52 protein-coding genes and 1 pseudogene (2 of these 53 running past the window's edge) are annotated in these 56,821 nt (G+C 67.6%); 36 read left to right on the forward strand and 17 right to left on the reverse strand.

Going from position 1 to position 56,821, the window contains the following annotated elements:
* The 4 genes in view from EJ105_RS13845 to EJ105_RS13860 are tightly spaced (at most 33 nt apart) and all read left to right on the forward strand, a layout consistent with a single transcriptional unit that may run on beyond the window.
* A protein-coding gene (locus EJ105_RS13845) for a Gfo/Idh/MocA family protein (RefSeq protein WP_250166782.1) crosses the window boundary here: on the forward strand, positions 1-168 show its 3' portion. 852 nt of this gene lie to the left of the window's left edge; 168 of the gene's 1,020 nt are visible here — the last part of the coding sequence; its start codon lies off the left edge, out of view; its stop codon occupies positions 166-168.
* Entirely contained in the window at positions 165-860 is a 696-nt protein-coding gene (locus tag EJ105_RS13850) for a GntR family transcriptional regulator (protein WP_250166783.1), read from the forward strand. The genes EJ105_RS13845 and EJ105_RS13850 overlap by 4 nt, the downstream gene beginning before the upstream one ends.
* 33 nt (positions 861-893) lie before the next feature.
* Positions 894-1,679, forward strand: coding sequence for an SDR family oxidoreductase (locus EJ105_RS13855; protein ID WP_250166784.1), 786 nt, complete (start codon positions 894-896; stop codon positions 1,677-1,679).
* 11 nt (positions 1,680-1,690) lie between these two features.
* Entirely contained in the window at positions 1,691-2,620 is a 930-nt protein-coding gene (locus EJ105_RS13860) for a dihydrodipicolinate synthase family protein (RefSeq protein WP_250166785.1), read from the forward strand.
* 76 nt (positions 2,621-2,696) lie between these two features.
* On the opposite strand, the gene EJ105_RS13865 is transcribed toward EJ105_RS13860, so the two are convergent.
* Positions 2,697-3,455 carry an IclR family transcriptional regulator gene (locus tag EJ105_RS13865; protein ID WP_284145451.1) on the reverse strand — a complete coding sequence of 253 codons (759 nt, stop codon included), beginning with the start codon at positions 3,453-3,455 and terminating at the stop codon, positions 2,697-2,699.
* A gap of 155 nt (positions 3,456-3,610) precedes the next feature.
* Here EJ105_RS13865 and EJ105_RS13870 point away from each other — a divergent pair, with 155 nt between their 5' ends.
* The 5 genes from EJ105_RS13870 to EJ105_RS13890 all read left to right on the forward strand — a co-directional run bounded on the left by EJ105_RS13870 (position 3,611) and on the right by EJ105_RS13890 (position 8,710).
* Entirely contained in the window at positions 3,611-4,585 is a 975-nt protein-coding gene (locus EJ105_RS13870; RefSeq protein ID WP_250166787.1) for an ABC transporter substrate-binding protein, read from the forward strand.
* A gap of 28 nt (positions 4,586-4,613) precedes the next feature.
* The gene (locus EJ105_RS13875; protein ID WP_250166788.1) at positions 4,614-5,642 is read left to right on the forward strand and encodes a CobW family GTP-binding protein; all 1,029 of its coding nucleotides are present in this window, start codon (positions 4,614-4,616) and stop codon (positions 5,640-5,642) included.
* Between the two features lie 61 nt (positions 5,643-5,703).
* Positions 5,704-7,110 (forward strand): dihydroorotase, encoded by a 1,407-nt coding sequence (locus EJ105_RS13880; RefSeq protein WP_250166789.1) that lies wholly within the window; start codon positions 5,704-5,706, stop codon positions 7,108-7,110.
* A complete protein-coding gene (locus EJ105_RS13885; RefSeq protein WP_250166790.1) occupies positions 7,107-7,913 on the forward strand; it encodes an ABC transporter permease in 807 nt (268 codons plus the stop codon). The genes EJ105_RS13880 and EJ105_RS13885 overlap by 4 nt, the downstream gene beginning before the upstream one ends.
* A 5-nt stretch (positions 7,914-7,918) precedes the next feature.
* On the forward strand, positions 7,919-8,710 hold the full coding sequence (locus EJ105_RS13890) for an ABC transporter ATP-binding protein (protein ID WP_250166791.1): 792 nt from the start codon (positions 7,919-7,921) through the stop codon (positions 8,708-8,710).
* 16 nt (positions 8,711-8,726) lie between these two features.
* Here EJ105_RS13890 and EJ105_RS13895 read toward each other — a convergent pair whose 3' ends face one another.
* From EJ105_RS13895 to EJ105_RS13905, 3 genes are read right to left on the reverse strand one after another with little or no spacing between them, the layout of a single operon-like run.
* Positions 8,727-9,764 carry a CobW family GTP-binding protein gene (locus EJ105_RS13895; RefSeq protein ID WP_250166792.1) on the reverse strand — a complete coding sequence of 346 codons (1,038 nt, stop codon included), beginning with the start codon at positions 9,762-9,764 and terminating at the stop codon, positions 8,727-8,729.
* Positions 9,757-10,092 (reverse strand): hypothetical protein, encoded by a 336-nt coding sequence (locus tag EJ105_RS13900; RefSeq protein WP_051679102.1) that lies wholly within the window; start codon positions 10,090-10,092, stop codon positions 9,757-9,759. Before EJ105_RS13900 ends, EJ105_RS13895 begins: the two co-directional genes overlap by 8 nt.
* A gap of 20 nt (positions 10,093-10,112) precedes the next feature.
* The gene (locus EJ105_RS13905; protein ID WP_250166793.1) at positions 10,113-10,859 is read right to left on the reverse strand and encodes a GntR family transcriptional regulator; all 747 of its coding nucleotides are present in this window, start codon (positions 10,857-10,859) and stop codon (positions 10,113-10,115) included.
* Positions 10,860-11,018: 159 nt separating this feature from the next.
* Here EJ105_RS13905 and EJ105_RS13910 point away from each other — a divergent pair, with 159 nt between their 5' ends.
* The 7 genes from EJ105_RS13910 to EJ105_RS13940 are packed head-to-tail and all read left to right on the forward strand — an operon-like array spanning position 11,019 to position 17,984.
* Positions 11,019-11,891, forward strand: coding sequence for a branched-chain amino acid ABC transporter permease (locus tag EJ105_RS13910; protein ID WP_024280023.1), 873 nt, complete (start codon positions 11,019-11,021; stop codon positions 11,889-11,891).
* Positions 11,888-12,868 (forward strand): branched-chain amino acid ABC transporter permease, encoded by a 981-nt coding sequence (locus tag EJ105_RS13915; protein WP_250166794.1) that lies wholly within the window; start codon positions 11,888-11,890, stop codon positions 12,866-12,868. The genes EJ105_RS13910 and EJ105_RS13915 overlap by 4 nt, the downstream gene beginning before the upstream one ends.
* On the forward strand, positions 12,855-13,613 hold the full coding sequence (locus EJ105_RS13920; RefSeq protein WP_029557586.1) for an ABC transporter ATP-binding protein: 759 nt from the start codon (positions 12,855-12,857) through the stop codon (positions 13,611-13,613). Before EJ105_RS13915 ends, EJ105_RS13920 begins: the two co-directional genes overlap by 14 nt.
* The gene (locus EJ105_RS13925; RefSeq protein WP_250166795.1) at positions 13,610-14,326 is read left to right on the forward strand and encodes an ABC transporter ATP-binding protein; all 717 of its coding nucleotides are present in this window, start codon (positions 13,610-13,612) and stop codon (positions 14,324-14,326) included. Before EJ105_RS13920 ends, EJ105_RS13925 begins: the two co-directional genes overlap by 4 nt.
* Positions 14,327-14,359: 33 nt before the next feature.
* Positions 14,360-15,751, forward strand: coding sequence for a dihydroorotase (locus EJ105_RS13930; RefSeq protein WP_250166796.1), 1,392 nt, complete (start codon positions 14,360-14,362; stop codon positions 15,749-15,751).
* Between the two features lie 47 nt (positions 15,752-15,798).
* Positions 15,799-17,013 carry an amino acid ABC transporter substrate-binding protein gene (locus EJ105_RS13935; protein WP_250166797.1) on the forward strand — a complete coding sequence of 405 codons (1,215 nt, stop codon included), beginning with the start codon at positions 15,799-15,801 and terminating at the stop codon, positions 17,011-17,013.
* A complete protein-coding gene (locus EJ105_RS13940; RefSeq protein ID WP_250166798.1) occupies positions 17,010-17,984 on the forward strand; it encodes an amidohydrolase family protein in 975 nt (324 codons plus the stop codon). Before EJ105_RS13935 ends, EJ105_RS13940 begins: the two co-directional genes overlap by 4 nt.
* On the opposite strand, the gene EJ105_RS13945 is transcribed toward EJ105_RS13940, so the two are convergent.
* The 4 genes from EJ105_RS13945 to EJ105_RS13960 are packed head-to-tail and all read right to left on the reverse strand — an operon-like array spanning position 17,981 to position 21,603.
* Positions 17,981-18,979: a DMT family transporter gene (locus EJ105_RS13945; RefSeq protein WP_250166799.1), complete on the reverse strand. Its 999-nt coding sequence runs from the start codon at positions 18,977-18,979 to the stop codon at positions 17,981-17,983. The genes EJ105_RS13940 and EJ105_RS13945 overlap by 4 nt on opposite strands.
* Entirely contained in the window at positions 18,942-19,793 is an 852-nt protein-coding gene (locus EJ105_RS13950; protein WP_245279358.1) for an ABC transporter permease, read from the reverse strand. Before EJ105_RS13950 ends, EJ105_RS13945 begins: the two co-directional genes overlap by 38 nt.
* Positions 19,790-20,584: an ABC transporter ATP-binding protein gene (locus tag EJ105_RS13955; protein ID WP_394042299.1), complete on the reverse strand. Its 795-nt coding sequence runs from the start codon at positions 20,582-20,584 to the stop codon at positions 19,790-19,792. The genes EJ105_RS13950 and EJ105_RS13955 overlap by 4 nt, the downstream gene beginning before the upstream one ends.
* Positions 20,585-20,601: 17 nt before the next feature.
* Entirely contained in the window at positions 20,602-21,603 is a 1,002-nt protein-coding gene (locus EJ105_RS13960) for an ABC transporter substrate-binding protein (RefSeq protein WP_250166800.1), read from the reverse strand.
* 162 nt (positions 21,604-21,765) lie between these two features.
* Between EJ105_RS13960 and EJ105_RS13965 the strand changes: the two genes are divergently transcribed.
* From EJ105_RS13965 to EJ105_RS13990, 6 genes are read left to right on the forward strand one after another with little or no spacing between them, the layout of a single operon-like run.
* Positions 21,766-23,859: a hydantoinase/oxoprolinase family protein gene (locus EJ105_RS13965; protein ID WP_250166801.1), complete on the forward strand. Its 2,094-nt coding sequence runs from the start codon at positions 21,766-21,768 to the stop codon at positions 23,857-23,859.
* A gap of 12 nt (positions 23,860-23,871) precedes the next feature.
* Positions 23,872-25,614, forward strand: coding sequence for a hydantoinase B/oxoprolinase family protein (locus EJ105_RS13970; RefSeq protein WP_029557576.1), 1,743 nt, complete (start codon positions 23,872-23,874; stop codon positions 25,612-25,614).
* The gene (locus tag EJ105_RS13975; RefSeq protein WP_250166802.1) at positions 25,611-26,474 is read left to right on the forward strand and encodes a sugar phosphate isomerase/epimerase family protein; all 864 of its coding nucleotides are present in this window, start codon (positions 25,611-25,613) and stop codon (positions 26,472-26,474) included. Before EJ105_RS13970 ends, EJ105_RS13975 begins: the two co-directional genes overlap by 4 nt.
* 55 nt (positions 26,475-26,529) lie before the next feature.
* Entirely contained in the window at positions 26,530-27,276 is a 747-nt protein-coding gene (locus tag EJ105_RS13980) for a TetR family transcriptional regulator (RefSeq protein WP_250166803.1), read from the forward strand.
* 55 nt (positions 27,277-27,331) lie between these two features.
* On the forward strand, positions 27,332-28,417 hold the full coding sequence (locus tag EJ105_RS13985) for a phosphotransferase (RefSeq protein WP_250166804.1): 1,086 nt from the start codon (positions 27,332-27,334) through the stop codon (positions 28,415-28,417).
* A gap of 16 nt (positions 28,418-28,433) precedes the next feature.
* Positions 28,434-29,780, forward strand: a complete 1,347-nt coding sequence (locus EJ105_RS13990) for an aspartate aminotransferase family protein (RefSeq protein WP_250166805.1) — start codon at positions 28,434-28,436, stop codon at positions 29,778-29,780.
* Between the two features lie 45 nt (positions 29,781-29,825).
* Here EJ105_RS13990 and aptA read toward each other — a convergent pair whose 3' ends face one another.
* Entirely contained in the window at positions 29,826-31,160 is a 1,335-nt protein-coding gene (aptA, locus tag EJ105_RS13995; protein WP_250166806.1) for an omega-aminotransferase AptA, read from the reverse strand.
* A gap of 97 nt (positions 31,161-31,257) precedes the next feature.
* On the opposite strand from aptA, the gene EJ105_RS14000 reads away from it, so the two are divergent.
* Positions 31,258-31,848, forward strand: a complete 591-nt coding sequence (locus EJ105_RS14000) for a cupin domain-containing protein (protein WP_051679096.1) — start codon at positions 31,258-31,260, stop codon at positions 31,846-31,848.
* 4 nt (positions 31,849-31,852) lie between these two features.
* Here EJ105_RS14000 and EJ105_RS14005 read toward each other — a convergent pair whose 3' ends face one another.
* On the reverse strand, positions 31,853-32,512 hold the full coding sequence (locus EJ105_RS14005; RefSeq protein WP_250166807.1) for a MarC family protein: 660 nt from the start codon (positions 32,510-32,512) through the stop codon (positions 31,853-31,855).
* Positions 32,513-33,092: 580 nt separating this feature from the next.
* Here EJ105_RS14005 and EJ105_RS14010 point away from each other — a divergent pair.
* Both EJ105_RS14010 and EJ105_RS14015 read left to right on the forward strand, forming a co-directional pair.
* Entirely contained in the window at positions 33,093-34,445 is a 1,353-nt protein-coding gene (locus EJ105_RS14010) for an MFS transporter (protein WP_250166808.1), read from the forward strand.
* A gap of 74 nt (positions 34,446-34,519) precedes the next feature.
* Positions 34,520-35,323, forward strand: coding sequence for a 1,6-dihydroxycyclohexa-2,4-diene-1-carboxylate dehydrogenase (locus EJ105_RS14015; RefSeq protein WP_250166809.1), 804 nt, complete (start codon positions 34,520-34,522; stop codon positions 35,321-35,323).
* Positions 35,324-35,341: 18 nt separating this feature from the next.
* On the opposite strand, the gene EJ105_RS14020 is transcribed toward EJ105_RS14015, so the two are convergent.
* Entirely contained in the window at positions 35,342-36,283 is a 942-nt protein-coding gene (locus tag EJ105_RS14020) for a LysR family transcriptional regulator (RefSeq protein WP_250166810.1), read from the reverse strand.
* Positions 36,284-36,446: 163 nt separating this feature from the next.
* Between EJ105_RS14020 and EJ105_RS14025 the strand changes: the two genes are divergently transcribed.
* The 10 genes from EJ105_RS14025 (at position 36,447) to EJ105_RS14070 (ending at position 49,224) form a co-directional block, all read left to right on the forward strand.
* Positions 36,447-37,631: a muconate/chloromuconate family cycloisomerase gene (locus EJ105_RS14025; RefSeq protein ID WP_250166811.1), complete on the forward strand. Its 1,185-nt coding sequence runs from the start codon at positions 36,447-36,449 to the stop codon at positions 37,629-37,631.
* A gap of 104 nt (positions 37,632-37,735) precedes the next feature.
* Positions 37,736-39,094 carry a Rieske 2Fe-2S domain-containing protein gene (locus EJ105_RS14030; RefSeq protein ID WP_029557564.1) on the forward strand — a complete coding sequence of 453 codons (1,359 nt, stop codon included), beginning with the start codon at positions 37,736-37,738 and terminating at the stop codon, positions 39,092-39,094.
* On the forward strand, positions 39,091-39,579 hold the full coding sequence (benB, locus tag EJ105_RS14035) for a benzoate 1,2-dioxygenase small subunit (RefSeq protein WP_250166812.1): 489 nt from the start codon (positions 39,091-39,093) through the stop codon (positions 39,577-39,579). The genes EJ105_RS14030 and benB overlap by 4 nt, the downstream gene beginning before the upstream one ends.
* A 32-nt stretch (positions 39,580-39,611) precedes the next feature.
* Entirely contained in the window at positions 39,612-40,634 is a 1,023-nt protein-coding gene (gene benC, locus EJ105_RS14040) for a benzoate 1,2-dioxygenase electron transfer component BenC (RefSeq protein ID WP_250166813.1), read from the forward strand.
* 55 nt (positions 40,635-40,689) lie between these two features.
* A complete protein-coding gene (locus EJ105_RS14045; RefSeq protein ID WP_250166814.1) occupies positions 40,690-42,024 on the forward strand; it encodes an MFS transporter in 1,335 nt (444 codons plus the stop codon).
* Positions 42,025-42,136: 112 nt separating this feature from the next.
* On the forward strand, positions 42,137-43,066 hold the full coding sequence (gene catA, locus EJ105_RS14050) for a catechol 1,2-dioxygenase (protein WP_250166815.1): 930 nt from the start codon (positions 42,137-42,139) through the stop codon (positions 43,064-43,066).
* 57 nt (positions 43,067-43,123) lie between these two features.
* Positions 43,124-44,404: a GTPase gene (locus tag EJ105_RS14055; RefSeq protein ID WP_250166816.1), complete on the forward strand. Its 1,281-nt coding sequence runs from the start codon at positions 43,124-43,126 to the stop codon at positions 44,402-44,404.
* Positions 44,401-46,023, forward strand: coding sequence for a GTPase (locus tag EJ105_RS14060; protein ID WP_250166817.1), 1,623 nt, complete (start codon positions 44,401-44,403; stop codon positions 46,021-46,023). Before EJ105_RS14055 ends, EJ105_RS14060 begins: the two co-directional genes overlap by 4 nt.
* A gap of 254 nt (positions 46,024-46,277) precedes the next feature.
* The gene (gene tkt, locus EJ105_RS14065) at positions 46,278-48,233 is read left to right on the forward strand and encodes a transketolase (protein WP_250166916.1); all 1,956 of its coding nucleotides are present in this window, start codon (positions 46,278-46,280) and stop codon (positions 48,231-48,233) included.
* Between the two features lie 31 nt (positions 48,234-48,264).
* On the forward strand, positions 48,265-49,224 hold the full coding sequence (locus EJ105_RS14070; protein ID WP_250166818.1) for a D-2-hydroxyacid dehydrogenase: 960 nt from the start codon (positions 48,265-48,267) through the stop codon (positions 49,222-49,224).
* A 203-nt stretch (positions 49,225-49,427) separates the two neighbouring features.
* On the opposite strand, the gene EJ105_RS14075 is transcribed toward EJ105_RS14070, so the two are convergent.
* The 6 genes and pseudogenes from EJ105_RS14075 to EJ105_RS14100 all read right to left on the reverse strand — a co-directional run bounded on the left by EJ105_RS14075 (position 49,428) and on the right by EJ105_RS14100 (position 56,237).
* Positions 49,428-51,368 (reverse strand): TRAP transporter large permease, encoded by a 1,941-nt coding sequence (locus EJ105_RS14075; protein ID WP_394042297.1) that lies wholly within the window; start codon positions 51,366-51,368, stop codon positions 49,428-49,430.
* Between the two features lie 26 nt (positions 51,369-51,394).
* The gene (locus tag EJ105_RS14080; protein WP_024280057.1) at positions 51,395-52,420 is read right to left on the reverse strand and encodes a TRAP transporter substrate-binding protein; all 1,026 of its coding nucleotides are present in this window, start codon (positions 52,418-52,420) and stop codon (positions 51,395-51,397) included.
* Between the two features lie 56 nt (positions 52,421-52,476).
* Positions 52,477-53,364 (reverse strand): annotated as a pseudogene (locus tag EJ105_RS14085) (NAD(P)-dependent oxidoreductase); the annotation flags it as partial.
* 60 nt (positions 53,365-53,424) lie between these two features.
* Entirely contained in the window at positions 53,425-54,459 is a 1,035-nt protein-coding gene (locus EJ105_RS14090) for a transketolase family protein (RefSeq protein ID WP_250166821.1), read from the reverse strand.
* Positions 54,456-55,295 carry a transketolase gene (locus tag EJ105_RS14095; RefSeq protein WP_024280060.1) on the reverse strand — a complete coding sequence of 280 codons (840 nt, stop codon included), beginning with the start codon at positions 55,293-55,295 and terminating at the stop codon, positions 54,456-54,458. Before EJ105_RS14095 ends, EJ105_RS14090 begins: the two co-directional genes overlap by 4 nt.
* 192 nt (positions 55,296-55,487) lie before the next feature.
* Positions 55,488-56,237: an SDR family NAD(P)-dependent oxidoreductase gene (locus tag EJ105_RS14100; RefSeq protein ID WP_029557552.1), complete on the reverse strand. Its 750-nt coding sequence runs from the start codon at positions 56,235-56,237 to the stop codon at positions 55,488-55,490.
* Positions 56,238-56,393: 156 nt separating this feature from the next.
* Between EJ105_RS14100 and EJ105_RS14105 the strand changes: the two genes are divergently transcribed.
* Positions 56,394-56,821 carry the 5' portion of a LysR substrate-binding domain-containing protein gene (locus EJ105_RS14105; protein WP_284145454.1) on the forward strand. 460 nt of this gene lie beyond the right edge of the window, so 428 of the gene's 888 nt are visible here — the first part of the coding sequence; its start codon is at positions 56,394-56,396; its stop codon lies off the right edge, out of view.

Raw genomic sequence — 56,821 nt, forward strand, 5'->3', positions numbered from 1 at the left:
GCGACCTATCTCGGCTCCTATGCCGCGACGATCGCCCATTTCGTCGCGTGCCTTGCGAGCGGTACGCCTTTCGAGACGTCGCCGCAGGACAATCTGGAGACCTTGCGGCTGGTGGAAGACTGCTACAGGCTTTCCGGATTCGAGACGGCGAACAGGAGCGCCGCATGAGCGAAGCGTCCCTTCCCGCATCGCGGGCCGACGAGCAGGCCGAGGTGCAGCGTCGGCTGGAGGATGACATCATCTTCGGCCGTTTCGCGCCCGGCTCCCGGCTGGTGGAAGACACGCTGATGGCGCGCTACGGCGCCTCACGGCACTACATCCGGCAGGCGCTGGTGCAGCTGGAGCGCACCGGCGTCGTGCGGCGCGAGAAGAATGTGGGCGCCACCGTCTGCTCTTACTCCGCCGAGGAGGTACAGCAGATCTATGCGGTGCGCGAGATGCTCACCCGGCAGGCCGCACTGATGATCCCCCTGCCCGCCCCGCCGGAGCTGATCGTCCGCCTCAAGGAGATCCAGGCCGATTATTGCCGCCATGCCGATGCCGGCAACCTGCGCGGCATCCACGAGACCAATGACCTGTTCCACCTGACCCTGTTCTCGGGCTGCGGAAACCCCTATCTGGTGCGCACGCTGCAGGATTACATGGGCTATACCCTGCCCATGCGCGCCAAGAATCTCGCCGATCACGCCGGGCTCCAGCTCTCCCGCCGCCAGCACGATATCATGATCGAGCTGCTCGGAGGCACGGACAGCTGGGCGCTGGCGCAGCTCTGCGTCGATCACATGCAGTACAGCAAGGCCGACTACCTTGCGCGCACCGCCGGCACGGCGACCTCGGGTCGATTGGCGATCGCCGACTGACCTCCCCCCTGCCGACATGACGAAGGATGGACCATGGATCTCGGACTGAAAGGCAAGACGGCCCTCGTGCTCGGCGCAGGCGGCGGGCTCGGCAGCGCCATCGCGGCGACGCTGGCGGCCGAAGGCGCGAAGGTGGCGCTGGGCGACATCGACCTCGCCGCCGCCGGTGCAGTGGCGGAGTGCATCGCAGCCGTGGGCGGCGAGGCGATGGCGCTCAAGTTCGACCTTTCCGACCTCGCCGGCATCGATGCGCGCATCGCCGAGATCGAGGCGAAGCTCGGCCCGGTGGACGTGCTGGTGAACAACACGGGCGGCCCGCCCCCCACCCCGGCCGCCGGGCAGGACCCGGCGCTGTGGGCCAAGAGCTTCAACGACATGGTGCTCTCGGTGATCGCCATCGCCGACCGGGTGCTGCCCGGCATGCGGGCGCGCAAGTGGGGCCGCATCATCACCTCCACCTCCTCCGGCGTGGTGGCTCCCATTCCGAACCTTGCCATCTCCAACGCGCTGCGCCTGTCGCTGGTGGGCTGGTCCAAGACGCTCTCCCGCGAGGTGGCGCGCGACGGCATCACCGCCAACATCATCCTGCCCGGCCGCATCGCCACCGACCGCATCAAGTTCCTCGACGCCAAGAAGGCCGAGCGCGAGAACCGCACCGTGGAAGAGGTGGCGGCGGAAAGCACGGCCTCCATCCCCGTCGGCCGCTACGGCGACCCGCAGGAATATGCCAACGTGGTGGCCTTCCTCGCCGGCACGCCCTCATCCTATGTCAACGGCTCGGTCATCCGCGTGGATGGCGGCCTCATCGCCAGCATCTGATCGGGTTCATCATGCTTCTCGACGCCAGCGCCTCCGGCCTGTTCCCCATCGCCCCCACCCCGTTCACGCCGGACGGGAAGATCGACGAGGGCTCCCTCGACACCCTGATCGCGCGCTATCTCGCGGCCGGTGCCACCGGCGTGACGGTGCTCGGCATCATGGGCGAGGCGCCCAAGCTGGAGCCGGAGGAATCCCTCGCCATCACCGCGCGCTTCATCGCCGGCTTCGGCCGGCTGCCGGTCATCGTCGGCGTCTCTGCGCCGGGCCTTGCCGCCATGCGCTGGCTGGCGCGCGCCGCCATGGACAAGGGTGCGGCCGGCGTCATGATCGCCCCGCCGCCGAGCCTGCGCACGGACGACCAGATCACCGGCTATTACCGGCAGGCCATCGAGGCCATCGGCGACGATATCCCCTTCGTCATCCAGGATTATCCGCTCACCCTCACCGTGCAGATGACGCCGAAGGTCATCCGCCAGATCGTTGAGGAGAACCCCTCCTGCGTGATGCTGAAGCACGAGGACTGGCCGGGCCTGGAGAAGATCACGGCGCTGCGCGCCTTCCAGAAGGAAGGCTCCATGCGCCCCATCTCCATCCTCACCGGCAATGGCGGCCTGTTCCTCGATTTCGAGATGGAGCGCGGGGCGGACGGCGCCATGACCGGCTACGCCTTCCCCGAGATGCTGGGCGAGGTGGTGAAGCTGCAGAAGGCCGGCGAGCGGGACAAGGCGCATGACCTGTTCGACGCGCACCTGCCGCTCATGCGCTACGAGCAGCAGCAGGGCGTCGGCCTCGCGGTGCGCAAATATGTGATGATGAAGCGCGGCTTCATCGCCTCCGACGCCCAGCGCAAGCCGGGCTCGGCGCTCTCCGCCACCGCGCGGGCGGAAGTGGACTATCTGCTCTCCCGCCTCGCCCGGCACGATCCGCGCGCGGCGATCTGAGCGCCGACGTCTGACGTTCTCGATCGCGGCGGCTCTGGCAGACGGGGCCGCCGCGGTTCGTTTTCAGAGCCCCAATCTACCGCGCCACCCACGTGCCGCTGCCGGCGATCTCCTCCGAAATCCGCCGCCCCGCCTCGATGACCGCGGCGCGGATGGCTGGCGACGCCCCGGCGAGATCCTCGGCCGCGAGCACGAGGCTGACCCCGGCGATGACCTGCTTGTTGACGAGGACCGGCGCCGCGATGCCCGCGCGACCCTCGGCGACCTCCGAGACCGTCTCCACCACGCCGTCGCGGCGGATGGCGCGCACCTCGGCCTTGAAGGCTTTCCAGTCGCCGTGTCCGAGACGGGCGCGGATGGTGTCTTCGTTGTCGAGATAGATGCGCTTCAGCGAGCGGTCATCAAGATGGGCTAGCACCACCTTCGAGGACGCGCCGGCGAAGAGCGGCATGGCCACGCCCCGCTCGTAGGTGGTGATGGGATGGGGCGCGGTGCCGTGCTCCTGATGCACGCACATCACCGTGTCGCGATAGCGCCGGCACAGGATCGCCGTCGCGCGCTGGGTGGTCTGGTCGAGCAGCTCGTGCATAACCCGCGAAGCGATGGGGATCAGCGTGTCCCCCTGCCGCAGCAGCCGGTCATACTCGATGAAGGCGGGGCCGAGCACATAGCCGGCGCCGATGACGGGATCGAGGAAGCCGGCCCGGCAAAGCTCCTGCACGTCGCGATAGGCGGAACTCTGGGACACGCCCGTCTCCTGGGCGATCTCCTCCACCGTCAGCGGCCAGGGGCGTCCGCGAAACAGTCCCATGACCTGAAGAATCCTGCTGGCCAACCTCGCCCTCCCGAAGAATGATACTTTATATCATTCAGTAAGAATTTCGCAAAATTCCTACCTGTTGCGAATTATGCTTGAAGGAGATGGAAAGTTCGAGCACTCTTTCGGCAGATGACGCGCGGCAAGACGCGTCCCCCTTCCGGAGAGAGATGATGAAGCGCGTCCTTCCCCGCCTCGTTGCCGCCGCCCTCGCCCTCAGCCTTCCGCTCGCAGGGGCTCATGCACAGGCGCCCAAGACCGAAGTGAAGCTCGCCGTTCTGGCCCCGAGTGCGCTGTTGTGGCTGCACGCCATCGCCGTGGACAAGGGCTTCTACGACAAGCGGAACATCGCCGTGCGCGAGCTGCGCGCATCGGACAGCCCGGCGCTGCTGCAGGCGGTCGCGTCCGGCAGCGCGGATGCGGGCATCGCCCTCGGCGATCTCGCGGTGCGGGCCATCGACAAGGGCGCCCCGGTCATCATCGCCGGCGCGGTGCTCGACAAGACCATCCTGCGCCTCTACGGCGCCAAGGGCACCGGCTCCATGAAGGATCTCGCCGGCAAGCCGCTCACCGCGGGCGCGGTCAAGGGCGGCACCGCCAACCTCCTGAAGTATCAGCTGAAGCAGGCGGGCGTGGACCCGGCCGGCGCGCAGATGGTGTCCATCGCCAATTCCCGCGACCGCATCATCGCCATGGGCAACGGTCAGGTGGCCGGCGCGCTGCTCATCGCCCCGTTCGACACCCTCGCCGGGCGCGAGGGTGCCGTGCTGCTTGATGTCTATCGCGAGCCCTATGTCCAGACCCCCCTCGTGCTGAACAAGTCCTGGGGTGAAGCGCCCGCCACGCGACCCGCCGCCATCGCGCTGACACAGGCGCTGAAGGAGGCGGCCGCCTTCATCGACAATCCGGCCAACAAGGATGCGGCCATCGACGTGCTCGCCGCCTACACCAAGACGCCGCGCGACGTGGTGGAGGATTCCTACGCCTTCATCGTGAAGGAGCAGAAGGCCATCCCCGCCGATCTCTCCGTCCCCGCGGCCGGCCTTGAAAACCTCTACAAGATCGACGCCGCGGTGGGTGGCGATCCCGCGTCACAGGCCTTCGACCTCAAGCGCTACTACGACCCGAGCTACGTCGCCGGCAAGTGAGCGGAGCGCAGCGAGAGGAGCCGACACCATGGCCCATTTTCGCGACATGCGGACGCCGGTGACGCTGCTCACGGGCTTCCTCGGATCGGGCAAGACCACCCTGCTCAACGGGTGGCTGCGCGACCCGGCGCTGAGCGACGCGGCCGTCATCGTCAACGAGTTCGGCGAGATCGGCATCGACCATGCGCTCATCGCCGCCAGCTCCGACAACACCATCGAGCTCTCCACCGGCTGCCTGTGCTGCACGGTGAAGGGCGACCTCGTGGAGACGCTGCGCGACCTCACCGAGAAGCGCGCGCGGGGCGAGGTGAAAGCGTTCGCACGGGTCATCATCGAGACCACCGGCATGGCCGATCCCGGCCCGGTGATCCAGGCGCTCATCACCTTTCCGGTGGCGCGCACCTATCGCCTCGGGCGGGTGGTGACGGCGGTGGATGCGGTGCAGGGCATGGGTACGCTCGACCGCCACGCGGAGGCGCGCAAACAGGTGGGCGTCGCCGATGAGGTGGTGCTGACCAAGGCGGATCTCGCAGGCGCCGACTTAGCCCCACTGGAAGCCCGCATCGCCGGCCTTTCGCCCGGCGCGCGGCTGCATCTGTCCTCGCTCACCCACCTCGCCCAGCCCACCCTGCTCGACGGCATCGACCCCGCCGACCCAAACACCCGCCCGAGCGAAGTGCGCGCCTGGCTGCGGGCGGAGGCTTTCGAGGCGGCGGACCCCGTGCAGCATCGCGAGGATATCGGCTCTTTCTGCCTCGCCTTCGAGGAGCCCCTCCATTGGGAACACGTCTCGGCGTGGCTCGATGCATTGGCCATCGCCCATGGCGATGACCTGCTGCGGGTAAAGGGCATCCTCGCCATCGCCGGCCGCAGCAAGCCCGTCGTCGTGCAGGCGGTGCAGCGCCTGTTCTCGCCGCCGGTGGAGCTGTCCGCCTGGCCGGAAGGGATGGCGGGCTCGCGCATCGTCTTCATCACGCGCGGGCTGTCGCAGGCCTACGTGACCGAGGTGCTGGACGTGATCCGCACCCGCCCCGTGGCGCTCGATCTCGCGTCCTGACGCGCCGCCGGCCCTTCACTTTCAAATCGGCCCGCGCGGGCCTCGTCCTCGGGAGAGTAGCTTGGATACCATCATCAAGAACGGCCTCGTCGTGACCGCCGACGGCCGCTTCGAGGCCTCCATCGGCATCAAGGACGGGGCCATCGCCGGCATCTTCGAGCCGGGGCTGGAGCCGGCCGCCGCCGAGATCATCGACGCGAAGGGCCTTGCCATCCTGCCCGGCGTCATCGACATGCACTCGCACCACCGCGAGGGCTCGCTGCCGGGCTTCGAATACAAGGACACCATCTATACCTCGACGCTCCAGTGCGCCGCCGGCGGTGTGACCACCTCGGTCGCCATGCCCAACGTGACCCCGCCGCCCAACACCATGGACCTGCTGGAGAAGCAGTTCGCCATCTATGAGCGCGACGCGGTGGTGGACTGGAACTTCAATCCCGCCCCCACCATCCTGGAGGAAGTGCCGGCGATGGCAGCGACCGGCATCGCCGCCTTCAAGTTCTTCATGGTGGTGGACACCGGCCGCTCCTATCCGCACATGCCGGGTATCGGCGTGCATGACCATGGCAAGATCCTGGAGATCATGCAGGCGGCGGCGGCGCACGACGTGCCGCTCATGATCCATCCCCACGATCAGGCGCTGATGGACGTGATCGAGCAGGAATTCTGGGCGCGCGGGGAGCGCGACGCCCTCGCCTACGCCAAGGCCTACGCCGCCCATGACGGCGTGATCTGGGAGACCGCCATCGCCACCCTGCTGCGCCTGCAGAAGGCGGCCGGCTGCCATCTCCACATCCTGCACACCCAGACCGCCGGCTCGGTCCAGCTCATCCGCGAGGCCAAGGCGCGCGGGCAGAAGGTGACGTGCGAGCTGAACCCGTGGGCGCTGTTCCTCGGCTGCGAATGGGCCGCGATCCAGCGCCTCGGCTCCTATGCCCTGTCCTACTGGGTGCCGGAGAAGAACGTGCCCGGCCTGTGGGAGGGCGTGCGCGACGGCACCATCGACATCATCGCCACCGATCACGCTCCGCACACCCGCGAGGAAAAGGAGATCGGCTGGACCGACGGCTGGAAGGCCCATACCGGCACGCCCTCGACCCAGTTCTACCTCTCCATGTTCCTCACCGCCGCCACCGAGGGCAAGCTGCCGCTGGAACGCGTGGTGGAAGCCACCTCCACCCGCCCGGCCCGCCTGTTCCGGCTCGATCGCAAGGGCGAGATCAAGCCCGGCTATGACGCCGACCTCGTGCTGGTCGACCTCGAGACCGAATATGAGGTGCGCGACGAGGACGTGCTCTCCCTCGTCGGCTGGAGCCCCTATGCCGGCCGCCGCTTCAAGGGCAAGCCGGTGCGCACCATCCTGCGCGGCCGCACCATCTATCTCGACGGCAAGGTGGTGGGCGAGAAGGGATACGGCAGGCAGGCCGTCTCCACCGCCCGCCACGCGCACAAGGCGGCGGCGGAATGACCGCAGCCGCTCCCTTCTGGCGCAGCGTCTACGACTTCCTCGAAGGGCGCTCGCGCGCCGCAGGTCTCCTGCGGATGCTGATCTCGCTCGCCTTCGTGCTGGTGATCTGGCAGGTGCTGGCGACCTATGTGGTCACCAACAAGCTCCTGCTGGTGCCTCCGGCGGAGGTGTTCCGCGCGCTCGCCAAGGAGAGCGCCAACGGCGCGCTGTGGACCAACGCGCTCGCCACCGTGAGCGCGGTGGCGGCGTCCTTCCCGGTGGCGGTGCTGATCGGCGTCGCCATCGGCCTCGCGCTGGCGTCCAGCCGGCTGCTGGCCCTCACCGCCGGGCCCATGCTGACGGCGCTGAACTCGGTGCCGCTGGTGGCGCTGGCGCCACTGTTCATCGCGTGGCTGGGGCTGGGCTTCGCCTCCAAGTTCGTGCTCGTCACCATCTTCACCATCTTCCCGGTGCTGGTGACGACGGAAACCGGCCTCAAGGCCACCGACAAGAATCTCATCGAGGCGGCGCGCTCCTTCAACGCCTCGCGCTGGCAGGTGTTCACCACCGTATCGCTGCCCTTCGCGCTGCCCTTCATCGTCTCCGGCATCCGCGTCGCCTGGGCGCGGGCGCTGGTGGCCATCATCATCGCCGAATTCTTCGGCTCCTTCGCCGGCTTCGGCTTCGCCATCCTGGCCGCCGGACAGAGCTTCGACACCGCGACACTGCTCGCCTACGTCATCATGCTCGGCATGCTCGGCCTCATGGGCAGCATCTTCTTCGAGTGGCTGGAACGCCGGCTCGCGCCGTGGCGACAGGAGTGAACCGGATGGCACAGGCTCTCTCCATCGAAGGCATCAACAAGGTCTTCGAGCGCACGGGCAAGCCCTCCGTGGAGGCGCTGCGCGACATCAACCTCACCATCCGGGAAGGCGAGTTCGTCTCCATCGTGGGGGCGAGCGGATCGGGCAAGTCGACGCTGCTGCGCATCATCGACGGCCTGCTCCCGGCCTCCTCCGGCGTGGTGAAGGTCTCGGGGCACACGGTGACACGGCCGGGCGCCGACCGCGCCATGGTGTTCCAGCAGGATGCGCTGCTGCCGTGGAAGCCGGTGATCGACAATGTCGCCTACGGCCTCACCATCGCCGGCACGCCCAAGCGCGATGCCCACGCCACCGCCCAGCGCTTCATCGACATGGCGGGATTGAAGGGCTTCGAGCAGCACTATCCGCACCAGCTCTCCGGCGGCATGCGCCAGCGGGTGAACGTTGCCCGCGCGCTGGCGGTGAACCCGAAGATCCTGCTGCTGGACGAGCCGTTCGCGGCCCTCGATGCCCAGACGCGGGAGATCATGCAGACGGAGCTGCTCAACATCTGGCAGAAGAGCGGCACCACCGTGCTCCTCATCACCCACCAGATCGACGAGGCGGTGTTCCTCTCCGACCGCGTGATCGTCTTTTCCGCCCGGCCCGGCTCGGTGCGCGAGGAAATCCCGATCCCCCTGCCGCGTCCGCGCGCATTGGAGGTGAAGCGCCACGAGGCCTTCGGCGCGCTCGTGGACCGGATCTGGCACCTCATCGAGCACGAGGTGAGGAGCGCGGTCGCCGACAACCGTGCCTGACCTTCCGGCCCGTTGCTCACGCCGCCGGGGCGGCGCCTTCGCGGAGGGGCGCACCGCGCCGCACCGGCTCGGGCACGTTGGCCCCGCTGCCGCACAGATCGAGCGCACGGGCGAGGCTGCGCTCAATCTCGGCCTTGCGGATGCCGCGCGCGATGAAGACGAGGAAGGACGGCCCGCCGTCGTCCGCGCTCAGATGCGTCGGCGGATGCATCACATGCTGCACGCCGTGGATGGCCAGCGGCCGGTCCGACGATGTGGTCCGCAGCAGCCCCTTCACCCGCAGGATGCGGTCGCCGTGGGCGTGGAGCAGCGCAGACAGCCAGAGCGTGAAGGCCGGCCAGTCCAGCGCCCCCTCGATGGGCAGCGTGAAGGACGAGACCTCGGAATCATGGTCCGGGGCGTCGGCCAGGAACGGCGACGGCGGAGCATGGAGGCTTTCGCGCCCGGCCAGCACATCGCCGAGCCGGAACGTCTCGTCCTGAATGTCGAGGATGCGCGCGTCGGGGGAGATGGCACGCACCGCGGCGGCGAGGCGGGCCGTCGGCTCGGCAGCGCGCATGTCGCCCTTGGTGATGACCACCGTATCGGCGATGGCCACTTGCCGGCGCGCCTCGGGCCGATGCTCCAGATTGCGCAGGCCCGCCACCGCATCCACCACCGCCACGACGGAGGCGAGGCGCACATGCGCCTTGAGCCATGGGTCGCGGGCGAGGGTCGCGATGACGGGCGCGGGATCAGCCAGCCCCGACGTTTCGAGGATGGCGCGTCGCAGGCCCCCGCCGGCTCTGGAACCGTCCTTCGCCATGCGCACCAGATCGTGCATCGCCTTGGCGACATCGGCGCGGCGCGCGCAGCACAGGCAGCCACCGTCGATCAGCTCCACCGCCTCGCTGGCATGCACCAGCAGGCGATGATCGACGCCCGCCTCGCCGAACTCATTGACCATGAGGCCGGAATCGCCGCCCTCCGCGGTCTCGATGAAGCGGCGGATGAGCGTCGTCTTGCCCGAGCCAAGGAAGCCGGTCACGACGATCAGAGGCAGGCGCTCATCCATGGGCCGGGGCCTCCCGCATGGGCGCGATGAAATCCTCGGACAAGGGATCGATGCCGCGACCGGAGAGGCTTTCCGCGATGGGCCAGACATCGCCCAGCGTCGGCGCGATCTTGGTGCGGCCGCGCGCGTCGGTGAGCGCAAGCGCCTCCCCGTCCCAATCCTCGCAGACGAGGCCGAGGGGCTGAACTAGCGCATTCAGCATGGCGATGCGCCGCCGGCGCTCCGCGCGATAGTGCAGGATATCCTCGAACGGAAAGCGATCGTCGCGCTGCCGGGCGAAATCGCTCCAATGCTCTCCCGCACCGAAGATCGCGCACACCTCGCACATAGCGGTTTTCCTTCTCGAGATCAGGCGAGGCTGTCGGGCGCGCCGCCGAGCGGCAGTTCCATGTCCGACAGCATGCTCTGGGTGAGGCATTCGGAAACGCGCTTGCGGGCGAGCCCGGCGTGGGAGCTGCCGAGGGCATCCGCCCGGTCGGCGTCGCGGGCGCGGATCGCCTCCACCATCTCGCGATGCTCGCGGATGATGTTGCCGATGTGCGCGTCATACGCCTCCTCGGTCGCGAAGCAGTCGTAGGTCATGGCGAGGCGCGAGATGCGCAGATTGGTGGTGAGCAGCTGGAGATAGAAGCGCTCCACCACGCCATTGCGGCAGCAGGCGGCGATGGCGGCATGGAAGCGCCAGTTGATCTCCAGCATGGCCTCGGAATCCCGCCGCGCCGTCGCCGCCTCGAAGGCCTCCCGCTGGGCGTCGATGGCGGCGATCTGCGCCTCCGTCCGCCGCAGCGCCGCCCACCGGGTGACGAGGCGCTGCGAGAGGTCGAAGGCCTCCAGATGCTCGCGAATGTCGTTCCACCCCATGGGCGCGACCCGCGTGCCCCGGTTGGGCAGGATCTGCACCAACCCCTCTCCGGCGAGGCGGACGAGGGCCTCGCGCAACGGCGTGCGTGACAGGCCGAGGCGGCTCACCAGCGCCGCCTCGTCGAGGTCGGAGCCGGGCGCGAGGGCCAGCGAGACGATCTCGGCGCGGATCACCTGATAGGCGAACTCGCTCGATCCCCCCTTGGAGATCCCGGCCTTGGGTGCGGTGGGCACCTCGAGAGTGCCGCGTCCGGCGGCACGGGTGCGGCTTCTTTGTGCGCTTCGTTCAGACATCGTTGTTGCATGACTCAATTTATTTTGCATAAAATATGTATAAATAAGCCTTCCGTCAAGCATATAACATTGCAAAATCAACGATTTGGAGGGGTAACGGTGCTTTGGCAAGCCACCGCCAACGGGCTGCTTCTGGGCGGCCTCTATGGCATCGCCACCATCGGATTTTCGATGGTCTGGGGCGTCATGGGGGTCATCAACCTGGCCCACACCGGCTTCATCATGCTGGGCGCCTACATCACCTACGGCCTGTTCCGGTTCGCGGGGCTTGATCCGATCGCCTCCATTCCGGTCTCCATGATCGCCATGTTCGCGCTCGGCTATGCGCTGCAGGTGCTGGTGCTGAACCGCATCATCCGCACCAGCCTGCTCCTATCGCTGGTGGTGACCTTCGGCATCGAGCTTGTGATGGTGGATGCGGTCTCCATCGCCTTCACCTCCGACGTGCGCTCGGTGAACTCGTCCTATGCGGCGAGCTCCATCGAGGTGTTCGGCATCCTCGTGCCAGTGGTGCGCCTCATCGCGGCGGGCTTCTCCGTCACCCTCGGCATCGCCTTCTTCGCCTTCCTGCGCTTCACCCGTGCCGGGCAGATGATCCTCGCCACGGCGCTCGACCGGGAGGTCTCCTCCCTCATGGGCATTAATCCCGAGCGCATCTACGCGCTGACGGCGGGTGCCGGCGCGGCGCTGGCGGGGGCGACCGGCTCGCTCGCCTCAATGCTGTTTCCTGTAATGCCGGGCATGGGTGTCACCTTCCTGAGCGCGGTGTTCGTCATCACCGTTTTGGGCGGCATCGGCTCCGTGGAGGGGTGCATCGTCGCCGGATTCATCTACGGCCTCGTGCAGGCCTGGGCCGGCTACTTCCTCGGTGCCAATTATCAGGAGATCGTCGGCTTCGGCCTGTTCCTTCTGGTGCTGGCGCTGCGTCCGCAGGGCCTGTTCGGCCGCGCCTTCTTCGGGGAGCACGCATGAGCGCGCCAGCCTCTCCCTCGGGCGCGCGGCGCCGCGCGCTTCTCTTCTGGGCCTTCTTCGCTATCGGCACGGTGGTTCTCGCGCTGGCGCCCCTCGCCCTCAACAATTACTGGCTGCGGGTGCTGACCACGGTGTTCATGTACGCCACGGTCACGCAGGGGCTGAACGTCATCGTCGGCCTCACCGGCTATCACGCCTTCGGCAATGCGGTGTTCTTCGGCTTCGGCGCCTATGCCAGCGGCGTCGCCATGACGCTGGGCGCGCCCTTTCCAGTGGCGCTGGTGGCGGCGGTCGCCTTCTCGGCGCTGGTGGCGGGCATCGTTGGCTGGCCCATCCTGCGGCTGAGGGGGCATTACTTCGCCATCGCGACCGTCGCGCTGAACCTTGCCGCCATCCAGCTGGTCATCCAGGTGGGCGGCGTCACCGGCGGCGCCGAAGGCCTGCCGCTGCCGCTTTCGGACCTGCCACCGGGGCCGCTCTACCGCGCCATCTATCTGGTGATGCTGGCCGGCATGGTCGTCTCCACTTTGCTGGTGGCGTTCATCCTCACCCGCCCCTTCGGCTACGCGCTGCGGGCCATCCGAGATGGCGAGCGTGCGGCGGGGGTGATGGGCATCGACACCACCGCCACCAAGGTCGCGGCCTGGGCCATCTCCGCCGGTATCACCGGCTTTGCCGGCGGCGTGTGGGCCTACTGGATCACCTTCATCGAGCCGGCCAGCGCGTTCGATCCCGCCATCGGCGTGAAGGCCTACATGATGCTGATCCTCGGCGGCATGGGCACGGTGATCGGGCCGGTGCTGGGCGCCTTCGTGCTGGAATTCCTCTCCACTTTGGTGTGGGGCGGCTTCCTGCAGGCGCACCAGATCGTGTTCGGCGTGCTCATCGTCGTCATCTGCCTCGTCGCCCCCAATGGGATGCTGGTGGCGGGGCGCTCCCTGATCCAGCGGTGGAGGTCGCGCCATGGCGCTGCTTGAGGCGAACGACCTCGAAATCCGCTTCGGCGGCGTGAAGGCGCTGGCCGGCGTCTCCTTCCGCGTGGAGGAGGGCGAAGTGTTCGGCGTCATCGGCCCCAACGGTGCCGGCAAGACCACGCTGCTGAACGCCATTTCCGCCGTCTACAAGCTCAATGGCGGCTCCATCCGCTTCGCCGGGGAGGATGTCACCGGCCTGCCGCCGCATCGCCTTTCCCGCCTCGGCATCGCCCGCACCTTCCAGATCGTGCAGCCGTTCAAGGCCATGAGCGTGCGGGAGAATGTCGCCATCGGCGCCATGTTCGGCCATGCGCGGCTGCGCACCCGCGACGCCTGGCTCGCCGCGGCCGATGCCGCGCTGGAGCGCACCGGCCTTGCGCCCAAGGCCGCCTTCATGCCGCCGCAGCTCACCCTTGCCGACAGAAAGCGCCTGGAGGTGGCCCGCGCGCTCGCCATGGGGCCGCGCATCATCCTGTTCGACGAGGTGATGGCGGGCCTCAACCACACGGAGATCGAACGCATGATCGACCTCGTGAAGAGCCTCAAGCAGGCCGGCCTCACCGTGGTCGTCATTGAGCATGTGATGAAGGCGGTGCTGGCACTCTGCGACCGCATCATGGTGCTGAATTTCGGCGCCAAGCTCGCCGAGGGGGTGCCGGACGACGTGGTGTCCGACCCCAAGGTGGTGGAGGCCTATCTCGGCCAGCGCTTCGCCAAGGCGCACGCCGCAGCGGGAGGAGCACGATGAGCCTTCTCTCGGTCGAAGGCCTCGCGGTGGCCTATGGCGACAGCCGCGTCCTGTGGGACGTGGGCTTCGACATGGCGGAAGGCGAGATTGTCGCCCTGGTGGGCGCGAACGGCGCGGGCAAGACCACCCTACTGCGCGCCCTCACCGGCCTCGTGCCGGTGAGGGCGGGCCAGATGCGCTTCGCCGGCGCGGACCTTAATCCGCTGAAGCCCTATGAGCGCGCCCGGCGCGGCATCGCCATGGTGCCGGAGGGCCGTCGCCTGTTCGCCGGCCTCACCGTGCGCCAGAATTTGAAGCTCGGCGCCACCGCACGCCCGGACCGCACGGGCGAGGACGACGACCTCGCTTTCGTCTTCAAGCTTTTCCCCGAACTGGTTCGGCTGGAAGGCCGGCTCGCCGGGCTCATGTCCGGCGGCGAGCAGCAGATGTGCGCCATCGGCCGGGCCCTGATGGCGCGGCCGAGCCTTCTGCTCGTGGATGAGATGTCGCTGGGCCTCGCCCCGGTCATCGTCGATCGCATCGCGGAGGCCGTGCGCCTCGTGAACCGCGAGCGCGGCATCACCGTGCTGCTGGTGGAGCAGGACGTGGGCCTCGCGCTGGAGATCGCCACCCGCGGCTACGTGCTGGACACCGGCCGCATCACCATCGACGGCCCGGCGGACGACCTTCTGCGGCGCGAGGACATCCGCGCCGCCTATCTCGGCCTCAACTGACGTGCCTCAACCGATCCTTCTGGAGAGCGTGACGTGTCCCGACCCTATGACCTCGTGATCGAAAACGGCACGATCCACACCCCGACCTCCTCCTTCAAGGCGGACATCGCCGTCACCGACGGCAAGATCTCCGCCATCGGCGGCCCCTTCACGGAGGCGGCGAAGCGCGTGGATGCCAAGGGGCTCGCCGTGCTGCCGGGCCTGTGGCACGTCCACTGCCACTTCCGCGAGCCGGGCCACACCTACAAGGAAGACTTCCAGACCGGCTCTGCGGCGGCGGCGGTCGGCGGCGTGACCATGTGCATCGACATGACCAACAACACGCCGCACCCGACCACGCTCGAAGACTACGAGATGAAGAAGGCGCTGGTCGCGCCCAAGGCCCATGTGGACTACGCGCTCTATGGCGGCGGGCTCTATCCCCGCACCGTGGAGGCGCTGGCCAAGGCGGGTGCCATCGGCATCAAGATCTTCAACACGCGCCACATCAAGGAAGTCTATCCCTACATCTCGGAACTCGGCGTGCTCGACCACGGCATCCTGTTCGAGCTGTATGAGGCGACGCGGGACATGGGGCTCGTCGCCTCGGTGCACCATGACGATCCCGAGTGGTGCAAGCGGCTCACCTTCCGCGATTACATCGACAAGGGCCGCACCGATGCCATGGCCTATCACGAGAGCTTCTCGAAGGGCTACATGTACGGCCACGGCATGGTCGCCGGCCTTGCCGCCTCGCTCTATTACGCCCGCATCTGCGGGGTGAAGCTACACGTGCTGCATCTCGGCGTCATGCCCAAGGGCGCCAACGAGATGATCCACCATGCCAAGTTCGACCTCGGCCAGGACGTGTCGTGCGAGCTGGAGCTCGGCACCATGTTCATGAACCGGGCGCAGATGGAGAAGGTGGGTCCGCGCACCTACAACTGGGCCTATGATCCCGAGGCCGGCTGGGACGCCATCAAGGACGGCACGGCCGATATGATCGTGCTGGAGCACGCCCCCCATTCCAAGGAGGACGTGGACCCGGGCTGGAAAGACCTGTTCTCGGTGCCGCTGGGCGTCACCGGCGCGCAGGAATACATCCCGCTGCTCATGAACGCCGTCAACGAGGGGCGCCTCACCCTCAACGACGTGGCCCGCCTCGCCGCCGAGGCACCGGCGCGGCGCTTCGGCATCTTCCCGCGAAAGGGCGTGATCCAGCCCGGCGCGGATGCCGACTTCACCATCGTCGACATGAGCCGCGAGGGCGTGTTCCGCAACGAGGACATGCTCTCGCGCACCGGCTTCTCAAGCTGGGAGGGCATGGCCACGAAGGGCGCGGCCACCCACACCATCGTGCGCGGCACCATCGTGGCGCAGGACGGCAAGCTCACGGGCGCGCCGGGCTTCGGGCGCTTCGTGCCCGGCACCGCGGCATCTGCCTGAGAAACTTAAGAAAACCAAACCTTCCGGGACCAGCAGGAGCGAGCGAGATGATGCACAGACGAACTCTGGTGAAGAGCGTGGCCGCCCTCGGCCTCGCCACCCTTTTCGGCGCAGGCGCGGCCGTCGCGCAGGAGAAGATCAAGATCGGCGCCGCCGTCAGCCTCACCGGCAACTTCGCCCGCGAAGGCCATTTGCTGAAGAACGGCTACGCCTATTGGGAAAAGCTGGTGAATGACGCCGGCGGCATCAAGGTCGGCGACAAGAAGATGCCCGTCGAGGTCATCTATTACGACGACGAGAGCAAGCCGCAGACCTCCGCCCGCCTCACCGAGAAGCTCATCACCGAGGACGGCGTGGGCTTCATCCTCGGCCCGTATTCCTCCGGCATCGCCACCGCCACGGCAGCGATCAGCGAGAAGTACAAGGTCATCACCATGACCCCCATGGCGACGGCCGACAGCCTCTACCAGCGCGGCTACAAATACATCTTCTGTCCCGCGCCGCTGGCCTCGACCACGCTCGACCCCATGCTGGCGCTGCTGAAGACGGTGAAGGACCCGCCCAAGACCATCGCCATCGCCGGCCCCGACGACCTCTTCCCCAACGTGTTCGCCAGCGCCGCGCAGAAGAAGGCGGAGGCCGAGGGCCTGAAGGTGGTCTATTCCACCAAATATCCCAAGGGTTCGGCCGACCTCTCCTCCGTCGCCACGGCGCTGAAGGAGAGCAATCCGGACGTACTGATCCTCACCGGCTACGTCCAGGATTCCATCCTGCTCATCAAGACGCTGCAGACGCTGAAGGTGAACCCGAAGCTCATCGGCTTCGCTTTCGCGGTGGGCATCCCGGACTTCCTAAACGCTCTCGGCCCGGCGGCGGAAGACCTGTTCGGCGTGCAGATCTGGGACCCGGCGCTGACCTACAAGGGCCCGGTGGTCGCCGATAGCGCCGCCTACGTGGAGGGCTTTAAGAAGCAGTTCGGCGGCGAGGTGCCCACCTACATCACCGCAGCCGGCACGGCGGGCGCGCTCTCGCTCCAGCTCGCCATCGAGAAGGCCGGCAGCATCGACCCGGTAAAGGTGCGCGAGGCCATGCTCCAGCTCGACACCGACACCTTCTTCGGCCCGGTAAAGTACAACGATGCCGGCGTGGACGTGAAGGCCTCCGCCGTGGTCGCGCAGGTGCAGGGCGGCAAGGCGGTGCCGGTCTATCCCGCGGCCATCGCGGCGGCGCCGGTGGTCTATCCGCGCAAGCCCTTCCCGTGATCGTCGACGTCCACGCCCATGCCCTCTCGCGCGATTTCCTCGGCGAACTCGCGCGAGAGGGCGCCTTCGGCATCGAGACGTGCCCGGAAGGCTTCCGCTTCGCCGGCTACGGCCCCCTCGATCCGCTGCTGTTCGACACGGCGGGTCGGCTCGAAAGCCTGACGCGGCGTGAGATCGGCCTTCAGTTCGTCTCGCCGCCGCCGCGCGTGGTCTCCCATGCCGGCTGGGCGGCGGACGGCGCGTTCGCGCGGCGTCTGAATGCGCAGACGCTCGCCGCCGCACAGGAGGGCGGGAAGCGGCTCGGCGGTCTGGCCGTGCCGCCCATCGCGGAGCCGGAGCGCTGCGCGGAGGCCATCCGCCGCGCGCTGGACGAGGGACATATGGGGGTTGCCCTCCCGACCTCGGCGGCGGGGCGTCCGCTCGATGATCCGGCGTTTGAGCCCATGTGGGCGGAGTGCGCCCGGCAGGGCTGCATCGTCTTCATGCACCCCACCTCCGGCGTGGACCGGCCCGCGTTCGGCAGCTTCACCATGCTACAGCTCGTGGGCTGGCCCTCCGAGACCGCGCTGTGCGTGGCGCGGCTCATCTTCGCGGGCGTTCTGGAGCGCCATCCCGGATTGAAGCTCGTGCTGGCTCATGGCGGCGGCACGCTGCCCATGCTCGCGGGCCGGCTCGACCTTGCCTATGAGGCACCGCTCTATGAGGCGAACACGGCGTGCCGTGCCCACATCAGCCGGCCGCCATCCCATTATCTCGGCCAGCTCTATTACGACACGGTGGTCGCTCACCCCACCGTGCTGGATTTCCTGCTGAAGCTGGTCGGACCCGAGCGCGTCGTCTTCGGCACCGACTTCCCGTTCGAGATCGGCGATGCGGAAGGCGCAAAAGCCCTCGCCGCGCTGGACCGGCGAAGCGAGGAGGTGCGCGCCCGCGTGCTCTCCAACGGCGCACAACTCATGGGCCTCGCCTAAGACGGCCGAGCCGAGGGGCGGGGCGCCGGCCTGCGAGGCCCCGCCCCCGCCTGGGTCGATATCCAGAGGCCAGCGAGGATGGCCGCGCCACCCACCATCTGCATCGGCGTGATGGCCTCACCCAGGAGCGTCGCGGAGAGCGCGACCGTCGCCAGCGGCGAGAAATAGAGGAAGGGGCCGGCGCGCGCCGCGCCCACCCGCGCGGCGCCATAGATCCAGAAGAGGTTGCCGAGCAGCGTCGGTCCCGCCGCGATGTAAAGCACCGTCAGCGTGACGGGCTCCACCTTTAGGCCGCTCGTGAAGGGATCCTGCCCGCCGAGAAGGAGAAAGACCGCGTAGACGGGACAGAAAACCAGCACGAAGCCGGCGAGCGCCGTCAGCGCCGTCAGGCTCAGGGCCGAGATGCCGATGGGGTTCTGCCCCAGGCTGTAGGTGTAGAAGGCGAACAGCACAGCGGCGGTGATCGAGCAAAGATTGCCCGCGCCGAAATGGAAGACCGCGAGGCCCGTCGGGAGCCCCTTCATCAAAACCAGTGTGACCCCGGCCATGGCAATGAGGATGCCGCCGATCTGCGCGAGCCGCGGCCTTGTGCGCCCGACGACCGTGGCGATCAGCAGCACCCAGATGGGGGTCGTCGCATTCAGGAGGCCGACTTCCAGCGCCGGGCTGAGATAGGCGCCCGCGTAAAGGCTCACCGAGAAGAGGCCGACGCCCACCAGCCCCAGCAGCGCGATGCGCCCGGCATTGCGGCGGATCGCGGCGCGCTCGCGCAGCAGCCCGGGCAGAGCGATGGGCAACAGCAGGACGAGCGCGATCGCCCAGCGCCAGAAGACGAGGGAAGGCAGCGGCAGGGCATCATGGATCGCCCGCGCCGCTGCGTGGTTGCTGCCCCACAAAAGGGCCGTGGCCAGCAAGGCGAGGATGGCGGAGACGGGCGCCTTCGCCTCGACCGCCACCTCAGTGACCGGAGCCGCCACCGCCGCGCTGCGACACATGCCAGGGCAGCAGCAGGCGCTCGCACGCCTCGACGACGAAGAACAGCGCCGTGCCCAGCAGGCCGAGCAGCATGAGGCAGACGAACACCCGCGGGGTGTCGAACTGACCCTGCGCAGTGAGGATGGCGAAGCCCAACCCCTCCGACCCCGCCACGAACTCGCCCACGATGGCACCGACCAGCGCGAAGGAGATCGCCACCTTCAAGCCCGCGAAGATGCTCGGCAAGGCATTCGGAAAGCGGATCTTGCGCAGGATGGCGAAGGACGAGGCCCGGCTGGCGCGGGCAAGGTTCACCATGTCCGGATCCACCGACCTCAGGCCCAGCACCGCGTCGATGACGACGGAGAACAGCGCCAGCATGAGTGCGATGGCGATCTTGGGCTCCACGCCCGTGCCCATCCAGATCACGAACAGCGGGGCCAGCGCCACTTTCGGCACGCTGTTGAGCGCGACGAGCAGCGTATAGACCGTGCGCTCGATGAACTTCGAATGGACGATGCCCACCGCCAGCGCGAGCCCCAGCACCACGGCGAGGCCGAAGCCCGCGAGGGTGGTGTAGAGCGTGAAGGCGGACATCTGGAGGAAATAGCCCGGCGACAGCAGGAATTCCTGCCAGATGACGCTGGGCGCCGGCAGGATGATGGGCGCCGGCTTGAAGACGTAGACCGCCGCCTCCCACAGGACGAGCACCGCAATCAGCAGGCCCACCACCATGCCCACTTCCACCAGCGAGGTGGGCAGGCGCTGGGGCATGGGCGGATCGAGAGTCTCGGTGGCGCTATTCTGGGTGGCGCTGTTTCCAGAACCGCTCATGGGGCATCGTCCTTCAGCACGCCGAGGCTGGCGAAGAGGTGGCGGACACGGGCGACATAGCGGCCGAACTCCGGGCTTTCCCGCATGGCGAGATGCCGGGGCCGGGGAAGGTCGATGTCGATGACCTCGACGATCCGGCCCGGATTGCGGTCCATGATGACCACCCGGTCGGAGAGGAAGATGGCCTCGGTGATGCCGTGGGTCACGAACACCACGGTCTTGCGCGTGTCCTGCCAGATGCGCGCGAGTTCGAGGTTGAGATCGTCGCGCGTCATGGCATCGAGGGCGCCGAACGGCTCGTCCATCAGCAGAAGCTTGGGATCACACAGCAGCGCCCGGCAGATGGCGGCGCGCTGGCGCATGCCGCCGGAAAGCTCCCAGGGATGACGGCTTTCAAATCCGCCGAGCCCGAAGCGCCCGAGCAGCGCCAGCGCGCGCTCGCGCACCGCCGGCCCCTTGAGCCCGGCGAACTCCGCCGTGATGAGCACGTTGTCCAGGATGGTGCGCCAGTCCAGCAGCACGTCGCGCTGGAACACGATGCCCATGTCCTTCGGCGGGGCGGCAAGCACCTGGCCGTCCACGCGGATCGTCCCGGCGCTCGTGCCTTCGAGGCCGGCGATGCATTTGAGCAGCGTGGACTTTCCGCAGCCGCTCGGTCCGAGGATGGAGACGAACTCCCCCTCGTTGACCTCAAGATCGATGCCCCTCAGCGCGGTGACGGGGCCGCGCGGCGAGCCATACGTCTTGCGCAAGCCGGAGATGGAGAGATAGGCCATGGTGGCGTCCGTCATCGAGGCGACGTGCGCGTTCACTGAATGAACTCGTTGGTGAAGTAGGTGGCCGGGTCCGTGCCGGGCTTGATCGCGCCCGCGTCCACCGCCGACTTCGCCGCCTTCGCCCAATCGTCCGGCGACTGGTAGCCGATGGGCTTGCCCTTGGTGTTGGGCGTGTCGAAGAAGTCGAAGGTGAGCTTGATCTGGTCGGCCAGCACCTTCTTGTCCAGCTTGGCGTTGGGGCGCTGCTTGATGATGGCGTCGGCCGCCTCGTCGATATGGCCGTCGCGGATGTAGGCCCACGCCTTCTGCTGCACCTGGACCAGCTTCTTCAGCGCGTCCTTTCGGGTGTCGATGGTCTTCTCGGTGGCGATGAGGCCGTAGCTCGGGAAGGTGATGCCCACGTCTTCGGCAAGGATCGCCTTGGAGGGCCGGTTGGCGGCGGCCACGGGAATGGCGGAGGGCTCGGTGGACATCAGGCCGTCGGCGCGCTTGGCGGTGTAGGTGCCCCACACGGCAGACGGATCGACGAACATCACATTGACGGTGGTGCGGTCGAGGCCGCCCTGCTTGAGCCAGTAGTCGATGAAGGGCGCCCAGGGGCTCGCGGCGAAGACCACAAGGCTCTTGCCCTTGAAGTCGGCGACCTTGGCGACGGGCGAATCCTGATCGACGAGGACCGCGAGATCGGTCCGCTTGTCGAAGCCGGCGAAGGCCTTGGCGGTGGAGCCGTTCTCCCGCGCCTGCGGCAGCAGGCCGACCTGGATCTGGCCGACATCCGCCTGCCCCGCATTCACCAGCTGAAGCGTGTTGCCGGAGCCGCGACCGTCCTGAATATCCACGTCGAGGCCGGCATCCTTGAACCACCCCTTTTCCTTGGCGAGGTGCATGCCCGCATGCACGCCCCAGGGCGAGAAATCGAGACGGATCGTCATCTTCTCCTCCGCCGCGGCAGGGCCGGCGGCGAGCGGGCCGGCGAGCAGGGCGGTGGCGGCGGCAGCCCGGACGAGGCGGGCGGCGATGGACGTCATCTTCATTATTGCGATCCCCTCTTCGGCATCGAAATGAGACTATATGGTCCAATATGCCTTGCAAGAGGATTTATGCACCAATCGCAGCAAATGGTTTGTGCAGTTCGTCTCTTGACGCGAATGAGGATCCTAACTAACCATTTGGTCCAATAACGAAGGAGATATGTCGTGGGGACACTCACCGGCCTGGAGCGCACCTCGACCGGCGCCCGCATCGGCGTCGATATCGGCGGCACCTTCACGGACCTTGTGCTCGCGGATGGACGCGGCGCAGTGTTCCACCGCAAGGTCGCCTCGACCCCCGCGGCGCCCGAGCAAGCAGTTCTGGAGGGCGTCGCCGCCATCATCGCCGATGCCCGGCTGACGCCCGGCGAGGTGACGGAGGTGGTGCACGGCACCACCGTGGGCTCCAACACCCTGCTGCAGAAGGTCGGCGCCCCCACCGGCCTCATCACCACCAAGGGCTTTCGCGATGTGCTGGAGATCGGCCGGCTGCGCACGCCATCCATGTTCGATCTCCAGTGGGAAAAGCCGGTTCCGCTGGTTGCCCGCCGCCATCGCAAGGAGGTGTCCGAGCGCATCGCGGCCGACGGCACCATCCTCGTGCCGCTGGATGAGGCAGCCGTGCTCGAAGCCGCGCAGGAGCTGGTCGACGCGGGCATCTTCTCCTTCGCCGTCTGCTTCCTCAACAGCTACCGCAATCCCGCGCACGAGCAGCGCGCCGCCACCCTGATCGCCGAGCACTTCCCGCAGGTGCGCGTCACGAGCTCCATCTCGGTGCTGCCCGAGGCGAAGGAATATGAGCGCACCAGCACCACCGTCGTGAACGCTTACGTGCGGCCGGTGCTCGAAGCCTATCTCACGCGCCTGGAGCGCGGCTTGGCCGATGCCGGCATCGATGCGCCCCTGCTGGTCTGCAATTCCAACGGCGCCCTCGCCTCGTCAGGCACCGCGCGGGAAAAGCCGGTGTTCTTCATCTCGTCCGGCCGGGCGGCCGGCGTGGTCGGGGGCTCGCGCCTCGGCGAGGCGCTGGACATCAAGGATCTCGTCGTCTTCGACATGGGCGGCACCACCGCCTCCGCCTCGCTGGTGCAGAACGGCGAGCTGACGCGCGTGAGCGAATACGAATTCCGCGCCGGCATCTCCACGCCCAGCCGCTTCATCAAGGCCGGCGGCTACATGATGAGCGTGCCCACCGTGGACGTGGCCGAAGTCGGTTCCGGCGCCGGCTCCATCGCCTATGTGGACCAGGGCGGGCTGATGCGCGTCGGTCCCGTCTCGGCCGGTGCCGACCCGGGCCCCGCCTGTTACGGCATCGGCGGCTCGCGGCCCACGGTGACGGACGCCAATCTCCTGCTCGGATACCTTCCCGCCCAGCTCGCCGGCGGCTCGCGCGCCCTCTCGGTGGAGGCGGCCCGCACGGCCATCGCCCGCGATCTCGCCGACCCGTTCGGCCTGACGCCGGAGGATGCCGCCTGCGGCGTGCGCGACGTGGTGAACGCCAACATGGCCCGCGCCATCCGCGCGGTGACGGTGGAGCGCGGCGTCGATCCGCGCGACTTCACGCTGGTGGCCATCGGCGGCTCGGGCCCTGTCCATGCGGCGGACATCGCGCGCCTTTTGTCCATGCCCCGCGTGCTGGTGCCCGCCTCGCCCGGCGTGTTCACCGCCATGGGCATGCTGGCGGGCGATGTGGAGCGCTATTTCATCCGTCCGTTCGCCGTGAAGCTCGCCGATTTCCAGCCGGCCGAGGCGGAGACCGCCTTCGCTGCGCTGGAGGCCGATGCCCGCGCCGCCCTCGCGGGCGAGGACGTGGCCGAGCACCTGATGAGTGTGACGCGCGAGGTGGACATGCGCTTCCGTGGCCAGGAAATGTCCCTCTCCGTGCCCTATCTGGCCGACCGGGATGCGCTTCACGCGGCCTTCAAGGCGGCCTATGAGGCCATCTACAGCTACTCCTCCTCCGACACCATCGAGGTGGTGAGTCTGCGGGTGATCGGCCGAGGCCTCAGGCCCGGCAAGATCGACTTCCGCGCCGCCCATGCTCGTGGGGAAGGTTCGAGTGAGCCGGAGAGCATCCGCAAGGTCTATTACGGCGCGGATCAGGGCCACATCGACACGCCGGTCTATGTGCGCACGCGCTGCCCCGCCCGCATCGTCGGCCCCGCCGTCATCGAGGGGGCGGACAGCACCGTGGTGGTGCCCCCCGGCGCCACCGCCGAGGCGGATGCCCACGCCAATCTCCTGATCACCCTCGCCTGACGAGATCGCGCCATGCTCGACCAGACCGACAAGACCATCGATCCCGTCACCTTCGCGGTGCTCAAGAGCGCGTTCGAATCCATCGTGGACGACATGGCCTACACGGTCATGCGCACCGCCCGCTCCCCTATCGTGCGCGACGTGCTCGATTATTCCGCCACCATGTGCGACGCAAAGGGGCGCATCCTCGCCCAGGCGAAGACGGTGGCGCTGCATCTCGGCGCCGTGCCGGACGCCATGGAGGCGATCCAGCGCCACTATGGCGACGACCTCAATCCCGGCGACGTCATCATCCTGAACGACCCCTATGACGGCGGAATGCACCTGCCGGATATCTTCATGTTCAAGCCCATCTTCGATGGCGCGCAGCACATCGGCTATGCCGTCGTGATCTGCCACCATTGCGACGTGGGCGGCCGCGTGCCGGGTTCCAACGCCTCGGATTCCACCGAGATCTTCCAGGAGGGGCTGCGCATTCCGCCCTTGAAGCTGTTCGACAAGGGCGTGCGCAACAAGACGCTCTTCGACATCATCTCGAAGAATGTGCGCCTGCCCGATCTCGTCATCGGCGACCTCGAGGCGCAGCTCGCGACCTGCGCCCTGGGTGAGCGGGAGTTCCTGCGGCTCACCGAGAAGTACGGCATTCCGCTGGTGGAGAAGTTCCTCGCGGAGTTCCTGGACTATGGTGAGCGCCTCGTGCGCAAGGCCTTCGCCGCCTGGCCCGATGGCGCCTATTCCTTCACCGACTACATCGACGGCGACGGCTTCGACGAGAGCGAAATCCCGATCCATGTGACCATCACGGTCAAGGGCGACCACATCGGCGTGGATTTCGAAGGCTCGTCGCCGCAGGTGAAGGGCGCGATCAATTCCACGCTTTCCTTCGTCAAGTCGGCCACCTACCTCGCCGTGCGCTGCGTGCTCGATCCTGATGTGCCGAACAATGCGGGCCTCTATCGCTGCATCGACGTGAGCGCACCGAAGGGCAGCGTGCTCAACCCCGAATTCCCCGCGCCCGTCGCCGCGCGCGCCCTCACCGGCTACCGGGTGGTGGACACGGTGCTCGGCGCCCTGGCCGGCATCGTGCCCGAGCGGGTGTGCGCCGCAGGCGAAGGCGGCAACACGGTGGTCTGCCTCGGCGGCTACGACACCGAAACCCGCGAGCCCTTCATCGTGGTGGACATGATCAACGGCGCGCTCGGGGCACGGGCGACACGGGACGGCATCGACGCGGTCACGAACCCCTCGCAGAACATGTCGAACATGCCGGTCGAGATCATGGAGGCGACCTATCCGCTCATGATCGAGGAATATGCGCTGCGCGACGATTCCTGCGGCGCCGGCCGCACGCGGGGCGGTCTCGGCGTGGTCCGTCAGTATCGCTTGCTGGCCGATGAGGCGGTGATGCAGCTGCGCGCAGACCGCTATGCCCATGCGCCGTACGGCCTGTTCGGCGGCAAGCCGGGCGCGCTCTCGCGCAATCTCCTGTCCGAGGCCGGCAATTTCGAGCTGCTGGCCAGCAAGGTCACGCGCAACGTGACCAAGGGCACGGTGATCCGCCACGAGCAGGCCGGGGGCGGCGGCTATGGCGATCCCCTGACGCGCCCGCCGGAAGCCGTGCTGGAGGATGTGCTGGACGGCAAGATCAGCCCCGCTTATGCCCGCGACGGCTTCGGCGTGCTGGTGGTGAACGGTGCCGTCGATGCCCACGCGACAGCCGCGCTGCGCAGCGCCATGGCAGGGAACGGATCATGAGCACGGTGCCCGGCGATTTCTCCCGCTTCGCCATCAACCAGATCACCACGCCCTCCCTCTCCCTCGCGGAGGCGGTGGACACCTACGCCCGCCACGGCGCGCGCGGCATCGGGGTCTGGAACCAGTATCTGGACGGCATCGCCCCGGCCGCCGCCGGCCGGCTGATCCGCGACGCCGGGCTGTTCGTGCCCTGCCTGTGCACGACGGCGTGGGTCAATCTGGCCGATCCCCTCGCCCGTGCGGCGGCCATCGACGAGAACCGCAGGCGGCTCGACGCGGCACACGATCTCGGCGCAACGTGCCTCGTCGTGGTGCCCGGCGGCCTTGCCACCGGCGAGAAGGACATCGGCGCGGCCCGCGACCGGGTGGCGGACGCGCTGGCCGAGCTTCTGCCCCATGCCCGCGCCGCTGGCGTCGCCCTCGGCCTCGAACCCCTGCATCCCATGTTCGCGGCCGATCGCTCTTGCCTCAACACCTTCCGCCATTGCCTCGACCTGGTCGAGGTCATGGGCGCGGGTACCGGCATCGTGGCCGACGTGTACCATTGCTGGTGGGATCCGGACTTCGCGGCGGGCCTGAAGGCAGCCGGCGCCGCGCGCATCCTCACCTTCCACCTGTGCGACTGGCTGGTGCCGACGCGGGATGTCTATCAGGACCGCGGCATGGTGGGCGACGGCGTCATCGACATCGCCTTCTATCGCCGTCTCCTGGACGAGCTCGCATATGACGGCCCGTTCGAGATCGAGATCTTCTCGAAGCTCGACTGGTGGACCCGTGATGCCGCCGAAACGACGCGCATCAGCCTGGAACGGTGCGAGCCGTTCGTCGCACCACGCGCCCGCGCGGCAGTTTGCGGTTGACGCAGCCGATGTCACGCATCCTCATGACATCATGGTCGAAAAGGAAGGCTCGGTCGTGAGCGAGAAGCCCCGCAAGCGCGATTCCATCGGAACGCAGGACAAGATCCTCGCGGCTGCGCAGATGGAGTTTGCCCGGCGGGGGTACGATGGGGCGCGGGTGGACGCCATCATCGCTCGCGCCAAGATCAGCAAAAACCTGCTCTATCATCACTTCAGCTCCAAGGAGGAGCTGTACGTGAAGGTGCTGGAGCGCACCTACGAGGCCATGCGCCGCCGGCAGGAGGAAATCCCCCTCACTGGTCTGGAGCCCGTGGCGGCGATCCGCCGCCTGTGCGACGCGACGTTCCAGACCTTCATCGAGGAGCCCGAGGTCATCGTGATGATGAACTCGGAGAACATCCATCGCGGGCGCCATGTCGCCAAGTCGCCGATCATCCGCCAGCTTTACAGCCGCCTCGCTGGCGCCGTGGATGCCATCCTGCGGGAGGGTGAGCGCAAGGGGGTGTTCCGGCCGGGCGTGGACGCCATCGATCTCTACATCTCCATCTCGGCGATGGGCTATTTCTACATCTCGAACCGCTTCACTTTGTCCATGATCTTTGACCGCGACCTGATGCGCCCGGATTTTCTGGAGCAGCACAGGAAGACCATCATCGACATGACCCTCGCCTATCTCACCGAGGGCGCCCCCAACCCGCCGGCCGACGGCAGCGAGGCGCCGCAAGGGGCTTCGGGGAACGCGATACCCCAACCCGAAATCGCGGCGCCCGGCCGCAGGAAGCGCGTGATCGCCAAGGTCTGACGCCCGCCCGCCGACGCAAAAGCGCGACACCGCCCCCGAGGAAGCACGACACGATATGCCGACCCCGCCTTCCACCGCGCCCGATAGCCTTCTCATGGCCGGAGGGCTGGCCACCGCCTTCCGCTCCATACCGCAGGACGAGGCGGTCGCCGTCCTCACCCGCCACTTCGGCGTGGCGGGGACTTTGACGCGGCTCGATACCGAGAAGGACGATACCTTCCTCGTGAACGGCGCGCGGGGCCGCCACATCGCCAAATTCTCCAATCCGGATGAGGACCCGCGCGAGATCTCGCTGCAAGCCGAACTGCTCGATCACGTGGCCAAGGCCGATCCTCTCCTGCCGGTGCCTCGGGTAGTGCGGACGCTGGGGGGCGAGGCGTTCCTGTCGCACGAGGACGGACACGGGCAGGTTCGGCTGGTGCGGGTGCTGACCTATCTCGAGGGCACGCCGCTCGACCGGCTTGAGGCGACGGGAGAGGAGCGCGAGAAGCTGGGGGGCATCCTCGCCCGCCTGCGTCTGGCCATGGCCCGCTTCTCCCACCCCCACGACACCCGCGAGATCGCCTGGGACGTGCAGCATCTGCCCAAGCTTGCCTTCCTGGTGGAACGGATGGAGGACAGGGACCGCCGTCGCCAGCTCGAACGCGGGCTCGATCGCTTCATCACGCTGCAAGGCCGGCTCGCGGCCTGCCGCACGCAGGTCCTGCACAATGATTTCAGCCGCTCCAACGTGGTGGTGGATCGCGGACGGCCGCAGTTTATCTCCGGCATCATCGATTTCGGCGACGTCGTGCGCACCGCCATCGTCATCGACCTCTCGACCGCGCTTCTCAACCAGCTCAGCCCGGTGGGATCGGATGGCATGTTCGACGCCGGCCGCGACCTGTTGCGCGGCTACCTCGGCGTGGCCGACCTGACGCCGGACGAACTGCGGCTTCTGCCGCACATGATCATGGCCCGCGTGGTGGCCCGCGCGCTCATCACCACCTGGCGGGCGGAACAGTTCCCCGACAACGCGACCTACATCCTGCGCAACACGCACCAGAGCTGGTCGCAGCTGGACCATTTCCTCAGCCGCTCCATCGAGGAGGTCAGCGAGACCTTTCTCAGCGTTCGACCCCGCATTCAGTCCGCCACGTGAAGGAGGCGTTTCCGACATGACCCAGGTGAAGGAACGCAAGACCAACGTCGGGATGGTGAACGGCTTCGATCCGTCCAACATCTCCGCCCTCGATCCCGCGACACGGGACATGGTGGCGCGCCGTCAGGCGCTGCTCGGCCCGGCCTACCGCCTCATGTATGCCCATCCGGTGGAGATCAAGCGCGCGAAAGGCACCCTTCTCTGGGACAGCGCCGGCAACGAATATCTCGACGCCTACAACAACGTCGTGTCCGTCGGCCACTGCCATCCCCGGGTGGTTGAAGCGGTCTACGAGCAGATGCAGACCCTGTGCACGCATACGCGATATCTGCAGGACGGCATTCTGGACTTCGCGGACCAGATCGTGCCGACCTTCGGCGACCCCATCCGCCACATCATGTTCACCTGCACCGGGTCGGAGGCCAACGACCTCGCGCTGCGGATCGCCATGCACCACACCGGGCGCAAGGGCATCGTCATCACGTCCGAGGCCTATACCGGCAATTCCTTCCTCACAGCCGGCCTGTCGCCGTCGCTCGGGAAGAAGTCGCCGCTCGGCGAGTGGGTCCGGCGCATTCCGGGGCCGGATTCCTACCGCATGAGCCACGCGGAGATCGCGGCGACGCTCATCCGCCAGCTGAAATACGAGATCGAGGAACTGGAGCGGCGGGGCGAGGGGCTGGCCGCCTTCATCGCCGATTCCCTGTTTTCGTCGGACGGCATCTATGCCGATCCGACCGACATTCTCGGACCCATCGCGGAGGTGGTGCGCGCCGCCGGAGGCGTGGTGATCGCCGATGAGGTGCAGGCGGGCTTCGGCCGTTCCGGAGACACGTTCTGGGGCTTCCAGCGCCACGGCCTTCAGCCGGATATCGTCACCATGGGCAAGCCCATGGGCAACGGCTTCCCCGTCGCCGCGGTAGCCGTCGCACCGCACGTCATCGAGCGTTTCGGCAACGAGATGCGCTATTTCAACACCTTCGGCGGCAATACCGTGGCCATCGCCGCCGCGCGGGCGACCTTCGATGTGCTGAAGTCGGAGGGGTTGCAGGAGAATGCCTCCCGCATCGGACAGATGATCCGGGAGGGCATCCGGGAGATCGCCAAATCCGATGAGCGGATCGGCGATATCAGGGGCGCGGGCCTCTATATCGGCGTGGAGTTCGTGAAGGACCGATCCACCAAGGAGCCAGACTCAGCGACCGCCCTCGCGGTGGTGGACGGGCTGCGCCAGCGCCGGGTGCTGATCTCGGCGACCGGGTATCACGCGAACACGCTGAAGATCCGGCCGCCGCTCGTGTTCTCGGCGGCGGATGCCGACCGCCTCCTCACCACCCTGGCCGAGACCTTGAAGGCCGTGTGATCGGGCCAGCCGCCGCAAAATCCTTGCGGCGGCTGGGCTTCACCGTCAGGCGGCGGCTTTCAGCGTGTCGGCGATGATCGAGACGATGGTGTCGATCTGCTCCTTCTCGACAATCAGGGGCGGCGACAAGGCGATGATATCGCCGGTGACGCGGATGAGGAGCCCCTTGCGGAAGCACTCGACGAAGACGTCATAGGCCCGCGCACCCGGTGCTCCGTCACGCGAGCGAAGCTCGATGGCGCCGACGAGGCCGAGGTTGCGGATATCCGCCACGTGCGGCAGGCCCTTCAGGGAATGCAGGGCCTCCTGCCAATAGTCCGCAAGCGCCGCCCCGCGGGTCAGGAGCCCTTCCTCGGCATAGATGCCCAGCGTCGCGAGCCCAGCCGCGCACGCCACCGGATGGCCGGAATAGGTGTAGCCGTGGAACAGCTCGATCTGGCTTTCCGGGCCGGTCATGAGACCGTCGTGGACCTTCCGCGAGGCGAAGACGGCGCCCATGGGAATGGCGCCGTTGGTCAGGCCCTTGGCGGTGGTCACGATATCGGGCGTGACGCCGAAATAGTCCGTCGCGAACGGCGTGCCGAGGCGGCCGAAGCCGGTGATGACTTCGTCGAAGATCAGCAGGATGCCGTACTTGTCGGCGATGGCCCGCAGGCGCTCCAGATACCCCTTCGGCGGCAGGATGACGCCGGCCGACCCGGCCATGGGCTCGACGATGACGGCCGCGATGGTCTCGGCGCCGTGCAGGGCGACCAGCCGCTCCAGATCCTCGGCCAGCTCGATACCATGGGCCGGCAGGCCCTTCGAGAAAGCGTTGCGCTCGGTGTCGAGCGTGTGGCGCATATGGTCGGCGGGGATCTGCGGGAAAACCCTGCGGTTGTTGACGAGGCCGCCCACCGAAATGCCGCCGAACCCGACGCCGTGGTAGCCCTTCTCACGGCCGATGACGCGGGTGCGGGTGCCCTGCCCGATCGCCCTCTGATAGGCGATGGCGATCTTGAGCGCCGTATCCACCGATTCCGAACCCGAGCCGGTAAAGAACACGCGGTCGAGACCGCCCTCCTTCCCGCCCGGCGCGATGGCGGCGAGCTTCTCGGCGAAGGCGAAGACGATGGGATGGCCCATCTGGAAAGTGGGCGCGAAATCGAGTTCGCCCAGTTGGCGCGCGACCGCCTCCGCAATCTCCTTGCGGCCATGGCCGGCATTGACGCACCAAAGCCCGGCAGTACCGTCCAGAACCGTGTTGCCGTCGATATCGGTGTAGTACATGCCCTGCGCGCCCGACAGCAGCCGGGGTGCGGCCTTGAACTGGCGGTTCGCCGTGAACGGCATCCAGAAATTCTCGAGATTGGGCTGGTTGGTCCGGACGTGAAGGGTCATGCCGCTCTCCTCATGGCTGCCTTCACATCGGCCAATTGGCGAGACTGAACAAGTCGTTTTCTGAGGTCATCTATCTCATTGAAAATAGGTGTCTCTAATGGCATTGTTTTCGATATTCGCAACACCCGAAACGGGGACCTCCGCCATGGACATCGGGGACCGGCTGCGCCAGCTGCGGCTCCTGCACGGCATCTCCCAGCGCGAGCTGGCGAAGCGGACGGGCGTGACCAACTCGACCATCTCTCTGATCGAGTCCAACACCTCGAACCCCTCGGTCGGCGCCTTGAAGCGGATTCTGGAGGGCATCCCCATCGGCCTCGCGGAATTCTTCGCGTTCGAACCGGAGGCACCAAAGCAGACATTCTATGCCGCCGAGGAACTCACCGAAATCGGCAAGGGCGCGATCTCCTATCGCCAGGTGGGCGAGCGCCTGTTCGGCCGCAAGCTGCAGATTCTGAAAGAGTGCTATCAGCCGGGAGCCGACACCGGCGTCGTCCCGCTGGTCCACGAGGGCGAGGAAGGCGGCATTGTCCTGTCCGGCCGGCTGGAGGTGACGGTCGACGCCGTGCGGCGCATCCTGGGTCCCGGCGACGCCTATTATTTCGAGAGCCGCCGCCCGCACCGCTTCCGCTGCATCGGCCCGCGCCCCTGCGAGGTCATCAGCGCCTGCACCCCGCCGAGCTTCTGACGGCCTATCCGGCGTGCGCGCCCCAGGCCGGGAAGAGGTGGCCCAGCGCGGCGCTCAGCATCTCCATGGCGATGGCGGCCAGCACGATGCCCATCAGGCGCTTGGAAATGCTCAGCGCGGTCGGAGAGAGGATGGAAGAGAGGGCGGGTGCCGCGGCCATTGCGATGCCGAAGAACACCACATAGCCGATAAGCCCGAGATAGAACCCCGCCGCGCCGCCCGCGGTGGCGCTGGAGCCGGAGAAGATGATGATTGTCGTCATCGTTCCCGGCCCGATGGAAAGGGGAATGCCCAGCGGGTAGACGCCGAGGCTGGAAGCGGAGCTGAAGGTCTTCTTTTCCGCCTCCGTGCCGGCGTGCGCACTGTGTTCCTCGCCGCTGAGCATGGAGAGCGCGAGGAGCAGCACGATGAGGCCGCCCGCCAGCTGGAAGTGGGTGACATCGATGCCGAACATGCCCAGCACGAACCGTCCGCCCAATGCGCAGACAAGGCAGCCGAGCGCCACCGTCGCGTTCAGCACCAGCATGGTGCTGCGCCGCTCGGCCGGCGAGCGGTCCGCCGTCAGGCTGAGGAACACCGGGATGATCGTCAGCGGATTCATGATGGCGAAGAGCGCCGCGAACAGCTTGGCGGACAGCGTCAGATCGATACCGGCAAAGTTCACGTCGCAAGCCCCCCTGCGGCGGACGAGTCAGGATGCCACCGTCCCTAGGTGTTTAATCCCGGCATGTGGTGAGTTGGAGTGAGCGTGAAACATTCTGGCTCTGAAGTCCATCGTTTGGAAACCGGAACGGGGGATGGTCCCCTCGGAAGGCCGGTTGAGGCGCTCGGCCTATGCCGCAGGGCAGAGGCCACGCGGGACAGCTTCGACGGGAAGCGCCCAACAACCGGCCCTCGCCCCAGAAATATTGCGGCGCAATATTGAATAAATCCTACAGGACAACCATGCGGTGTCGCACCTGTTACATACTCAATAAGTATCGAAACATACCCAGTTGATCTTAGAGAATGCGCCTCCGCGCGTATAGCTTCACGCTGCGGCCATACCCGGGCTGGAAGCGCTCACCTCCCTCCCGGAACACTATGGCGGTGCCTCGTCTCCATCCGGGCCCGCACCATGCCTGTTCCCGCGTCGGCGGGGCGACGGCATGCCGAGACCGGGACTCTTCCTGTCGCTGACGGCGCCTCGTTCGCGAACGACGCCACGGCGATGAGCAACAAGCAAAACCATTGAGGAAAGCCCGATGCCAAACCGCCTTCCGCTCACGCGGGATGTCAAGGAGATCATCGACGCTGGGTCAATGACCGGCGCCCGGTGGGCCGTGGTCGGACTGTGTTTCGTCATTGCCCTGCTCGACGGCTTCGACACCCAGTCGATCGCCTTCATCGGGCCGGCCATCGCGCAGGATTTCAAGATGAATCCTGCGGACATGACCTGGGTCATCACGGCCAGCATCATCGGCATGGCGATCGGCGCCATCGGGCTCGGCAGCTTCGGCGACCGTTTCGGCCGCCGCAAGGCGATCATGATCGCCATCGCCCTGTTCGGTGCCTTCTCGCTGGCCGGCGCCTATGCGACCTCTCCCACCCAGATCATCGTGCTGCGCTTCCTGATCGGCCTCGGCATGGGCGGAGCGACGCCCTCCGTGCTCGCGCTCACCGGCGAGTACAGCACCGCGCCGAAGCGCGGGCTCATGATCACCGCCGTGCTGCTCGGCCTGCCCGCCGGTGCGATGCTGGGCGGCCTCATCGCAGCGAGCTGGCTACCCTTGCTCGGCTGGCGGGGCATCTTCCTGCTCGGCGGCGCGCTTCCGCTCGCCTTGCTGGTCGTCATCTACGCCCTCCTGCCGGAATCCCCTGCCTTCCTCGTGTCCCGCAACAAGGCCGACGACCAGGATCAGGCGCGGCGCCTGCTGGCGCGGATGACCGGCCAGATCGTGCCCGCCGACGTGCAGATCATCAGCCCGGTCAAGGTGGAGAACGGCGCATCCATTGCCGGCCTGTTCGAGGCGCGCTATCGCAGTGTCACGCTCGCGATTTCCGCGATCTACCTCTTCAACTGGATTGCGTGGTTCCTGCTGCTGCAGTGGCTGCCCACCGCACTGACCACGCTGGGCCTCGAAAAGGCGCAGGCGGCGTATGGCACGGTCACGGTCAACGCCGCGTTCATCGCCATGGCGCTGCCGCTGTCGGCGCTCCTGCCCAAGGTGGATCCGCGCAAGCTCCTGACCGTGATGTTCATGGTCGGCATCGCCGTGGCGATCGGCCTCGGTTTTGCGGGCGACCGCTGGCCCGTGGTCTTCGTCCTGATCGCCCTTGCGGGCTTCGGCATCGGCGGCCAGCAGCTCGTGCTGAACTACCTGATCGCCAACGCCTATCCCACCCAGCTGCGGGCCACGGCGACCGGCTGGGGCATCGGCATCGGGCGCTCGGGCGCCATCGTCGGCTCGGCCGTCGGCGGGCAGCTCCTGTCCGGCGCCGGTCCGTCGGGATACTTCATGGCGCTGGCGATCCCCCTCGCACTCGCAGCGTTCGCCACCCTCACGGTGCGCCGGACGTCCAGCGAGGGCGCCGCCGTACCTGCCGCCTCGCACTGAGTGCGCTCCCGCGGGGCCTCCAGTGGCCCCGCGGGTCTCCGCCCGAGATCCAGCCGCACAGAAGGGGAAAACCCGTGTCGGACCAGACCACCCGCCCTCAACGCTTCGCAGGCAAGAGCCTTGTCGTCACCGGCGCAGCCCAGGGTGTCGGCAAGCAGGTCGCGCTGGACGCCGCCGCCGAGGGCGGCCGCGTGCTGGTGGTGGACCGTTCGCCCATCGTCGCCGAGGTCGCCGCCGAGATCGAGGCAGCCCATGGCGCCGGCCGCGCCGTGGCGATGGTGGAGGATCTTGAGACCTACGCCGGCAACGACCGGGTGATGGCGCAGGCCGATGCCGCGTTCGGCAAGATCGACGTGCTGGTGACCAATGTGGGCGGCGCCATCTGGATGCGGCCGTTCCAGGAATTCGACGAGCGCCAGATCACGGCCGAGATCAGCCGCTCCCTGTTTCCCACCCTGTGGGGCTGCCGCACCGCTTTGCCCTACATGCTGCGCGAGGGGCGCGGGGCGATCGTGAACGTGTCGTCCATCGCCACCAAGGGCATCAATCGCATTCCCTATTCGGCGGCCAAGGGCGGCGTGAACGCCCTCACCGCCTCCCTTTCGTTCGAACTCGCGGGCACCGGCATCCGGGTCAATGCGGTCGCGCCGGGCGGGGTTTCGGCACCGCCCCGCCGCGTGCCGCGCGGCACCGATCCCATCTCCGAGCAGGACAAGGCGTGGATGCAGGAGGTGGTGGACCAGACCCTGCGCGCCACCCATCTCGGCCGCTATGGCGAGCTTCAGGAGATCGCCGCCGCGATCCTGTTCCTCGCCTCCGACGAGGCGTCCTACATTACCGGGACCGTGCTGCCCGCGGGCGGCGGCGACCAGGGCTGACAGGCGACAGCCCCGAGCCTATTCGGCGAAGGACGGCCGCGTCGGCAGATTGTGCTCGGCGCTGAGCCAGGGCGGGTTCTCCGCATACATCTCCCTGATGACCTCCTTCACCAGATCGATGTAGGGCGAGGTGTCGCCCACCCGGTGATAGAGGATCACGGGAGACGTGGCGCGTTCCCCCTCGAGCAGCCGGTAATGCACGTCGCTGCGCATCTGCCGCGCCGATGAGGGGATGACGCACAGACCGGTTTCGGCTGCGACGAGGCCGAGCGCGGTCTGGATTTCGCGCACCTCCTGCACCTCCGCCGGCCGGACATCGTGCCCGTGCAGCAAATTGAGCACCTGGTCGGCATAGCCCGGGCGCGGCTCTTTCGGATAGACGATGAGCTTCTGACCCGTCAGCGCACCGATGGGCAGGGGCGCGCTGTCCTGGGCCAGCGGCGTATCCTTGGGGATGGCGACGGTCAGGCGCTCCTCGCGCAGCACGATCTCCACCACACCGGAATCGCTGTGGTGCAGGCGCCCGAAGCCGATGTCGATGCGTCCTTCCTTCAGGGCCGGTATCTGCTGCACAGACATCATCTCCAGCACCTGGATCTCGATATCCGGCGTCCGGTGGCGCAGCTTGCGCACCAGCGAGGGCAGCCCGCCATAGAGGGTCGACGCCACGAAGCCGATGGACAGCACGCTGTTCTGGTTCAGCCCCACGCGCCGCGTCGCCGCGCGCATCTGTTCGACCCGCCCCAGCACCTGCAAGGCCTGCTCGTAGAACAGCCGGCCCGCCTCCGTCAGCCGCACCGGACGGCTGTTGCGGATGAGGAGGGCGACGCCCAGTTCGTCCTCCAGCGCCTGAATCTGACGGCTCAGGGGTGGCTGGGCGATGTTGAGCTGCTCGGCAGCGCGGGTGAAATTGCGCTCCCGCGCAACCCCAACGAAATACCGAAGCTGGCGAAGATCCATCCCACGCCCCCTCCGCGGGCACAATTTTTATGGTCACTTGCGGTATGTTGCGGCGCGGCAAGCTGCCGTTCCATTACATTTTTTCCGACATAATACCCCTTGAGTATAATTGTAAACACAAAAGGTTTTGGACGGCGGCGCCCGTCGTCCGCAAGGTGTCGCCATGAACGCGACCTTTGCACATCCCATCCCGACCTCTGCTCCTGCCCGCGCCGTCATCGAGCGGGTGGAGACGGCGCTGATCGACCTTCCGACCATCCGGCCGCACAAGCTCTCTGTCGCGACCATGAACGGCCAGACGCTGATGCTGGTGCGCGTTCTGTGCAGCGACGGGGTGGTCGGCATCGGCGAGGGAACCACCATCGGCGGCCTCGCCTATGGTGGTGAGAGCCCGGAGAGCATGAAGCTCGCGGTCGATACCTATTTTGCGCCCCTGATGGTGGGGCAGGACCCCACCGCCGCGCGCGCGCTGATGCTGCGCATCGGCAAGATGGTGAAGGACAACCGCTTTGCGAAGAGCGCCGTCGAGACCGCCCTTCTCGACGCGCAGGGCAAGCGCCTCGGCCAGCCGGTGAGTGAACTGCTGGGCGGTCGCCTGCGCTCCCGCCTGCCGGTGGCCTGGACCCTCGCATCGGGCGATACCGCAAAGGACATCGCCGAGGCGGAGAAAATGCTGGAGCTGCGGCGCCACCGCATCTTCAAGCTGAAGATCGGCGCGCGGACGCCGGCGGCCGACGTCGCCCATGTCGCGGCCATCAAGCGCGCACTCGGAGACCGCGGCGCGGTGCGGGTGGACGTCAACATGGCCTGGAGCGAGACCGACGCGGCCTACGGCATGGCCGCCCTCGCCGACGCCGGCTGCGAGCTGGTCGAGCAGCCCGTCGCCACGGCCGCCGGACTGGCGCGGCTGGTGCGCCGCTTCCCGGTGGCGCTGATGGCCGACGAGTCGCTCCAGGGGCCGGAGAGCGCCTTCGAGATCGCGAAAAACGCCGGCGCCGACGTGTTCGCCATCAAGATCGAGCAGAGCGGCGGCCTGTTCCAGGCCCAGCGCGTGGCCGCCATCGCCGATGCGGCCGGCATCGGCCTTTATGGCGGCACCATGCTGGAAGGCGCGGTGGGCACCATCGCCTCGGCCCAGCTGTTCTCCACGTTCGTCAATCTCCAGTGGGGCACCGAGCTGTTCGGACCGCTGCTGCTGACCGAGGAAATTCTCGCCACGCCCCTCACCTATGCCGATTTCGAGCTGGCCGTGCCTGCCGGGCCGGGCCTCGGGATCGCGCTCGACGAGGATCGCGTGGACTTCTTCACCCGGGGCAGGCCCCGCAAGACCACGAGCGTCGCCGTGTAGGGCGCGCCACACCCGGTTCAACAATTTGCACGAACGCGCAGCCGGCCCCCGGGCGAACTCCGCCCTGACGCCGACGAAGCGCAGCATCTCGAGGGAGGATAGCCATGCCAGCGACTGCCGAAAGGACCCCTGATCTCGATCTCCTGCTCGCGACCGCGGTGCAGGACGACAAGGAGGCCGGCGTCTTCCGCTGCCGCCGCGACATCTTCACCAACGAAGAGCTCTTCGAGCTGGAGATGAAGCATATCTTCGAGAGCAACTGGGTGTATCTGGCCCATGAGAGCCAGATTCCCGAGAACAACGATTACTACACCACCTCGATCGGCCGCCAGCCGGTGGTGGTGACGCGGGACAAGGCGGGCGAACTCCACGCCGTCATCAATGCCTGCGCCCATCGCGGCGCGCTCCTGTGCCGGCGCAAGCACGGCAACAAGGGCAGCTTCACCTGCCCCTTCCACGGCTGGACTTTCTCCAACACCGGCAAGCTGCTCAAGGTGAAGGACGAGAAGACCACCCAGTATCCGCCCCAGTTCGCCAAGAACGGCTCCCACGATCTGAAGCGCGTGCCGCGTTTCGAGAGCTACCGCGGCTTCCTGTTCGGCAGCCTGAAGGAAGATGTGGCGCCGCTCGCCGACTATCTCGGCGAGACCAAGGCCATCATCGACCTGATCGTGGACCAGGCACCGAACGGCCTTGAAGTGCTGCGGGGGAACTCGTCCTACATCTATGACGGCAACTGGAAGCTCCAGATGGAGAACGGCTGCGACGGCTATCACGTCAGCTCCGTTCACTGGAACTACGCGGCGACCATGGGCCGGCGCAAGGTGGAAGGCACCAAGGCGGTCGACGCCAACGGCTGGAGCCGGTCCGTCGCCGGCGTCTACGGCTTCGACAACGGCCACATCCTGCTGTGGACCAACACGATGAACCCCGAGGTGCGCCCGGTCTACGGCCACCGCGAGGAGATCGCCGCCCGGGTCGGCCAGGAGCGGGCGGACCTCATCGTCAACCAGACGCGCAATCTCTGCCTCTATCCCAACGTGTTCCTGATGGACCAGTTCAGCACGCAGATCCGCGTCGCGCGGCCCATCAGCGTGGACAAGACGGAAATCAGCATCTTCTGCTTCGCCCCCAAGGGCGAAAGCGCCGAGGACCGGGCGCTGCGCATCCGCCAGTACGAGGACTTTTTCAACGTCTCCGGCATGGGCACCTCGGACGACCTTGAGGAGTTCCGCGCCTGCCAGGTCGGCTATGCCGGCATCTCCGCGCTGTGGAACGACCTGTCGCGCGGCGCGCCCCTGTGGATCGAAGGTCCCGACGAGAACGCACTGCGCCTGGGCATTCGTCCGCTGCTCTCCGGCGAGCGCAGCGAGGACGAAGGGCTGTTCGTGCGCCAGCACGAATACTGGGCGAAGGTGATGCGCCAGGCCGTATCGCCCCGCGAGACGGGAGTTGCGGCATGACCATCTCCCTCGAAGCCGCCCGCGCCTTCCTCTATCGCGAGGCGCGCCTGCTGGATGACCGCGCCTGGGACGAATGGCTCACCTGCTACGCGCCCGATGTCACCTACTGGATGCCCGCCTGGGATGACGACGACCGGCTCACCGAAGACCCGCAGTCGCAGATCTCGTTGATCTACTACCCCGACCGCGACGGGCTGGAAGACCGCATCTTCCGCATCAAGACCGAGCGCTCCGGCGCCTCCACGCCGGAGCCGCGCACCAGCCACAATGTGACCAATGTCGAACTCATGGCCACGCGGCCGGGCGAGATCGACGTCAGGTACAATTTCCACACCCTCAGCCACCGCTACAAGGTGACGGACCAGTTCTTCGGAACCATGTTCGTCACCCTGCGCGAGGATGAGGGGCAGATCATCATCTCGGCCAAGAAGATCGTTCTGAAGAACGACTACATCCGCCAGGTCATCGACGTCTACCACGTCTGACAGGCATCGATATCCGGCCCAGGGAGGGTTCCATGTCCAGCCATACCATCGCGCTCAATTTCGAGGATGGCGTCACGCGCATCATCGACTGCAAGGCGGGCGAAAAGGTGCTCGACGCGGCGTTCCGCAACAAGATCAACCTGCCCATGGACTGCTCGGACGGGGTCTGCGGAACCTGCAAGTGCCGCGCCGAAAGCGGCGTGTATGATCTGGGCGAAGACTATATCGAGGACGCCCTGACCGCCGACGAGGCGGCGCAGGGGCTGGTGCTGACCTGCCAGATGGTGCCGTCCAGCGACTGCATCATCGCCGTGCCGGTCAGCTCGCTCTCCTGCAAGACGGGGCTTCAGAAATTCGCCGCGACGGTGGCGCAGGTGAGCCTGCACAACGACGCCGCGGTGGTCCTGGAACTGGACGTGGACGGCCCTGCGCCCGTCTTCCTGCCGGGGCAATACGTCAATATCGACGTGCCGGGCACGGGGCTCAGCCGCGCCTATTCCTTCTCCTCGGCGCCGGGCGAGACGCGCATCTCCTTCCTCATCAAGAGGATTCCCGGCGGCCTCATGAGCTCCTGGCTGGCGCGGGCGAAGCCGGGCGACAAGCTCACTCTCAACGGTCCGCTGGGCAGCTTCTATCTGCGCGATACAAGCGCGCCGCTGCTCTTCCTCGCCGGTGGCACGGGCCTCGCGCCCTTCCTCTCCATGCTGGAAGTGCTCGCCCGCGCCGGCTCCCAGCAGCAGATCCATCTCGTCTACGGCGTGACACGCGATCTCGATCTCGTGCAGGTGGAGACGCTCGAAGCCTACACCGCTCGCCTGCCGGGCTTCAGCTTCACCACCGTGGTGGCTGACGAAGCTTCGGCCCATCCGCGCAAGGGATGGGTCACCCAGCACATGCCCGACGACATGCTCAGCGCGGCACCGGACGTCTATCTGTGCGGCCCCCCGCCCATGGTCGATGCCGTGCGCCACCATTTCGAGGCGACGGGCGTGACGCCCAACTGCTTCCACTACGAGAAATTCACGCCCAACGCGCCGCTGAAGGAAAGCGCCTAGGGCGCGTGCCAGCGAACAAGATCAAACGTGCAAAAGCACTCCGGGGAGGAAACACATGCGAAACATCGATATCACGGACGCCATCGACAAGGCGCCGTTCGGGCGCTTCCAATGGACGGTGGCCGCGCTCTGCGGGCTGCTGCTGGTGGTGGATGGCTATGACGTCTTCGTGGCCGGCACGGTGCTGCCCGCGCTGATGAAGGAGTGGGGCCTCAGCAAGCCGCAGGCCGGCACCCTTCAGGCCTGGGCGCTGTTCGGCATGATGTTCGGCGCCCTCGTCTTCGGCCCCCTCGCGGACAGGATCGGCCGCAAGAAGGGCATCGCCATCTGCTTCCTCCTGTTCACCACGTCCACGCTGCTTGCCGGCTTTGCCAATTCGCCGACCCAGTTCGGCATCTTCCGGTTCATCGCCGGTCTCGGCTGCGGCGGCCTGATGCCGAACACGGTCGCGCTGATGAACGAATATGCGCCCAAGCGCCTGCGCAGCACCATGGTGGCCGTGATGTTCTCCGGCTATTCGGTGGGCGGAATGGTGGCCGCCGGCTTCGGTATCGGGCTCATCCCGCAGTTCGGCTGGAAGCCCATGTTCTTCATCGCCGCCGTGCCCCTGCTCCTGCTGCCACTGGTGCTGTGGAAGCTGCCGGAATCCCTCGGCTTCCTGCTCCGTCAGGGCAAGGAGGCAGAGGCCCGCGCGATCTGGGCGAAGGTCGCCCCCTCCGCCCGGCTCGATACCTCCGACAGGCTGGTATTCACCGAGAGCAAGAGCGCGTCGGCCTCTGTCATCGAGCTGTTCCGCGACCAGCGGGCGGTCAGCACCGTGATGCTGTGGGCCGCCTTCTTCTGCTGCCTGCTGCTGGTCTATCTGCTGTCGTCCTGGCTGCCCAAGGTTCTGCAGGAAGTCGGCTATGCTGAGACTGCCAGCCTCCTGAGCCTCTTCTCGCTCAATTTCGGCGGCATGCTGGGGGCGATCCTCGGCGGACGGCTCGGCGACCGCTTCGGCCTGCCGCGGGTGGTGGTCGGCTTCTTCACCGCAGCCGCCGTGTCCATCGCGCTTATCGGCTTCGGCCTGCCGGCGCCCCTGCTGTTCGTGATGGTCTTCATCGCCGGCGCCACCACCATCGGCACGCAGATCCTGCTCTATGCCAGCGTGGCGCAGCTCTACACTCTGTCGATCCGGTCCACCGGTCTCGGCTGGGCGTCCGGCGTGGGCCGCATCGGCGCCATCGTCGGGCCGACGCTGGGGGGCGTGCTGCTGGCCCAGGAGCTGCCGCTGCAACAGAATTTCCTGATCTTCGCGGTGCCCGCGGCGCTTTCGGCCCTCGCCATGCTGGTGTTCGCGGTGAACGCCGCGCGCCGCACCGCGACGGTCACGGCTGTCGCGACGGCCTAGGGAGCCGCTTCCGCGGCCCCTCATCGATCGGGCATGACGACACCTGAACAAGATCAACCGGCGCAAGGGGCGAACTGAAGCCCTCGCCACCAGACACGTGGAGGACACAAGGATGGGTGTGAAGATTTTCAACGGCAAGGACGTGCAGGACTTCCTGCGGGTCATCGCCAACCTGGACGGGACCGGTGGCAACGAGCGGGCCAAGCAGGTGGTGCACCGCATCGTCTCCGACCTGTTCAAGACCATCGAGGATTTCGACCTGACCCCGGACGAGGTCTGGCTCGGCATCAACTATCTCAACAAGCTCGGCTCGGAGGGCGAGGCGGCGCTGCTGGCGGCCGGCATCGGCCTTGAGCACTACATCGACATGCGCCTCGATGCCGAGGATGCCGAGCTGGGCATCACCGGCGGCACGCCGCGCACCATCGAGGGGCCGCTCTATGTGGCCGGTGCCCCCGAGCAGAAGAGCAAGGCGCGCCTCGACAAGAATCCCGACGCCGACGCCGGCCCCCTGCGGATCCACGGCATCGTCACCGGTCCGGACGGCGCACCGGTGGCGGACGCCCTGGTGGAAGTCTGGCATTCGGATTCCAAGGGCTTCTACTCGCATTTCGACCCCACGGGCCGGCAGAGCGAGTTCAATCTGCGCGGCGCGATCCGCACCGGCGCGGACGGGCGCTATGAGGTGCTCACCCGAATGCCGGCCTCCTATGGCTGCCCGCCCTCGGGCGCGACGCAGACCCTGCTGAACCAGCTCAACCGCCACGGCAACCGCCCGGCCCATGTGCACTTCTTCGTCACCACGGATGCCTTCCGCAAGCTGACGACGCAGTTCAACATCGAGGGCGACCCGCTGATCTGGGACGACTTCGCCTTCGCCACCCGCGAAGGTCTCATCCCCCATGTGGTGGAGCGCACCGGCGGCGCGGCGGTCGGCTTCGAGGAGGACGCCTACCGGGACATCGAGTTCAACATCGAACTCACCCCGAAGGTCGCCGGCAAGGACAACCAGATCGTCGAGCGCGCCCGCGCCGCGGCCTGAGCGAAAGAACCGGCGGCAGCGCGAATGCTGCCGCCGGACACGCACGGGAAGCCACGAATGCCCGAGGACGCCTCTCTTCGACAGCCGCCGACAAGCGCCCGCCCGGCGCGGTGGCACGACGTGCTCTGCGTGCTGCCGCATCGGGACGGCGACCTCGCGCGCCTTGATGAACTGGCGGCGGCGGATGCGCCCGTCGTTACCGTCATCGGCAAGTACAATCACGGCAAGAGCCGGCTCCTCAACGAGCTGATGCGCCGAGACGCCTTCGCCGTGGCCGACCGGCGCCAGACCATCCAGCTGGCCGAGTGCCGGCACGCGGGCGTGCGCTGGCTCGATGCTCCGGGGCTGGATGCGGACGTGGCCGGGGAAGACGACCGGCACGCGTTCCGGGCCGTCTGGCTTGCCTCCGACATTCGCCTGTTCGTCCATGCCGCGCGCGAAGGCGAGCTGGACGCCGCGGAACGGGCGCTTGTCGAAACCCTGCGCGCCGACAGCCACCGCACCCGTCGCGAGACGCTGATCGTGGTCACGCAGGCAGACCAGATGGAGGACGACGACGCGCTCGGCCGCGTGGTGTCCGCCATCGCGGATCAGGTGCCGGGCGCGGGCCTCTACGTCGTCTCTTCCACCCGGCATCGCCGGGGACTGGAAGACGCCAAGACCCTCCTCATTCAGCGCAGCGGGATTCCCGAGCTGGAACGCGCTCTGGCGGACGCGCTTGCGCGGGTGCCGGCCGCGCGGGCTCATGAGGCGCGCCTGTTGCTGGGCGAAATCCGCGCGGAACTTGAAACTGTCCGGAACGCCGAGGCTGAGACGCTGGCGTCCCTCCGGCAGCAACAGATGGCCCAGCGGCACGCCTTCGACGACGGGCTTGAGACCCTGCTCGCGGTGATCGGCGGGGACATGGAGGAGGTCGTGTCACGCGCCGGCCCCGACCTCGCGCTGGTGGCGGACACCGGCCGTGAGCGCTACGCCACGACCGCGGCGAAGCTGGAGCGCGCGCGCATCCAGGTGGCCTATTCCAGGGCGTGCATCCGCCTCGACGGCTTCCTCGCGGGCCATGGCGTCTCCGGTCTGCCGCAAGAGCAGCAGACCGCCGCCGGCAGCCTCAACACGGTCATGGTCGCGGTCATGGGCGTCTCGGTGAAATTCCGAGCGGACCTGCGCCGCATGTTCTGCGAGGAAGCTGGGCGGGCGCGGCTGCAGGCGGCCTTCGCCCACTATTTCGAGCTATCGCGATCGCGGGCGGCTCTGCGGGACAGGGTCGCCGAGGCCTCCGCCGCACTGGATGCGACCGACCGCGCCCTCGCTGCCCTGCCAGCGGACGCCGCGCCATGACGGCGGAGACGATGGACCGCAGCGCCCCCTCGCCGGCGCTCCATGCTCCAGCCACACGCGCGGCGATGTCCGAGGAACAGCGTTTCATGGCCGAGGTCGAGGCGGTCGCGCTCGGCTCGGAAGACCTTCGACCCGCACTCGCACGTCTGGACGACTGGCTTTCAAGTCTCGGCGCGGGCCTGGTCGGTGCCTGCCTCTCCACCGCAGCATTGCGGGAGGACAGCGAAATCGGCCGACGCATCGCGGCGGCGAATGCCGTGATCGACACCTGCATCTCGGACTGGCCACGGCAACGCGACGCGCTGCGGCCCGCCGAGGCGCTGGCCCGGAGCCTGGACCAGGCCGTCGTCCTGCTGGTGTTCGGCAAGTTCAATGCGGGCAAGAGTTCGCTCTGCAATCTCATGGCCGACCGCTTCGCGGCCCACGGCTTGGAAGTGAACTCCTTTCATCTCGATGCCGACGGACGCCTGGAGCCCTGCGCCCGCTTCACGGAAGGCGCGATCGAGACCACATCCCGCATCCAGGGCATCCGGCTGGGCCAGCGGCTGGTGCTGCTCGATACGCCCGGCCTCCATTCCGCCACCGGCGAGCACGCGGCGCTCACCCGCCGCTTCGTCGACTGCGCCGATGCTGTGCTGTGGCTCACCAGTTCCTCAACGCCGGGACAGGTGCAGGAGCTGGAGGAGCTTGCCGGCGAATTGCGCCGCGCCAAGCCCCTGCTGCCGGTCATTACCCGCAGCGACCGCTATGAAGAAGACGAGATCGACGGCGCGCTGGTGAAGCTCATGCGCAACAAGACGACGGCCGACCGCAGCGGGCAGGAGGCGGACGTGGCGGAGCGTGCGCGCGACAAGCTCGCAGCCCTGGGGCTGGACGTGGCGCTGCTGCGCCCGCCCCTGTCTGTCTCCGTCCATATGGCCCGGGCGGAGGAAGAGAGCCTCGCGGCCATGGCGTCGGCGGGCATGGATCGCCTCTATGCCGCCCTGCGGGCCCTCGTTTCGCCGGCACTGGCCTATCGACGCCGCAAGCCGGCCGAGGTGCGGCTGCGCCATCTGGACGAGACCGTCCTGGGCGGCCTGCAAGCGCTGCTGCGGCCCGCGCTGGAACAGCTGAATGCCGCGCTGGACGACGCGACAGCCCAACTCGACCTCCGGGGCACGCAAATGCAGGAGGATGTATGGCGCGCCATCGTCCCCCTTCTGCCGGACCTGCTCGACGCCCACGCTCCTGAGCGGGATGCGGATGGCGTCCGCCGCAGCGTATCGCAGGCGCTGCAATCGGCATGGGGCGAGGCGCGGGACGCCCACTTCAGCGACTATCGGCTCGGCCGCGATGGGCAACCTGCGCCATTCGAACCCGCCCCGGACATCGGCTTCGAGGAGATCGTGATCGAGGTGGAGGGGACCCGCCAGTCCGTTGGCGTCGACGCCACGCGCCTGCACGCGGCCCTGGAGCGGGAGATCGGGGATTGGGTGGCCGTGGCGGGCGACCACGCACGGGAAGAATGCGCCGCGTGCCTCCGCGAGGTGATGGCGGACGTCGCGCGCCTCGACGCCGTCCTTCGCGCCCACGAGGCGAGCCTTCGCGACATCAGGAACGACCTGCGCGCACCGGCTTGAGCGGGCCTTGATTCATCCGCGATGAACGCAGACCCCGGCAAACGCCCGGCGGGCCGGGCGCACCCATGAACCAGCTTCACCAATCGGTGTGTTTTTCGCGTTACCGGCCTTCGGCGGCTTTCGGCATCATCGCGCCCCTAAAAGACCAAGGCACGATGAGGAGACGACCGTTGAGCGCCCAAGCCCCTGCCACCACTGGCGATGTCGCCATTTCCGCCCACCTTGGAGCCACCCGTTCGGCGGCGCTCCAGCCCATGGCGCATGCCATCCGCTTCCTCGCGGTGGATGCCATTCTCGCGGCGGGCGAAGGACATCAGGGCGTTCCCCTCGGAATGGCCGAGATCGCGACGGTGCTCTATAGCCGTCACCTCAAGTTCGATCCCGCCGACCCCACCTGGCCGGACCGCGACCGGGTGGTGCTCTCCAACGGGCACGGCTCCACCCTGCTCTATTCCCTGCTGCACCTCACGGGCTATCACCACATCTCGCTGGACGCTGTGAAGAGCTTCCGTGAACTCGGCTCGACCTGCGCCGGCCATCCGGAATACGAGCCCGCCGCCGGCATCGAGACCACCACCGGCCCGCTCGGGCAGGGCATCGCCAACGCGCTGGGCATGGCCATCGCCGAAGCCCATCTCAACGCCCGCTTCGGCGACGGCCTTATCGATCACCGCACCTGGGCCTTCGTCGGCGACGGCTGCCTGCAGGAAGGCGTGGGGCAGGAGGTGATCCAGCTTGCCGGCCACCTCAAGCTCGGCAAGCTCACCTTCTTCTGGGACGACAATGCCATCACCGACGATGGCTCCACCGAGCTGTCTATCTCCGAGAATGTGGCCGAGCGCTTCCGCGTGGCCGGCTGGCATGTGGTGGAGATCGACGGCCACGACATCGAGGCCGTGGACGCCGCCATCCGCGCCGCCAAGGCCGATCCCCGCCCCTCCATGATCGCCTGCAAGACGACCATCGCCCGCGGCATCCCGCGCCTCGAAGGCCAGCGCGGCGGCCACTCCGGCAAGCTGTTCCCGGACGATCGCCTCGCCATGGCGGAGCGCTTCGGCTGGACCGGCGGCAGCTTCGACATTCCAGCGGACATCGGCGCCGACTGGCGCGCCACGGGCAAGCCGGGCGCCGAGACGCGGGCCGCATGGCGCAAGCGGCTCGCCGCCGCCGGCAATGCGGTGCAGGACGAGTTCCAGCGCACCATGTCCGGCATCCTCAGTGAAGGCGCGCGCGAGGCCATCCACGCCTACAAGGCGAAGGCGGCGGCTGAGGAGAAGGCGGACTTCTCCATCGCCACGTCGGGCGACATCGCGGCGGCGCTCTATGAGGCGCTGCCCGACATCATGACCGCCTGCGCAGATCTGGAGGCGCCCACCAACCACAAGCGCCAGCTTTCCGCCTTCACGGCGAAGGACCGGGCCGGCCGCTACATCCATTGCGGCGTGCGCGAGCATGCCATGGGCTCGCTGGCCAACGGCATGGCGGCCCACGGCGGCATCATCCCGCTCGCCGTCACCTACCTGCCCTTCTCCGACTATGAACGCCCGGCTCTGCGCATGGCGGCGCTCATGGGGCTGCCGGTGAAGTTCGTGTTCAGCCACGACTCCATCGGCATCGGCAAGAACGGGCCGACCCACCAGCCGGTGGAGATCATCGCCTCGCTCCGCGCCATGCCCAACATGACCGTGCTGCGCCCCTGCGACGCCATCGAGGCGGCCGAGGCGTGGGAGATCGCGCTCGAGCACCGCACCGGCCCGGTGGCGCTCATCTTCGCGCGCCAGTCCCTTCCGGCCCTGCGTCGCGACGGTGGCGCCGAGAACCGCTCGGCCCGCGGCGCCTACGTGCTTCAGGAGGCAGAGGGCGGCGCGCGCCGCGTCACGCTCATCTCTACCGGCTCGGAGGTGCAGATTGCTGCGGAGGCCCGTGCGCTGCTCCAGGCGCAGGGCATTCCCACCGCCGTCGTGTCCATGCCCTGCTGGAGCCTGTTCGAGGCGCAGGATGCCGCCTATCGCAAGGCGGTGCTGGGCGAAGGCACGGTGCGCGTCGCCGTGGAAGCGGCGGTGAAGTTCGGCTGGGAGCGCTGGATCGGCGAGGACGGCGGCTTCGTGGGCATGACCGGCTTTGGAGCCTCCGGCCCGGCCGATGCGTTGTACCGGCACTTCGGCATCACCGCAGAGGCCGTCGCCGAGGCCGCCCGCGTGCGCCTCTGAGCCCGTCGCGACAATCAGAAAGAACAATACCATGCACAAGATCGTCGTTCTCGACCGCGACACCATCGCGCCCGAGGTTCAGGTCCGCCGCCCGTCCTTCCCCCACGAATGGGTGGAACATGCCCGCACCAGCGCAGGCGAGGTGATCGAACGGGCGAAGGATGCCACCATCATCATCAACAACAAGGTGGATCTGCGGGCCGACACGCTGGCCCAGCTGCCCAACCTCAAGCTCATCGCCATCGCCGCCACCGGCACCGATTGCGTGGACAAGAAGGCGGCGGCCGCGCAGGGCATTCCCACGGTGAACATCCGGGGCTATGCCAAGGCCACCGTGCCGGAGCACACCTTCGCGCTGCTGCTCTCCCTCGCCCGCTCCATCGTGCCCTACCGGGCCGAGGTGCTGGAGGGCGCGTGGCAGGCGGCGCAGCAATTCTGCTTCTTCACCAATCCCATCGTGGACCTGGCGGGCCGGCGGCTCGGCATCGTCGGCGCCGGCGTGCTGGGCTCGCAGGTGGCCGGCATCGCCCGGGCCTTCGGCATGGACGTGGTGTTCTACGATCCCATGGCGAAGCCGGGCACGGCGGGCGTCGTAAGCCTCGACGAGCTGATCGAGACCTCCCACGCCATCACCCTGCACTGCCCGCTCACCGACGAGACGCGCGGCATGCTCGACATGGCCGCCTTCCGGCGCATGAAGAACCGGCCGATCATCATCAATACCGCGCGCGGCGGGCTGATCGTGGAGGAAGACCTGGAGGTCGCCCTCGACGAGGGGCTGGTGAGCGCCGCCGGCCTCGATGTCACCCTGCCGGAGCCCCCGGCCCCCGACAGCGCCTTCATGCGGCTCGCACGGCGGCGCAACGTCATCTGCACCCCGCACATCGCCTGGGCCTCGCTGGAGGCGCAGCAGGCGCTGGCCGACCAGCTCATCGACAATATCGAGAACTTCGTGGCCGGCCGCCCCTCCAACGTGGTTTCGCCGGACTGAGGCGGCTCGCAACGTTTCAGTCTCGCGCGATGCGCCGGCCGGAATCCTTTCCGGCCGGCGTTTTCTTGTGCCCGCGCGGACAGGACAAAAAAAGGCCCACCGGCGAACCGGCGGGCCTTCAGGCTAGGGAGCTTGTAACCCCGAGGCGGGGCCCGGTCTGCGCCGGGCGCCCGCCTCAGGGCAGGAAACTCAAGGCAAGAAACTCAGGGCAGGAAGCCGATGGAGATCCACGGCACGGCAGCCACCACCGCCAGTCCGATGAGCAACACCAGCATGTAGCCGACGATGGGTTTCATGCCCTCGTCCGGGTTCACGTTGCCAATGGCGGTCGCGCAGTAGTAGCCGACGCCGAAGGGCGGCGCGAAGAGGCCGATGCCCATGGCGAGGATGACCACCATGGCATAGTGCACCTCGTGGATGCCCATCTGCCGCGCGATCGGGAACAGCAGCGGCCCGAACAGCACGATGGACGGGATGCCCTCCAGCACCGAGCCGAGGATGATGAAGGCGAGGATGGAGACCACCATGAAGGTGGCCGCGCCGCCCGGCAGGCCGGACATCACATGGGCGAGGGCCTGCGAAAAGCCGGACTGGGTGAGCGCCCAGGCCATGCCCGTTGCCGCGCCGATGATGAGCAGGATCGCGCCAGAGAGCGCGGCCGTGCTGATCATCATCGGGATGACCCGGCTCCACTCGAACTGCCGGTAGACGAGCAGGCCCACCACCACGGAATAGATGATGCCGATGGTGGAGACCTCGGTCGCCGTGGCGATGCCCTCCATCACCGCGCCACGGATGACGAACGGCAGGGCGATGGCCGGCAGCGCGATGCCCGCGGACCACAGGATGTCCTTGGCCGAGACGCGCTTGACGTCGGAGAGGTCGTCGTTGCGGTAGCGGTAGCGCACGAGGAGGCACAGCGCGAGGCCGAGCACCAGAGCGGGCAGAAGTCCGCCGGTGAACAGCGCCGCGATGGACACGCCCGTGACCGAGCCGATGGTGAGCAGCACGAGGGAGGGCGGGATCGTCTCCGTCTGCGCGCCGGTGGCGGCGAGCAGGGCCACGAGATCGCCCTTCTTGGCGCCGCGCTTCACCATTTCCGGGAACAGCACCGGCGTCACCGCCGCCATGTCCGCCGCCTTCGAGCCGGAGATGCCCGAGACGAGATACATGGCGCCGATCAGCACGTAGGAGAGGCCGCCGCGCACGTGCCCCAAGAGGCTGGCGAGGAAGCCCACCAGCGCCCGCGCCATGCCGGTCATCTCGATGAGCAGGCCAAGGAACACGAACAGCGGCACCGACAGCAGGATGAGGTGGCTCATGCCCTCGTCCATGCGCCCCACCACCACCGCGAGCGGCGTCGTGGTCGTGAAGGTGAGGTAGCCCACCGTCGCGAGGCCGAACGAGAAGGCGATGGGCACGCCGGCGAACACCGATGCCGCCACGAGGCCGACGAGGAAGATCAGCAGGTTGTAGTTGCCCAGCGTCTTCAGCCAGGGAGAGGCCACATGGCCGAGACCGACCGCCAGCAGGAGGCAGACGCACACCACGGCCACCTGCTTCGGATTGGCGGCACGCAGCACTTTCAGGAAGCTCACCAGCGCCATGAGGCCGATGCCGATGGGCAATGCGGCCGCCTTCCACGTGTTGGGCACGTCGAGGGCCGGCAGCGTGACGAACATCTCGTCTTCGGCATACTCGATGGCGGGATGCAGCACCGCCACGAGGAACACCAGGGGCGCGGCGAGGGCCAGCGTCTCCAGCACCGATCTCACGCGCGGCGAGGCCATGCTCACCAGCGCGGTCATGCGCATGTGGCTATCGCGCTGGAGCGCCAGCACGGCGCCGAACATGGCGAGCCAGATGAAGAGGACGGACGCAAGCTCGTCCGACCACACGATCGGGCTGTGCAGCGCATAGCGCTTCACCACACCCACGAAGAGCACGGTGATCTCCGCCAGCACGAGCGCAGCGGCGAGATATTCCACCACGCGGCAGATGGCGGTTTCCACACCGAATACGGCGCGGCGCCAGCCGGTGGGAAGCGCCGGGGGCGGCGCTTCCTCTGTGGCGTAGGCTTCGTGCAGCGCGTGGCTCTCGTCCAGAGCGTGGGCTTCCCCCAGCGCGTGTTTCGGCGGGGGCATGGAGTGGGATACGTGCTGGGACATGTTCACCCCCCGAGCTTGCCGACGGCGGCCTCGAGCAGGCCCCACGCTTCATCGCCATACTTGGCCTTCCACTCGCCGTAGAAGGGGGTGGAGGCCAGCGCCTTGCGGAACTGCTCGCGGTCCACGTCGATGAAGGTGATGCCCTTGGCGGTGAGGTCCGCGCGCAGGCTCTGGTTGAGCGAAGCGATGTCGGCGCGCTGGTCCACGGCGGACTTGTCCAGTTCGCGGGTGACGACGGCGCGAACGTCCTCAGGCAGCGTGCCCCAGGCGCGGCGGTTGCCGAGGATGACGTAGCCGTCCCACACGTGGCCGGTCATGGAGCAGGACTTCTGCACCTCGTAGAGACGGGTGGAAGCGATGATCGCGAGCGGGTTCTCCTGGCCCTCGACCACCTTGGTCTGGAGCGCGGAATAAAGCTCGTTGAAGTTGATGGGCGTGGCGCCAGCATTCAGGGACTTGAACACCGAGGTCAGCATGGGCGCGGGCGGGACGCGGATCTTGAAGCCGTTCAGATCCTGCGGGGTGCGGATCTCGCGGGTGGACGAGGTGATCTGGCGGAAGCCGTTGTCCCAGAACTTGGCGGGAGCGACGAGGCCGGTCTTCTCGATCTGCGTCCGGATGTACTTGCCGAGATCGCCGTCCACCGCCTTCCACACGGTCGCGTAGTCCGGGAAGGCGAAGCCGGTGTTGACGATGCCGGAGACGGGAACCAGCGTCGCGAGGATCGAGGTGGAAAGGTTGAAGAACTCCACGCCGCCCGAGCGCACCTGGGCGAGAAGGTCGGTGTCGGAGCCGAGCTGGTTGGCCGGGAACAGCTTGATCTCGACGCGGCCGGAAGTGGCCTCGCGGATGCGGTCGAGGGCTTCCTGCGCGCGCTTGTTCACCGGGTGGGTGGGGTCCTGGCCGGTGGCGTACTTGTAGGTGAATTCGGCGGCCTCGCCCCGGCGGGTGAGGATGCTGAACAGCGGCAGCGCGGCGCCTGCGGCCAGCACATGACGGCGGGTCAGGCCGGTTTTGGTCGGTGTCATGGTGTTTTCTCCCTAGTGTGCCGCTTTCGGCGGCTTGGTCGTTTGGAAAGAGGGGACTAGGCCCGGCCCTGGAGGGCGCGGTAGGCGTCGATGACCTTGCTGTCGTCCTTTGTGCCCTTGCCCTGGCCGGAGACGGCGAGGAACATCTGGTGGGCGGTTGCGGCGAGCGGCAGCGCGGTCTTCGCGCCGGCACCGGCTTCCAGCACGATGCCGAGATCCTTCACGAAGATGTCCACCGCGCTGGTCACGCGCGGTTCGCTCTCCAGCATGCGCGGGCCGCGATCCCGCAGCATCCAGCTGGAGGCGGCGGAGCCGGAGACGATGTCGAGCATGGCGTTCATGTCGAGGCCGAGCGTCTCGGCCAGCGACAGGGCCTCGCCGGCGACCGCCAGATGCACCCCGCACAGGAGCTGGTTCACCGCCTTGGCGGTGGCGCCCTGCCCGGCCTTGTCGCCCAGCAGGACGACCTTGGAGCCCATGGCATCCAGCACCGGCTTCACTTCGCCGAACAGGTCGGACGGTGCCGCCACCATGATGGTGAGGCTGCCCGCCTCGGCCCCGACCACGCCACCCGAGACGGGGGCGTCGACGAGGCGACGGCCATCGGCCTCCACGCGCTTGGCAAGGGCCGCGACGGCGGCCGGCGGACAGGTGGCCATCAGGATGACCGTGCCGCCTTCAGGCAGATGCGCCAATGCGCCCGCGCCGAACAGGATGTCCTCGGCCTGGGTGGCATTCACCACCATCAGCACCGCGGCATCCTGGCCGGCGAAGGCATCTGCGAGGCTGGCCGCGGCCGCGCCCCCGGCGGCGGCGAGTTTCGCCCCGGCTTCGGGCCGGATGTCGAAACCCGTCACGGCGAAGCCGGCGCGGGCGAGGTTGACCGCCATCGGCAGGCCCATGGAGCCGAGCCCCACAAAGCCGATCTTCTTCATCTTTTCCTCCCGCTCGGCCCACCCCTCTTGCCGGGGGCTGGAGCCATATGGATGACGTGAACCCTTCGACTACTTGAGCCAGCCCTTCACCTGCGCGCAGAGCGCGTCGGTGGAGATGCCGTAGCGATCGTGCAGGGTCGGCAGCGCGCCGGCCGCCAGGAATTCGTCGGGCAGACCGATCATGCGGAACGCGGGGTGGACACCCGCGCGCATCAGGAGCCCCGCCACCGCCTCACCGAGGCCGCCGATGACGGTGTGGTTCTCAACCACCACCACGAGGCGGCCGGGCTTGGCACAGGCCTCCAGGATGGTCGCGGTGTCGAGCGGCTTGATGGTGGGCACGTGCAGCACGCCCACGTCCACGCGGTCCGCCTCGAGCGCCTTGGCAGCTTCCAGCGCGCGCATGGTCATGATGCCGGACGAGACGAACAGCACCTCGTAGCCGTCGCGCAGCATCTTCGCCTTGCCCAGCTCGAAGGTGTAGCCGTACTCGTCGAGCACGAGCGGCACCTGGCCGCGCAGCAGGCGCATATAGACCGGGCCCTTGTGGGCGACGATGGCCGGCACCGCCTGCTCGATCTCGTGCGCGTCGCACGGGTCGATCACCGTCATGTTCGGGATGGCGCGCATGAGCGCCAGATCCTCGGCCGCCTGATGCGAGGGGCCGTAGCCGGAGGTGAGGCCCGGCAGGGCGCAGACGATCTTCACGTTGCGGTCTTCTTCCGCAATCGTCTGGTGGATGAAGTCATAGGCCCGGCGCGAGGCGAACACCGCATAGGTGGTTGCGAAGGGCGTGAAGCCTTCCGCCGCAAGGCCGGAGGCCGCGCCGAACAGGAGCTGCTCGGCCATGCCCATCTGGTAGTAGCGGTCCGGGAAGGCCTGCTGGAAGATGTGCAGGTCCGTATACTTGCCGAGATCCGCCGTCATGCCGACGATGGACGGATCGTTCTGTGCGGCCTTCACCAGCGCGTGGCCGAAGGGGGCCGGCTTGGTGCGCTGCCCCTCGCCCGCGATGGACGCGATCATGGCGGAGGTGGTCAGGCGCGGCTTGGCGGGGGCGTCCGTCTTGGCGGCGGGAGCGGGGTGAGCCGAAGCGGGTTTCATGCGGGCTTCCTCTCGTCGAGGGCGGCCAGGGCCAGCTGCCACTCATGGGCATCCACACGGATGAAATGGTTCTTGTCGCGCGCCTCGAGGAAGGGGATGCCCTTGCCCATGAGGGTGTCGGCGATGATCATGCTGGGCCGGCCGCCATTGGCAGTCTTGGCGGCATCGAAGGCGGCGCGCACGGCGTCGAGGTCGTTGCCGTCCACCCGCTGCACGAACCAGTTGAACGCCGCGAGCTTCTCCGGCAGCGGCTCGAAGCCGAGCATGGAGGTGGAGGGGCCGTCCGCCTGCTGGTTGTTCACGTCGACGATGGCGATGAGGTTGTCGAGCTTGTAATGGGCGGCCGACATGATGGCCTCCCACACCGAGCCCTCGTCCAGCTCGCCGTCGGAGAACAGGGTATACACCCGGCTGTCCGAACCCTTGCGCTTGAGGCCGAGGCACTTGCCCACCGCGATGGACAGGCCGAGGCCGAGCGAGCCGCCGGACATTTCCATGCCGGGGGTGTAGGCCGCCATGCCCGACATGGGCAGGCGGCTGTCGTCGAAGCCGTAGGTCTCCAGCTCGTCCTCGGGGACGATGCCGGCCTCGATCAGCGCCGCATAGAGCGCGATCGCATAATGGCCGTTGGAGAGCAGGAAGCGGTCGCGCCCCTCCCATTCGGGGTTCTGGGGCTCGTAGCGCATGGCGTGGAAATAGGCGGTGGCCAGCACATCGGCGATGTCGAGGGCCTGGGCGATATAGCCCTGCCCCTGCACCTCGCCCATGCGGATGGCATGACGCCGGATGTTCCAGGCGCGCCGCTCCAGCGAGACGTTTGAAGGTGAAATGGTCATGTCCCTGTTCCTGTAGAGGAGCGCCCGCGCCGGGACGGCCCCGATCGCCCTGCGACCAGCCGTCCCCAACGCGCCGTGGCGGACCGGGATTGGAGCATTTTCAAGCGAAGCGGATTCCGGTTCGCGCGAAGAAAATGCGTAGCGCCAAAAGCCTAGGGCATTTCCGGCGGACCGGAGTTCGCCGGGAATGCCTTAGTGGATCAGCATGCCGCCGTTGACGTCGATCACCGCACCGGTGACGTAGGCGGACAGGTCGCTGGCGAGGAAGAGATAGATGCCGGCCACGTCGCTCGCATCGCCGAGGCGGTTGAGCGGAATGCCCTTCAGGATGTCCTTGCGCATCTCGTCGGTCAGCTTGCCGCCGGTGATGTCGGTCTGGATCAGGCCGGGGGTGACGCAGTTCACGCGGATGCCGTCCACGCCGAACTCGCGGGCCATCGCCTTGGCGAGGCCGAGCACGCCCGCCTTCGCGGACGAATAGTGCGGGCCACCGAAGATGCCGCCGCCGCGCTGCGCGGACACCGACGACATGCAGGCGATGGAGCCGGACTTGCGCTCACGCATGTGCGGGATGAACACCTGGCTGAGGAACAGGACGCCCTTGCAGTTGATGTCCTGGATGCGGTCCCAGCTCGCCTCGTCGATGTCGAGGGTCTTCACCGGCTGGGTCACGCCGGCGTTGTTGACGAGGATGTCCACATGGCCGAACGCCGCGATCACCGCATCGGCGGCCGCCTGGCACGAGGCCTTGTTGGCGACGTCGCAGCCGACGCCGATATGCTGGGGGCCGAGCTCGGCGGCGGCGGCCTTGGCGGCGGCCTCGTCGATGTCGAGAATGGCGATGCGCGCGCCATGGGCGGCGAACAGCTTCGCCGTGGCAAGACCAATGCCGCGGGCGCTGGCGGCGCCGGAAATGGCGGCGGTCTTGTTCTGAAGCAACATGGTTTCCTCCACGAGGGGCCTCTTTTTGTATGAATGATACTGGCTCCTCTTTCCCCGGCTGAAAAACGCAAAAATTGCGCGAATGGATGAACCATGTTCATCTAAAGCCGTGGGCCGTCCAGACTGCCGTGGCGGCCGCTGTCATGAGGGCTCATCATGAAGCGCCTTCCCCTGTCCGCCTTGCAGGCTTTCGAGTCGGCCGCGCGCCGCGGCTCGTTCCGCGTCGCCGGGGAGGAGCTGGGCATCTCGCCCAGCGCCATCAGCCACGCCGTGCGCAAGCTGGAGGACCTGATGGGCACCGCCCTGTTCGAGCGGGAAGGCCGGGCGGTACGGCTCAATCCCGCCGGCGAGGCGCTGATGCGCCATGTGGCGGCGGGGTTCGACGAGATGCGGCAGGGCATCGAGATGGTCGGCGCCCGCTCGGTGAACCTGCTGCGCCTGCATTGCGCGCCGTCACTGGCGGCGCAATGGCTGCTCCCCCGGTTGCGCACGCTGCTGGCCAAGCAGCCGGGGCTGGAGGTGCGGCTCGCGGCGGGCGTGGACTACCCGCGTTTCGAGCATGACGAGTTCGACGCCGACATCTG

The organism is Xanthobacter aminoxidans, from assembly GCF_023571765.1.
Taxonomy (GTDB): domain Bacteria; phylum Pseudomonadota; class Alphaproteobacteria; order Rhizobiales; family Xanthobacteraceae; genus Xanthobacter; species Xanthobacter aminoxidans.

Bases quoted from the DNA above. Each gene is read 5' to 3' on its own strand.
- EJ105_RS13850 (WP_250166783.1), top strand. From the start codon at position 165: ATGAGCGAAGCGTCCCTTCCCGCATCGCGGGCCGACGAGCAGGCCGAG.
- EJ105_RS13855 (WP_250166784.1), top strand. From the start codon at position 894: ATGGATCTCGGACTGAAAGGCAAGACGGCCCTCGTGCTCGGCGCAGGC.
- EJ105_RS13860 (WP_250166785.1), top strand. From the start codon at position 1,691: ATGCTTCTCGACGCCAGCGCCTCCGGCCTGTTCCCCATCGCCCCCACC.
- EJ105_RS13870 (WP_250166787.1), top strand. From the start codon at position 3,611: ATGAAGCGCGTCCTTCCCCGCCTCGTTGCCGCCGCCCTCGCCCTCAGC.
- EJ105_RS13875 (WP_250166788.1), top strand. From the start codon at position 4,614: ATGGCCCATTTTCGCGACATGCGGACGCCGGTGACGCTGCTCACGGGC.
- EJ105_RS13885 (WP_250166790.1), top strand. From the start codon at position 7,107: ATGACCGCAGCCGCTCCCTTCTGGCGCAGCGTCTACGACTTCCTCGAA.
- EJ105_RS13890 (WP_250166791.1), top strand. From the start codon at position 7,919: ATGGCACAGGCTCTCTCCATCGAAGGCATCAACAAGGTCTTCGAGCGC.
- EJ105_RS13895 (WP_250166792.1), bottom strand. From the start codon at position 9,764: ATGGATGAGCGCCTGCCTCTGATCGTCGTGACCGGCTTCCTTGGCTCG.
- EJ105_RS13900 (WP_051679102.1), bottom strand. From the start codon at position 10,092: ATGTGCGAGGTGTGCGCGATCTTCGGTGCGGGAGAGCATTGGAGCGAT.
- EJ105_RS13915 (WP_250166794.1), top strand. From the start codon at position 11,888: ATGAGCGCGCCAGCCTCTCCCTCGGGCGCGCGGCGCCGCGCGCTTCTC.
- EJ105_RS13920 (WP_029557586.1), top strand. From the start codon at position 12,855: ATGGCGCTGCTTGAGGCGAACGACCTCGAAATCCGCTTCGGCGGCGTG.
- EJ105_RS13925 (WP_250166795.1), top strand. From the start codon at position 13,610: ATGAGCCTTCTCTCGGTCGAAGGCCTCGCGGTGGCCTATGGCGACAGC.
- EJ105_RS13935 (WP_250166797.1), top strand. From the start codon at position 15,799: ATGATGCACAGACGAACTCTGGTGAAGAGCGTGGCCGCCCTCGGCCTC.
- EJ105_RS13945 (WP_250166799.1), bottom strand. From the start codon at position 18,979: ATGTGTCGCAGCGCGGCGGTGGCGGCTCCGGTCACTGAGGTGGCGGTC.
- EJ105_RS13950 (WP_245279358.1), bottom strand. From the start codon at position 19,793: ATGAGCGGTTCTGGAAACAGCGCCACCCAGAATAGCGCCACCGAGACT.
- EJ105_RS13955 (WP_394042299.1), bottom strand. From the start codon at position 20,584: ATGACGGACGCCACCATGGCCTATCTCTCCATCTCCGGCTTGCGCAAG.
- EJ105_RS13960 (WP_250166800.1), bottom strand. From the start codon at position 21,603: ATGAAGATGACGTCCATCGCCGCCCGCCTCGTCCGGGCTGCCGCCGCC.
- EJ105_RS13970 (WP_029557576.1), top strand. From the start codon at position 23,872: ATGCTCGACCAGACCGACAAGACCATCGATCCCGTCACCTTCGCGGTG.
- EJ105_RS13975 (WP_250166802.1), top strand. From the start codon at position 25,611: ATGAGCACGGTGCCCGGCGATTTCTCCCGCTTCGCCATCAACCAGATC.
- EJ105_RS13985 (WP_250166804.1), top strand. From the start codon at position 27,332: ATGCCGACCCCGCCTTCCACCGCGCCCGATAGCCTTCTCATGGCCGGA.
- EJ105_RS13990 (WP_250166805.1), top strand. From the start codon at position 28,434: ATGACCCAGGTGAAGGAACGCAAGACCAACGTCGGGATGGTGAACGGC.
- aptA (WP_250166806.1), bottom strand. From the start codon at position 31,160: ATGACCCTTCACGTCCGGACCAACCAGCCCAATCTCGAGAATTTCTGG.
- EJ105_RS14000 (WP_051679096.1), top strand. From the start codon at position 31,258: ATGGCATTGTTTTCGATATTCGCAACACCCGAAACGGGGACCTCCGCC.
- EJ105_RS14010 (WP_250166808.1), top strand. From the start codon at position 33,093: ATGCCAAACCGCCTTCCGCTCACGCGGGATGTCAAGGAGATCATCGAC.
- EJ105_RS14020 (WP_250166810.1), bottom strand. From the start codon at position 36,283: ATGGATCTTCGCCAGCTTCGGTATTTCGTTGGGGTTGCGCGGGAGCGC.
- EJ105_RS14025 (WP_250166811.1), top strand. From the start codon at position 36,447: ATGAACGCGACCTTTGCACATCCCATCCCGACCTCTGCTCCTGCCCGC.
- EJ105_RS14030 (WP_029557564.1), top strand. From the start codon at position 37,736: ATGCCAGCGACTGCCGAAAGGACCCCTGATCTCGATCTCCTGCTCGCG.
- benB (WP_250166812.1), top strand. From the start codon at position 39,091: ATGACCATCTCCCTCGAAGCCGCCCGCGCCTTCCTCTATCGCGAGGCG.
- benC (WP_250166813.1), top strand. From the start codon at position 39,612: ATGTCCAGCCATACCATCGCGCTCAATTTCGAGGATGGCGTCACGCGC.
- EJ105_RS14045 (WP_250166814.1), top strand. From the start codon at position 40,690: ATGCGAAACATCGATATCACGGACGCCATCGACAAGGCGCCGTTCGGG.
- catA (WP_250166815.1), top strand. From the start codon at position 42,137: ATGGGTGTGAAGATTTTCAACGGCAAGGACGTGCAGGACTTCCTGCGG.
- EJ105_RS14055 (WP_250166816.1), top strand. From the start codon at position 43,124: ATGCCCGAGGACGCCTCTCTTCGACAGCCGCCGACAAGCGCCCGCCCG.
- EJ105_RS14060 (WP_250166817.1), top strand. From the start codon at position 44,401: ATGACGGCGGAGACGATGGACCGCAGCGCCCCCTCGCCGGCGCTCCAT.
- tkt (WP_250166916.1), top strand. From the start codon at position 46,278: ATGGCGCATGCCATCCGCTTCCTCGCGGTGGATGCCATTCTCGCGGCG.
- EJ105_RS14070 (WP_250166818.1), top strand. From the start codon at position 48,265: ATGCACAAGATCGTCGTTCTCGACCGCGACACCATCGCGCCCGAGGTT.
- EJ105_RS14075 (WP_394042297.1), bottom strand. From the start codon at position 51,368: ATGCCCCCGCCGAAACACGCGCTGGGGGAAGCCCACGCTCTGGACGAG.
- EJ105_RS14080 (WP_024280057.1), bottom strand. From the start codon at position 52,420: ATGACACCGACCAAAACCGGCCTGACCCGCCGTCATGTGCTGGCCGCA.
- EJ105_RS14090 (WP_250166821.1), bottom strand. From the start codon at position 54,459: ATGAAACCCGCTTCGGCTCACCCCGCTCCCGCCGCCAAGACGGACGCC.
- EJ105_RS14095 (WP_024280060.1), bottom strand. From the start codon at position 55,295: ATGACCATTTCACCTTCAAACGTCTCGCTGGAGCGGCGCGCCTGGAAC.
- EJ105_RS14100 (WP_029557552.1), bottom strand. From the start codon at position 56,237: ATGTTGCTTCAGAACAAGACCGCCGCCATTTCCGGCGCCGCCAGCGCC.